This is a genomic window from Butyricicoccus pullicaecorum DSM 23266, assembly GCF_900167005.1.
GTDB classification, from domain to species: domain Bacteria; phylum Bacillota; class Clostridia; order Oscillospirales; family Butyricicoccaceae; genus Butyricicoccus; species Butyricicoccus pullicaecorum.
Map to the genome: position 1 here is coordinate 1 of NZ_FUXW01000009.1, position 56,209 is coordinate 56,209.

General features: G+C 56.5%; 53 protein-coding genes, 1 pseudogene and 1 riboswitch (1 of these 55 cut by a window edge). Of the genes and pseudogenes, 30 read left to right on the forward strand and 24 right to left on the reverse strand.

Annotated features, from left to right (window positions below; all coding sequences use genetic code 11):
* Window positions 1-274 precede the first annotated feature (274 nt).
* The 6 genes from B5D52_RS12025 to B5D52_RS12050 all read left to right on the forward strand — a co-directional run bounded on the left by B5D52_RS12025 (window position 275) and on the right by B5D52_RS12050 (window position 4,806).
* Window positions 275-619, forward strand: a complete 345-nt coding sequence (locus B5D52_RS12025; RefSeq protein ID WP_016148969.1) for a four helix bundle protein — start codon at window positions 275-277, stop codon at window positions 617-619.
* Between the two features lie 198 nt (window positions 620-817).
* The gene (locus B5D52_RS12030; protein WP_016148970.1) at window positions 818-1,714 is read left to right on the forward strand and encodes an NAD(P)/FAD-dependent oxidoreductase; all 897 of its coding nucleotides are present in this window, start codon (window positions 818-820) and stop codon (window positions 1,712-1,714) included.
* 211 nt (window positions 1,715-1,925) lie between these two features.
* Window positions 1,926-2,435: an RNA polymerase sigma factor gene (locus B5D52_RS12035; RefSeq protein ID WP_016148971.1), complete on the forward strand. Its 510-nt coding sequence runs from the start codon at window positions 1,926-1,928 to the stop codon at window positions 2,433-2,435.
* Complete coding sequence (locus tag B5D52_RS12040; RefSeq protein ID WP_016148972.1) at window positions 2,419-3,522, forward strand: DUF4179 domain-containing protein; 1,104 nt, start codon at window positions 2,419-2,421, stop codon at window positions 3,520-3,522. The genes B5D52_RS12035 and B5D52_RS12040 overlap by 17 nt, the downstream gene beginning before the upstream one ends.
* A 186-nt stretch (window positions 3,523-3,708) precedes the next feature.
* Window positions 3,709-4,281: a hypothetical protein gene (locus B5D52_RS12045; RefSeq protein ID WP_016148973.1), complete on the forward strand. Its 573-nt coding sequence runs from the start codon at window positions 3,709-3,711 to the stop codon at window positions 4,279-4,281.
* Window positions 4,282-4,488: 207 nt separating this feature from the next.
* Window positions 4,489-4,806, forward strand: a complete 318-nt coding sequence (locus B5D52_RS12050) for a hypothetical protein (RefSeq protein ID WP_016148974.1) — start codon at window positions 4,489-4,491, stop codon at window positions 4,804-4,806.
* Between the two features lie 370 nt (window positions 4,807-5,176).
* On the opposite strand, the gene rsmI is transcribed toward B5D52_RS12050, so the two are convergent.
* Both rsmI and B5D52_RS12060 read right to left on the reverse strand, forming a co-directional pair.
* Window positions 5,177-6,025, reverse strand: a complete 849-nt coding sequence (gene rsmI / locus B5D52_RS12055; protein WP_016148975.1) for a 16S rRNA (cytidine(1402)-2'-O)-methyltransferase — start codon at window positions 6,023-6,025, stop codon at window positions 5,177-5,179.
* Between the two features lie 41 nt (window positions 6,026-6,066).
* A complete protein-coding gene (locus B5D52_RS12060; protein WP_016148976.1) occupies window positions 6,067-6,771 on the reverse strand; it encodes a tRNA1(Val) (adenine(37)-N6)-methyltransferase in 705 nt (234 codons plus the stop codon).
* A gap of 257 nt (window positions 6,772-7,028) precedes the next feature.
* On the opposite strand from B5D52_RS12060, the gene B5D52_RS12065 reads away from it, so the two are divergent.
* The 3 genes from B5D52_RS12065 to B5D52_RS12075 all read left to right on the forward strand — a co-directional run bounded on the left by B5D52_RS12065 (window position 7,029) and on the right by B5D52_RS12075 (window position 9,425).
* Window positions 7,029-8,213, forward strand: a complete 1,185-nt coding sequence (locus tag B5D52_RS12065) for a polysaccharide pyruvyl transferase family protein (protein WP_016148977.1) — start codon at window positions 7,029-7,031, stop codon at window positions 8,211-8,213.
* A gap of 31 nt (window positions 8,214-8,244) precedes the next feature.
* The gene (epsC, locus tag B5D52_RS12070) at window positions 8,245-8,934 is read left to right on the forward strand and encodes a serine O-acetyltransferase EpsC (RefSeq protein WP_016148978.1); all 690 of its coding nucleotides are present in this window, start codon (window positions 8,245-8,247) and stop codon (window positions 8,932-8,934) included.
* A 113-nt stretch (window positions 8,935-9,047) separates the two neighbouring features.
* The gene (locus tag B5D52_RS12075) at window positions 9,048-9,425 is read left to right on the forward strand and encodes a Fur family transcriptional regulator (protein WP_016148979.1); all 378 of its coding nucleotides are present in this window, start codon (window positions 9,048-9,050) and stop codon (window positions 9,423-9,425) included.
* Between the two features lie 107 nt (window positions 9,426-9,532).
* On the opposite strand, the gene B5D52_RS12080 is transcribed toward B5D52_RS12075, so the two are convergent.
* From B5D52_RS12080 to B5D52_RS12110, 8 genes are all read right to left on the reverse strand, one after another.
* Window positions 9,533-10,576, reverse strand: a complete 1,044-nt coding sequence (locus B5D52_RS12080) for a carbohydrate kinase family protein (protein ID WP_143149507.1) — start codon at window positions 10,574-10,576, stop codon at window positions 9,533-9,535.
* Window positions 10,577-10,581: 5 nt separating this feature from the next.
* On the reverse strand, window positions 10,582-11,304 hold the full coding sequence (locus tag B5D52_RS12085) for a glucosamine-6-phosphate deaminase (protein WP_016148981.1): 723 nt from the start codon (window positions 11,302-11,304) through the stop codon (window positions 10,582-10,584).
* 19 nt (window positions 11,305-11,323) lie between these two features.
* Window positions 11,324-12,223: a sugar phosphate isomerase/epimerase family protein gene (locus B5D52_RS12090; protein ID WP_016148982.1), complete on the reverse strand. Its 900-nt coding sequence runs from the start codon at window positions 12,221-12,223 to the stop codon at window positions 11,324-11,326.
* 139 nt (window positions 12,224-12,362) lie between these two features.
* The gene (locus B5D52_RS12095; protein ID WP_016148983.1) at window positions 12,363-13,475 is read right to left on the reverse strand and encodes an ABC transporter ATP-binding protein; all 1,113 of its coding nucleotides are present in this window, start codon (window positions 13,473-13,475) and stop codon (window positions 12,363-12,365) included.
* A gap of 251 nt (window positions 13,476-13,726) precedes the next feature.
* The gene (locus tag B5D52_RS12100) at window positions 13,727-14,305 is read right to left on the reverse strand and encodes a TraX family protein (protein ID WP_330365118.1); all 579 of its coding nucleotides are present in this window, start codon (window positions 14,303-14,305) and stop codon (window positions 13,727-13,729) included.
* The gene (locus tag B5D52_RS16565; protein WP_016148985.1) at window positions 14,194-14,445 is read right to left on the reverse strand and encodes a hypothetical protein; all 252 of its coding nucleotides are present in this window, start codon (window positions 14,443-14,445) and stop codon (window positions 14,194-14,196) included. Before B5D52_RS16565 ends, B5D52_RS12100 begins: the two co-directional genes overlap by 112 nt.
* A 444-nt stretch (window positions 14,446-14,889) precedes the next feature.
* On the reverse strand, window positions 14,890-16,233 hold the full coding sequence (locus B5D52_RS12105) for a M15 family metallopeptidase (protein ID WP_016148986.1): 1,344 nt from the start codon (window positions 16,231-16,233) through the stop codon (window positions 14,890-14,892).
* Window positions 16,234-16,572: 339 nt separating this feature from the next.
* On the reverse strand, window positions 16,573-18,096 hold the full coding sequence (locus tag B5D52_RS12110; protein ID WP_016148987.1) for a YifB family Mg chelatase-like AAA ATPase: 1,524 nt from the start codon (window positions 18,094-18,096) through the stop codon (window positions 16,573-16,575).
* Window positions 18,097-18,345: 249 nt separating this feature from the next.
* Between B5D52_RS12110 and nifJ the strand changes: the two genes are divergently transcribed.
* The 4 genes from nifJ to B5D52_RS12130 all read left to right on the forward strand — a co-directional run bounded on the left by nifJ (window position 18,346) and on the right by B5D52_RS12130 (window position 25,305).
* The gene (gene nifJ, locus B5D52_RS12115) at window positions 18,346-21,900 is read left to right on the forward strand and encodes a pyruvate:ferredoxin (flavodoxin) oxidoreductase (RefSeq protein ID WP_073993848.1); all 3,555 of its coding nucleotides are present in this window, start codon (window positions 18,346-18,348) and stop codon (window positions 21,898-21,900) included.
* A gap of 553 nt (window positions 21,901-22,453) precedes the next feature.
* Window positions 22,454-23,488: a hypothetical protein gene (locus B5D52_RS12120; protein WP_016148989.1), complete on the forward strand. Its 1,035-nt coding sequence runs from the start codon at window positions 22,454-22,456 to the stop codon at window positions 23,486-23,488.
* Window positions 23,489-23,593: 105 nt separating this feature from the next.
* Window positions 23,594-24,472: a hypothetical protein gene (locus B5D52_RS12125; protein ID WP_016148990.1), complete on the forward strand. Its 879-nt coding sequence runs from the start codon at window positions 23,594-23,596 to the stop codon at window positions 24,470-24,472.
* On the forward strand, window positions 24,469-25,305 hold the full coding sequence (locus B5D52_RS12130; RefSeq protein WP_016148991.1) for an RHS repeat domain-containing protein: 837 nt from the start codon (window positions 24,469-24,471) through the stop codon (window positions 25,303-25,305). Before B5D52_RS12125 ends, B5D52_RS12130 begins: the two co-directional genes overlap by 4 nt.
* Before the next feature lie 39 nt (window positions 25,306-25,344).
* On the opposite strand, the gene B5D52_RS12135 is transcribed toward B5D52_RS12130, so the two are convergent.
* Together B5D52_RS12135 and B5D52_RS12140 are read right to left on the reverse strand one after the other, a co-directional pair.
* Window positions 25,345-25,779, reverse strand: coding sequence for a 2-thiouracil desulfurase family protein (locus tag B5D52_RS12135; RefSeq protein WP_016148992.1), 435 nt, complete (start codon window positions 25,777-25,779; stop codon window positions 25,345-25,347).
* Window positions 25,776-26,507 (reverse strand): tRNA threonylcarbamoyladenosine dehydratase, encoded by a 732-nt coding sequence (locus tag B5D52_RS12140; RefSeq protein WP_016148993.1) that lies wholly within the window; start codon window positions 26,505-26,507, stop codon window positions 25,776-25,778. The genes B5D52_RS12135 and B5D52_RS12140 overlap by 4 nt, the downstream gene beginning before the upstream one ends.
* Before the next feature lie 253 nt (window positions 26,508-26,760).
* Here B5D52_RS12140 and B5D52_RS12145 point away from each other — a divergent pair, with 253 nt between their 5' ends.
* Window positions 26,761-27,675: a polysaccharide deacetylase family protein gene (locus B5D52_RS12145; RefSeq protein WP_159446504.1), complete on the forward strand. Its 915-nt coding sequence runs from the start codon at window positions 26,761-26,763 to the stop codon at window positions 27,673-27,675.
* 348 nt (window positions 27,676-28,023) lie between these two features.
* Here B5D52_RS12145 and B5D52_RS12150 read toward each other — a convergent pair whose 3' ends face one another.
* Window positions 28,024-28,947: an aromatic acid exporter family protein gene (locus B5D52_RS12150; RefSeq protein ID WP_016148995.1), complete on the reverse strand. Its 924-nt coding sequence runs from the start codon at window positions 28,945-28,947 to the stop codon at window positions 28,024-28,026.
* A gap of 220 nt (window positions 28,948-29,167) precedes the next feature.
* Here B5D52_RS12150 and B5D52_RS12155 point away from each other — a divergent pair, with 220 nt between their 5' ends.
* The 3 genes from B5D52_RS12155 to B5D52_RS12165 all read left to right on the forward strand — a co-directional run bounded on the left by B5D52_RS12155 (window position 29,168) and on the right by B5D52_RS12165 (window position 31,269).
* Window positions 29,168-29,464, forward strand: coding sequence for a hypothetical protein (locus B5D52_RS12155; protein ID WP_040333043.1), 297 nt, complete (start codon window positions 29,168-29,170; stop codon window positions 29,462-29,464).
* A gap of 97 nt (window positions 29,465-29,561) precedes the next feature.
* On the forward strand, window positions 29,562-30,431 hold the full coding sequence (locus tag B5D52_RS12160) for a radical SAM protein (RefSeq protein WP_040333103.1): 870 nt from the start codon (window positions 29,562-29,564) through the stop codon (window positions 30,429-30,431).
* 241 nt (window positions 30,432-30,672) lie between these two features.
* The gene (locus B5D52_RS12165; RefSeq protein ID WP_016148998.1) at window positions 30,673-31,269 is read left to right on the forward strand and encodes a zinc dependent phospholipase C family protein; all 597 of its coding nucleotides are present in this window, start codon (window positions 30,673-30,675) and stop codon (window positions 31,267-31,269) included.
* Window positions 31,270-31,636: 367 nt separating this feature from the next.
* Here the strand turns inward: B5D52_RS12165 and B5D52_RS12170 are convergent, their stop codons facing one another.
* Complete coding sequence (locus tag B5D52_RS12170; RefSeq protein ID WP_016148999.1) at window positions 31,637-32,218, reverse strand: GNAT family N-acetyltransferase; 582 nt, start codon at window positions 32,216-32,218, stop codon at window positions 31,637-31,639.
* 31 nt (window positions 32,219-32,249) lie between these two features.
* A complete protein-coding gene (locus tag B5D52_RS12175) occupies window positions 32,250-33,575 on the reverse strand; it encodes a D-alanyl-D-alanine carboxypeptidase family protein (protein ID WP_016149000.1) in 1,326 nt (441 codons plus the stop codon).
* A 482-nt stretch (window positions 33,576-34,057) separates the two neighbouring features.
* On the opposite strand from B5D52_RS12175, the gene B5D52_RS12180 reads away from it, so the two are divergent.
* From B5D52_RS12180 to B5D52_RS12200, 5 genes are all read left to right on the forward strand, one after another.
* Window positions 34,058-34,360, forward strand: coding sequence for a DUF1294 domain-containing protein (locus B5D52_RS12180; RefSeq protein WP_016149001.1), 303 nt, complete (start codon window positions 34,058-34,060; stop codon window positions 34,358-34,360).
* Entirely contained in the window at window positions 34,357-35,532 is a 1,176-nt protein-coding gene (locus B5D52_RS12185; protein WP_016149002.1) for a cation diffusion facilitator family transporter, read from the forward strand. The genes B5D52_RS12180 and B5D52_RS12185 overlap by 4 nt, the downstream gene beginning before the upstream one ends.
* 225 nt (window positions 35,533-35,757) lie before the next feature.
* Window positions 35,758-37,044 (forward strand): dihydroorotase, encoded by a 1,287-nt coding sequence (locus B5D52_RS12190; protein ID WP_016149003.1) that lies wholly within the window; start codon window positions 35,758-35,760, stop codon window positions 37,042-37,044.
* Between the two features lie 90 nt (window positions 37,045-37,134).
* Window positions 37,135-37,782 (forward strand): DUF4230 domain-containing protein, encoded by a 648-nt coding sequence (locus B5D52_RS12195; protein WP_016149004.1) that lies wholly within the window; start codon window positions 37,135-37,137, stop codon window positions 37,780-37,782.
* A gap of 255 nt (window positions 37,783-38,037) precedes the next feature.
* A riboswitch (glycine riboswitch) is annotated at window positions 38,038-38,131 on the forward strand.
* Window positions 38,132-38,341: 210 nt separating this feature from the next.
* Window positions 38,342-39,685, forward strand: coding sequence for an alanine/glycine:cation symporter family protein (locus B5D52_RS12200; RefSeq protein WP_040333107.1), 1,344 nt, complete (start codon window positions 38,342-38,344; stop codon window positions 39,683-39,685).
* Between the two features lie 492 nt (window positions 39,686-40,177).
* Here B5D52_RS12200 and sdaAA read toward each other — a convergent pair whose 3' ends face one another.
* The 3 genes from sdaAA to B5D52_RS12215 form a co-directional block, all read right to left on the reverse strand.
* A complete protein-coding gene (gene sdaAA / locus B5D52_RS12205) occupies window positions 40,178-41,053 on the reverse strand; it encodes an L-serine ammonia-lyase, iron-sulfur-dependent, subunit alpha (RefSeq protein ID WP_016149006.1) in 876 nt (291 codons plus the stop codon).
* 14 nt (window positions 41,054-41,067) lie between these two features.
* The gene (gene sdaAB / locus B5D52_RS12210; protein ID WP_016149007.1) at window positions 41,068-41,727 is read right to left on the reverse strand and encodes an L-serine ammonia-lyase, iron-sulfur-dependent subunit beta; all 660 of its coding nucleotides are present in this window, start codon (window positions 41,725-41,727) and stop codon (window positions 41,068-41,070) included.
* A 158-nt stretch (window positions 41,728-41,885) separates the two neighbouring features.
* Window positions 41,886-43,094 carry a dicarboxylate/amino acid:cation symporter gene (locus B5D52_RS12215; RefSeq protein WP_016149008.1) on the reverse strand — a complete coding sequence of 403 codons (1,209 nt, stop codon included), beginning with the start codon at window positions 43,092-43,094 and terminating at the stop codon, window positions 41,886-41,888.
* Window positions 43,095-44,125: 1,031 nt separating this feature from the next.
* Here B5D52_RS12215 and B5D52_RS12220 point away from each other — a divergent pair.
* The 3 genes and pseudogenes from B5D52_RS12220 to nrdG all read left to right on the forward strand — a co-directional run bounded on the left by B5D52_RS12220 (window position 44,126) and on the right by nrdG (window position 47,196).
* On the forward strand, window positions 44,126-46,444 hold the full coding sequence (locus B5D52_RS12220) for an anaerobic ribonucleoside triphosphate reductase (protein WP_016149009.1): 2,319 nt from the start codon (window positions 44,126-44,128) through the stop codon (window positions 46,442-46,444).
* Window positions 46,445-46,534: 90 nt separating this feature from the next.
* A pseudogene (gene nrdD / locus B5D52_RS12225) lies at window positions 46,535-46,684 on the forward strand (anaerobic ribonucleoside-triphosphate reductase); the annotation flags it as partial.
* Between the two features lie 5 nt (window positions 46,685-46,689).
* Entirely contained in the window at window positions 46,690-47,196 is a 507-nt protein-coding gene (gene nrdG / locus B5D52_RS12230; RefSeq protein WP_016149011.1) for an anaerobic ribonucleoside-triphosphate reductase activating protein, read from the forward strand.
* 256 nt (window positions 47,197-47,452) lie between these two features.
* On the opposite strand, the gene B5D52_RS16155 is transcribed toward nrdG, so the two are convergent.
* The gene (locus B5D52_RS16155) at window positions 47,453-47,620 is read right to left on the reverse strand and encodes a hypothetical protein (RefSeq protein ID WP_016149012.1); all 168 of its coding nucleotides are present in this window, start codon (window positions 47,618-47,620) and stop codon (window positions 47,453-47,455) included.
* A gap of 160 nt (window positions 47,621-47,780) precedes the next feature.
* On the opposite strand from B5D52_RS16155, the gene B5D52_RS12235 reads away from it, so the two are divergent.
* Entirely contained in the window at window positions 47,781-47,966 is a 186-nt protein-coding gene (locus tag B5D52_RS12235; protein ID WP_143149506.1) for a helix-turn-helix domain-containing protein, read from the forward strand.
* A gap of 239 nt (window positions 47,967-48,205) precedes the next feature.
* Here B5D52_RS12235 and B5D52_RS12240 read toward each other — a convergent pair whose 3' ends face one another.
* Window positions 48,206-49,336 (reverse strand): FtsW/RodA/SpoVE family cell cycle protein, encoded by a 1,131-nt coding sequence (locus B5D52_RS12240; protein ID WP_016149014.1) that lies wholly within the window; start codon window positions 49,334-49,336, stop codon window positions 48,206-48,208.
* Window positions 49,337-49,525: 189 nt separating this feature from the next.
* Here B5D52_RS12240 and B5D52_RS12245 point away from each other — a divergent pair, with 189 nt between their 5' ends.
* Window positions 49,526-51,196, forward strand: coding sequence for a formate--tetrahydrofolate ligase (locus tag B5D52_RS12245; RefSeq protein WP_016149015.1), 1,671 nt, complete (start codon window positions 49,526-49,528; stop codon window positions 51,194-51,196).
* A gap of 292 nt (window positions 51,197-51,488) precedes the next feature.
* On the opposite strand, the gene B5D52_RS12250 is transcribed toward B5D52_RS12245, so the two are convergent.
* On the reverse strand, window positions 51,489-52,007 hold the full coding sequence (locus B5D52_RS12250) for a hypothetical protein (protein WP_016149016.1): 519 nt from the start codon (window positions 52,005-52,007) through the stop codon (window positions 51,489-51,491).
* Window positions 52,008-52,241: 234 nt separating this feature from the next.
* On the opposite strand from B5D52_RS12250, the gene B5D52_RS12255 reads away from it, so the two are divergent.
* On the forward strand, window positions 52,242-52,733 hold the full coding sequence (locus tag B5D52_RS12255) for a hypothetical protein (protein ID WP_016149017.1): 492 nt from the start codon (window positions 52,242-52,244) through the stop codon (window positions 52,731-52,733).
* 33 nt (window positions 52,734-52,766) lie between these two features.
* Here the strand turns inward: B5D52_RS12255 and B5D52_RS12260 are convergent, their stop codons facing one another.
* The 3 genes from B5D52_RS12260 to B5D52_RS12270 form a co-directional block, all read right to left on the reverse strand.
* Window positions 52,767-54,104, reverse strand: coding sequence for a hypothetical protein (locus B5D52_RS12260; RefSeq protein WP_016149018.1), 1,338 nt, complete (start codon window positions 54,102-54,104; stop codon window positions 52,767-52,769).
* Window positions 54,091-54,573 (reverse strand): sigma-70 family RNA polymerase sigma factor, encoded by a 483-nt coding sequence (locus tag B5D52_RS12265; RefSeq protein ID WP_016149019.1) that lies wholly within the window; start codon window positions 54,571-54,573, stop codon window positions 54,091-54,093. The genes B5D52_RS12260 and B5D52_RS12265 overlap by 14 nt, the downstream gene beginning before the upstream one ends.
* 104 nt (window positions 54,574-54,677) lie before the next feature.
* On the reverse strand, window positions 54,678-55,142 hold the full coding sequence (locus B5D52_RS12270) for a hypothetical protein (protein WP_016149020.1): 465 nt from the start codon (window positions 55,140-55,142) through the stop codon (window positions 54,678-54,680).
* Window positions 55,143-55,298: 156 nt separating this feature from the next.
* Here B5D52_RS12270 and tsaE point away from each other — a divergent pair, with 156 nt between their 5' ends.
* Both tsaE and tsaB read left to right on the forward strand, forming a co-directional pair.
* Window positions 55,299-55,736 (forward strand): tRNA (adenosine(37)-N6)-threonylcarbamoyltransferase complex ATPase subunit type 1 TsaE, encoded by a 438-nt coding sequence (tsaE, locus tag B5D52_RS12275; RefSeq protein WP_016149021.1) that lies wholly within the window; start codon window positions 55,299-55,301, stop codon window positions 55,734-55,736.
* Window positions 55,717-56,209: the 5' portion of a tRNA (adenosine(37)-N6)-threonylcarbamoyltransferase complex dimerization subunit type 1 TsaB gene (tsaB, locus tag B5D52_RS12280; protein ID WP_016149022.1), read on the forward strand. 218 nt of this gene lie beyond the right edge of the window; only the first 493 of its 711 coding nucleotides appear in the window; its start codon is at window positions 55,717-55,719; its stop codon lies off the right edge, out of view. Before tsaE ends, tsaB begins: the two co-directional genes overlap by 20 nt.

Consider the following 56,209-nt stretch of genomic DNA (forward strand, 5'->3'; position numbering starts at 1 on the left):
TGGAAGTAATAAGTAATAGTGAAGAGTGAAGAAGTAGGGAGTGCCGCAAGCGGCACGGATTTTATGTGTGTGATGTTTTTAACTTATTCCTTATTCACTATTCACTTTTCTCTAATATTTTTGCTCTTACTGGGACTTGTGGAAGTAATAAGTAATAGTGAAGAGTGAAGAAGTAAGGAGTGCCGCAAGCGGCACGGATTTCATGTGCGGCGTGTCTTTACTTATTCCTTATTCACTCTTCCCTATTCTCTATTCTGTTCGGGGGTGCTGAGTTATGTCTAGTCCGCTTGGAGATAAATCCAAAGCCTTTGCCTTGGAAATTATCAAAATATGCAATGAGGTCAAGCGTTCCAAGCGAGAAAGCGTGCTTACCAATCAACTCATTCGCTCGGGAACCAGCATCGGCGCGAATATTCGAGAGGCATTCTATGGACATAGCCGGGCAGATTTCGTCGCCAAACTCCAAATTGCCTTGAAAGAATGTGCAGAAAGCGAATATTGGCTGGAACTTCTCATTGAAAGCGAATATTATAACGATTCTGCGATTCTGGAACAGTGTGTCGAGATGAAAAAACTCTTGATTTCATCTATCAATACTGCAAAAAAGAATATGAAATGAGGGCATTTACTCTGTTTGGATGCTTTCCATGAATTGAAAGGACACGATCATAATCGTGTTCTTTTTTCTTACCTCAATATATAAGATAAATTTATAGAAAAATCACAATTCTTAATTTTATTTTATTGACACTTAGCGTTATAATTAGATCAGAAAGAAACAGATACACCATGTATCACAGGAAGGAGCGCTTTCATTATGTATGACATCCTTATTATCGGTGCAGGCCCTGCTGGTATCAGCGCAGGCATCTATGCAGTCAGCCGCGGCAAGAAGACCCTGGTTCTGGAGCAGGCGCAGGTCGGCGGCATCATCGGCAAGGTCTCGACCGTCACCCATTATACCGCTCTGCAGGCACAGGAAACCGGCGCAACCTTCGCTGCTCGTATGAAGGAGCAGGCACAGGCTGCGGGCGTGGAAATCGCTTATGAGACGGTCACCGGCGTAGAGCTGACCGGGGATGTCAAGACCGTGCACACCGACAAGGGAACCCATCAGGCACGCCGGGTCATTCTGGCAAACGGCGGTACACCCCGTAAGCTGGGCATTCCCGGAGAGATCGAGCTTGCCGGCAAGGGCATGGGCCTGAACGCACCGCGCGACGGCGCAGCGTATACCGGAAAGAACATCTATGTCGTCGGCGGCGCAGATGGTGCGGTCAAGGAAGCGCTGTATCTGGCATCATTTGCCCGTCAGCTGACCATCATTCACTTTGAAGACCAGCTGGGCTGCATCCCGGAGTTCCGCAATAAGATTGCGGCTGCGGATAACATCAAGCTGTGCCTGGGTTCGCGTCTGCACGCGGTACATGGCACCGATCAGGTCGAGCGTCTGGAAATCATCAGCGAGCACGACGGCACGGTGCAGACCATTGAAGACCCCGGCTGCGGTATCTTTGTCTACGCAGGCGTGACGCCCAACACCCAGCTGTACACCGAACTCGACTTGCAGGATGGCTACATCGTCACCAATGATAAGATGGAGACTTCGGTGCCGGGCGTATACGCAGCCGGAGACATCCGCGCAAAGCAGGTGCGTCAGGTAGCGACCGCGGTATCGGACGGTGCAATCGCCGCGATCAACGCTGCGCTGTAATACATTTCTTTCGTCAAGTCACTCCCCAACCATTTTCCTTTCCAATCTCCCTCTTGCGCACCGTCCCGCATATCCCCTAAAATGAGGACATCCCCTTTCGGGATGTCCTTTTTTATATTCTTTGAAAGTTCTGAAAAAATTTTTTAAGATTCTCCAAACTATTTGCCGCCTGCTCCGGTCTTACTATTCGAAAGGAGGCGCACAGTACCTCATGCAGCTGCTAAAAAAACATCCCGCAATCAGCGAAGAAACGTTTCTTGAACTGATCGACGCAAAGAAAGATTCCTTTTATCGCGTCGCTTATAGCTATACACGCCATCGGGAGGATGCCCTCGACGTGGTGTCTGAGAGCGTGTGCAAGGCCTACACCCATTTGCACCACCTCAAAGACCCGGATTCCTTTTATCCCTGGTTTTACCGCATCCTGTCCAACACCGCGCTGACCTTCGTCAAACGGCACCGCCGTTTCGCCTCGCTTGAGGACTGGGACGAAAGCGTCACACCGATGGAGCAAACCGCCGAGATCCTGGCCATGCGCGAAGAATTGGCGCGGCTGGAGCAGAAATACCGCGAGGTTTTGATTTTGAAATTCAATCAGGATCTTACGTTCCGGGAGATCGCAGAACTGACCGGAAAAAATGAAAATACCGTGAAAACGATCTACTATCACGCACTTGAATTACTGAGAGAAAGGATGAACCCACATGAAACGACCGAATGAAAGCGAGTTGCTGTACGTTGAAATTCCCGAAGAGCTGGACGCGGCCATTTTGCGTGGAGTTCAGAATGGTAAACGCATCATGAATCACAAGAAGTATGTTCAGAGAACGGTGGCAGGCGCTGCCGCAGTATTTGCAATTTTTGTCGGCAGCATCAACGCCTCCCCTGCCCTGGCTGCAAATTTGGAAGACGTCGCTGTATTGGGCTCGCTCGTGCGCGTGTTCCGCTGGAATACACCTGAGGCCGAAGGCGGTCAGACCGACGTGACCGCAAAGGCTGCGGTATCCTTCCAGAGCGGTGCGGACAGCGAACAGCTGACCTTGACCTTTGACGCGGCGAACGCTGCCGCATACAAGGCGAGCCTCGCCCACTTCCCCGAGACCGTCACCCTCACCCTGCCCAGTACGCAGGAAGTCGGCGTGCTCGAGGAGGTCAACCAGGCACGTGAAAACAGCCGGTTTATCAAGTCGGTCTACGTGCTTGGCCGCGCAGACGGCGCATCGCAGGTACAGATCGAGTTTGACGTAACGGCTGACGTTGCGGTCGAGGAATATAAGGACCCGGGCAGCATCGTTGTCCGCCTCAAGGAAGGCGAGTTTGTCGGTCAGAACGTGTACTCGCTGCGCACCCTGTCTATGGATCAGGACGCGCTGACCAAGATGCAGAAGGACTTCCCCGACGCACGCATCCTGCGTGACGACGGCGAGGGCTGGCTGCTGGAGGTCGGCCAGTACGACAGCGAGCAGGCCGCACAGGACGCGCTCAAGGCGCAGTCTGCACCGGACAGCCTGATCGTCGAGACCCGCTTCGGCAACAACGTCCCGGCGCACTATGAGAGCATGGAAGCGTTCCAGGATGCCAAGCTCGAGACAGAGTATAGCCAGCTGCTGAACCAGTCCATGACCATCGACCCCATTCTGGACTTCCTCGACAAGCACATGGCGCAGGCTTCGGACAGCGTCAAGGATACGCTGCTGCGCGGTCTGACTGGTTTTATCCGGGATGATGCATCCAAATACGATCTGGATGCGCTGAATCGCTATTATCAGATGGCAGGACAGGACATTCATCAGGCACTTGCCGCTTGATCCTCCTTTTACCCCTTTTCTTTTCCCCTTTTTACCTCTTTTTACCGTCCCTGTCCCGCATATCCCCCAAAAAAGATGCCCTCCCGCCGGGGGCATCTTTTTTTGCATACGTGGAAACGATTTGCCCTGCTCATCCGTCTTATGAGTAAGAACCCTTGTGAATCACATGGAAAGAAGGCGACGACAATGAAACGTACACTCTCTTATTTACTCATTTGTGCATTGACGCTGGGATTGCTGGCCGGCTGCGGCGCACCTGCCGACGCTGCCACCGAACAGCAGCCCGCTGACGAACCGACAACAACGACAACCGAGCAGACGGCACAGGATACGGTGACGCTGGACGGCCTGACCGGCCTGCTGGGCAAAACCGACGCGGAACTGACCGGGACACTTGGAGAAGGCACCGAGAACTGGACGAGCGATAAGTCGTTCTTTATCGGACGTACCTACGCGGTCACGCTGGAGGACAGCGCCGCGACGCTGTACACCATCGCACAGGACGATGAAGCGCGCACGGTGCAGTCTCTGTCGGTGTGGTTGAGCGACGGCAGCACGGAGGTCAGTGAGGAGAACGTAAACGGCTGGATTGACACGCTGACGGCGTATATCGGCGCGGACGCAGAGGTGAGCGGGCCGTCCGAGGGCGGTGCACAGGCCTGGCACTGGAGCCGCGACGCGGTCTACTATGACTTGCAGCTGCTCGACCAGATCCTGACCCTGTCCATTCAGGCTGTGACCGGTGGGGAACTGCAATAAACGATACAGACGGGAAAAGGACGTTTCCAGAGGGAAACGTCCTTTTTTTATGGGGAATTGGAACTGAGATCGGGAAGTGAAGTTTGGAGAGGGAAACCGAAAATGGTCTCAGAATGGGACAATATGAGACGTTTTGTAAGGCTTCTGTAACTACCATTGCGGCCTGTCCTGTGTTATGCTTAAACAAACGAACAGGAGGGACGTACGATGCAGGAGAGACAGAAATTCGCACATTGGCATGCGCGTCTGCGGCGCAAGATGATCCTGTCAACTGTGGGTATTTTGATCTGGGCAGGGCTGGCAGTTTTATCCGGCTGGCTGTATATCCGTTTTACCGGCGTGGATATTTTCCGCACACCGCTGGGCCGACCGCTGGCGCTTGCGGTGTTGGCGCCGATCGTGGTGACGGTGATTATGCAGCGTAAGTGGCTGCATTGCCCGCATTGCGGGAGAGCATTGGAGCCCCAGCCGTTCCACGTGCCGGATATGTGCCCGGCGTGCGGAACACAGTTTGACGAGGAGTAAGGGACGCACCCATCCCGCCCGCGGGCGAAATAAAGCTTTCGCTCAAGCCTTTCTCGAAAGGCTTGCGGAGTCTTGAGGCAGAGCCTCAAGTCGCCCGTCGCAACGGGCGAAACTCCCCTTTTGATTTTCGCTTTTGCGAAAATCAACGAAAAAAAGAATAAAAAAGCGCGTCCGCAGACGCGCAATTCTCTGGAAAGACCGTCCGAAGGGACGGTCTTTCCTTTTTTGTTTGTTTTCATTGAAACCCGGGTCGGACACCGGGTTTCAAAAAGAGATTCCGCGGCTTGCGAGCCGCGTCTCAGGGCTCTGCCCTGAGAACCCGCAGCCTTTCGAGAAAGGCTGGCGAAAGCTTCAATGATTGGTGCGGTGCTTACTCTTGGGCTTCAAGTGCGAGCTGATACAGTGCATTTTTCTTAACGCCCAGATCAGCCGACACCATTTTGACCGCATCCTTGAGCGTTTCGCCGTTCTCAATGCGCTTTTCTACCGCTTCCAATGCGCGTGCCATGCGATCATCTTCGGCGTCCTCGTCCACGACATCGGGTGCACCTTCGACGATCATGACAAACTCACCGCGCGGAGCGGTTTCGGCGAAGTACGCGACCGCCTCCGCCAGTGTCATGCGCAGCGTTTCCTCGTGCAGCTTGGTGAGCTCACGGGACAGCGAGATACGGCGGTCACCGCCGAAAGCCGCACACAGATCATCCAGCGTCGCACGCAGTTTGTGGGGTGCTTCATAGAAGATCATAGAGCGTTTTTCGTCTTTGAGCGCGTCGAGGTGTTCCCGACGGGCTTTTTTGTTGACCGACAGGAAGCCCTCAAAGCACCAGCGGCCGGTGGGCAGGCCGGAAGCGGCGAGTGCGCACACAGCGGCGCAGCATCCGGGGATGGGGATGACGGGCACGCCCTCGGGGGCGCACAGGGCGACCAGATCCTCGCCGGGGTCGGAGACCGCAGGCGTACCGGCGTCGGTAACCAGCGCGCAGTTTTCGCCCCCAAGCAGGCGGGCGAGGATTTCCTCACCGCGCTGACGGCGGTTGTGCTCGTAGTAGCTGACCAGCGGTTTCTGGGGCAGGTCGAGGGCGGTCATGAGTTTTTTGGTCACGCGGGTGTCCTCGGCGGCGATGAAATCGACCTCAGACATGACCTCACGGGCGCGAGGGGAGAAGTCGCCGAGGTTGCCGATGGGCGTGGCGACCAGATATAAGGTACCGGGCATAAAGAGACCCCTTTCTGTGAAGATAGCGGGAAAAGATGGATTTATTTGCCGTAAATGGCGCGGTATTCGTCCGAGAGCTCACCGTCCGGACGGCAGACCAGCAGGGGAGGCTCGACGATCAGGCCGTCACCCGCGCCGCGCTTGGCCGACACGAGGACGGCGGACGGGGCAGACTGGGCGGTCTGGTGGACGAAGCGCAGGCGCTTTGGCGTAAAACCGCGGGAGGCGAGACCGGACAGCAGCGGACACAGCCGTTCGGGACGGAACACGATGCTGCACTGGCCGCCGGTGGGCAGAACCCATGCGATTGCGTCCAGAATGTCGTCAAGATCGGCGCTCTCGTCCTGTCGGGCGGTCTTGTGTGCGCTGTTTGCGGCATGTTTTCCGGTGTTCGATGCAAAATAAGGGGGATTGCACACGACATACTGCATGGAGGCGTGGGGAAGGAGGCGACGGATTTCGCGCAGATCACCCTGCACGACGCGCACGTTTTGCAGCTTATTTTGTGCAATGGACTGCGCAAACAGGTCAGCCGGGCCGGGCTGGAGCTCCAGACCGGTGATGGTCAGGTCATCGCGCCAGCACAGCAGGGCGAGTGCACCCGTGCCGCAGCCAAGGTCGAGCACGCGGGCACGTTTCGGGATGCGGGCGAAGGCCGAGAGCAGGACGGAGTCCTGACCGAGCTTAAAAAAACGGTCGTCCTGTAACAGGGTCAGACCGTTTGGCAGATGTTCGGCGGACAGCATGGGGCAGGCTCCTTTCGTTGCCGGCGAGGCGGCTCAGACCCGTGCGTCGTCCGGACAGGACGGACACGCGGGCGATTTGTACGCCTTTTGGGGCATTTGCTGTTATTTTTTATGATAACAGAAATGGAATCGGCTGTCAAACTGTGCAGGATTGGGTTTGACAAACCCGCAAAATATGGATAGACTATATTTGATATCATTTTTTCAGCGACTAGAAAAATACAATGATTTTGTAAGAACGAACGAGGAATCAAATCGTGAAAAAAGTAATGCTTTATGAGCACGGCGGCAGCCTCAACCACGGCTGTGAGGCGCTCGTCCGCACCATTTCCGCCATTGCCAAGGAGAAGACCGGGGCAGAGGTCACCCTGTGTTCCTACGCGCCGCGTGAGGATCACGCGTGCAACCTGCAGGAATCGGTGGACACCATTGTCCAGAACGATCAGGTACTGCGCCGTTTTTCGCCCGCTTGGTTTGTCTATCAGTTTGACAAGCGTGTCACCCATTCCAAGGCGCTGCAGGATCGTTTTCTGACCGAAAAGACCTGCCTGCGACTGGCCAAGGACAGCGATGTCTCCATCGCGGTCGGCGGTGACAATTATTGCTATAACAAGGGTCGTCAGTTCTGGCCGACCGACCGTGCGCTCAGAAAGCAGGGCGAAAAGCTCATGCTTTGGGGCTGCTCGATCGAGCCGCGTGACCTCGACGAGGAATTCACCCGCCAGCTGGACTGCTTCGACGTCATCTGCGCACGTGAGTCCATCACGGCTGACGCGCTGCGCGAGGCTGGCCTCGGCGACAAGACCCGTCTGATCCCGGACTCTGCATTCACCCTGGAAACCCGCGAACTGCCCCTGCCCGACGGCTTCCTGCCGGGCAATACCGTGGGCATCAACGTCTCGCCCATGATTATCTCCAACGAGGAGCAGGGCGGCGCGACCATGAAGAACTATGTCACCCTCATCGAGCATATTCTGAAAGAGACCGACATGGCCGTCGCGCTCATCCCGCACGTTGTCTGGAGCTATAACGATGATCGTCAGCCGCTTCGCATGCTGTACGACCAGTTCAAGGAAACCGGCCGTGTGGTACTGATCGAGGACGCGGGCTGCTCCGAGCTGAAGGGTTATATCGCCCGCCTGCGATGTTTCGTCGGCGCGCGTACCCATTCAACGATCGCAGCATACTCGTCCTGTGTGCCCACTCTGGTCGTGGGCTACTCGGTAAAGGCGAAGGGCATTGCCAAAGACCTGTTCGGCACTTATGAGGGCTACACACTGCCTGTGCAGAGCCTCAAGCAGCCGGATGACCTGAAGAATGCTTTTTGCTGGCTGATGGAGCGTGAGGACGAAATACGCGCCCATCTGACCGAGATCATGCCGACCTACGCAGCCCGTGCCAAAGAGGCAGGGGATGTGCTGGCCGAGCTGATGGCTCGCTGACCACCGGCTAACAAAAAGAAGGTTAATTTTTATGTTTCTCCGAGAACTCATTGAGGATGCACGTTCCATTCGCGACCGCGACCCGGCAGCCCGCACGACCGCCGAGGTATTTCTGCTCTATCCGGGCTTTCACGCGGTGATCTACCACCGTTTGACCCATTGGCTGTACCTGCACAAGCGCTTCTTTCTGGCGCGTATGATCTCGCAGTTTGCACGCACCATGACCGGCGTGGAGATCCACCCGGGCGCGACCATTGGCCGCGGCCTGTTCATCGACCACGGTATGGGTATCGTCATCGGCGAGACCGCCGAGGTTGGTGACTACTGCACGATCTACCACGGCGTGACCCTGGGCGGTACGGGTAAGGATACGGGCAAGCGTCACCCGACCATCGGTGACAACGTGCTCATTTCGACCGGCGCAAAGGTGCTCGGCCCCTTCACCGTGGGCAATAACTCGCGCATCGGCGCCAACGCGGTTGTTTTGCAGGAAGTGCCGCCCAATTCCACTGTGGTCGGTGTCAAAGCGCGCGTGGTCAAGATCGACGGCCACAGAGTCCCGTCCTTCGACCTCGACCAGATCCACATGCCCGACCCCGTATCCCAGGAACTCTGCCGCCTCGAACACCGCGTCTACCAGAACGAGCGGCGTTTGGGCCTGCAGGATGATCCGGAACCGCCGAAAACGGTGGAAAACTCGGAAAACGGCGATTGTGATTGATATAAGCACAATTATTTTGTCTAAATTTTACAATTTACAAGCGGTTACAGGGTCGATATAATATAGTATATAACCGAGAAAAATTCTCAATACTATTAAAGGAGGCCCCATCCATGGTTCAAACCAAACAGCGTCAGTTGATCCTGGAGGCCGTCCGTGCGACAAACAGCCATCCGACGGCCGACGAATTGTTCCAGATGATCCGCCGCAAGCTGCCGACCATTTCCCTGGCAACCGTTTACCGCAATCTCAATTTCCTGTCTGATATCGGAGAGATCCGCAAGCTGTCCATGCCGGGCATGCCCGATCGCTTTGACTGGCGGTTAGATCCGCACGATCACATGATCTGCGATGACTGCGGTCAGGTGGTTGATTTCGCCCTCTCGGGTGATCTCAAGCAGCAGATTGCACAGGCCTGCGGTGCACAGGTAGCAGGCTACACCCTGGTTGCCCATGGCACCTGCGCACACTGCATGGAGCATAAGGTATAAAACAAATCGTCAAAGCCGTCCCGACCGGGACGGCTTTTCCTGTATCTACCCTGAGCATGCTCAAACAAAAAGAGAGAACGCGCTTGCGTTCTCTCTTTTTTCTTGTCTTACAGCGCGTCCAGCACTTCGTCGAGCGTCGGGGTACTGCCCTTGGCGACATACGTCGAGGCAAAGACACCGGCGAAATGGACACGGTCGCGGTCGGATAACCCGGCGAGCAGTGCAAAGCAGCTTGCGCCGTTGAAGTGGTCGCCCGCACCGGTCGAGATGCGGGGCTGGGTGACAAAGCGCGTGTCCTCACGGGTCAGACCGTCCGGCGTGCGCAGAAAGGTCTCGTGAATGGTGTGTACGAGAACCTGTTGGATGCCGTACCGCTGGCACAGCGCCTCGGTCAGTGCACCGAGATCATCCAAACCGTCCAGCAGCTTGCGGCCGCAGTCGAGCGCTTCGTTCTCGTTGAGACTGAGCACGACCGTGCGGCGGGTGGCAAAGCGACCGAGGAGCCGGAGCACCTGGTCGAGCTGCTCCGCCGACCGACGGGTGCAGTCGCACAGATCGAAGAAGGCGAAGCGGCTGAAGTTTGCGCGGTCGGGGCGCACGGCACGGTCGTAGACCGCCTGCCATAACGCCTGCGAGGCGTCCAGCTCACTCCAATTGACCAACGCGATCAGCTCGGCCTCGCGGAACAGCTGCTCAGCCTGCGGAACGTGCGCACAGACATCCTGCCAGGGGTCGTCGCTCCAGACGGCATCGGCGGCGAGGAAGACCTTGCCGTCAGAAAACTCCAGCGCGGTGGCCTCACCGGCCGGTGCGAAGCTGTACAGCTTGCACGGCAGGTCGGAGAAGACCGGGTCGATGCCGGGCTGGCCGAGCATACCCACACAGGACACGTCCAGACCGAGCATGCTCGCGGCGCGGGACAGGTGGGGCAGGTTGCCGCCCAGCTGTCGGCGCTCGACGTGCAGCGCGATCGAGCAGCTTTTGCCGCCGTGCTCGACCAGATACTGCCCGAACGCCGGGATGGACTTGAAATACTGCGCGGGTGCGTCGGCAGTCGCGGTGCGCGCAACCGGTCGGGCGATGGTATCGATGAAGCCGTCAAAGCCCACGGTCACACGCCGGCCTGCCGCGCGGCGAAGAAGCTCGCGCATGGTGCTCACAGCAGCGCCGCAGCCGCTTCGTCGGCTACGACATAGCAGTTCGGGTGGTTCTGCAGCACGCTGGCCGGTACTTCATTGGTGACCGGGCCGTGTACGGCTTTCTTGAGAATCTCAGCCTTGTGCGCACCGTTTGCGATCAGAATGACCGTCTTTGCCGCCATGATCTGACGGATACCCTGAGAAATACCCTGGGTGGGATGGAATTTCTCACCGAAATACTTGGTCATGACCTGGAGGGTGGTCTCGCTCAGCGGGATGATGTGCGCGTCCAGATCGAAGTCGACACCGTTCTCGTTGAAGCCCAGATGACCGTTCATGCCGATGCCGAGCACGGATGCGTCGAGCGGTCCGTACTGGGAAATGTAGTCGTTGAGGGCGACGCGCTCGGACTCAATGTCCTCGGCAGCGCCGTTGATGATGTGTGTGCCCGCGAACGGATGCTGTAAGCGGGACAGCAGGTTCTGCTGATTGAACAGGCCGCAAGAGCCCTCGTCCTCGTTAGACAGACCGACCCACTCGTCGAGCGAAACATAGTGCGTGCGCGAGATGTCGACCTTGCCCTCGTTTACCATGTCCGCGAAGACATGTACCATGCCCAGCGGGGTGTCGCCGCCGGGGAAGCTGATCAGACCGTCGGGACGCTTTTTGACCTGTTCTGCTACGATTTCGGCCGCACGGCGGCTCATTTCCTCATAATCCTTGCAAACAACGATATGCATCTTGCGCTTCCTCCGTTTCTCAGTCGATCAGATGGATCTCACGCAGATAGTCCAGATTGCGGCGTGCAGCGGCGAATGCCTGCTCGGTGGTCGCACGCGGCATGTCCTGCTCGATGACGCCGATGCCCTCGAAGCCGATTGCCTCGATGGTGTCGCGCAGCGCATTGAAGTCGATGATGCCGTCGCGCAGATCGCACATCACATCGCGGTCGAATGCGGTATCGGAATCCAGGTTTTGCTCGCGCACAGTGCGGAAAACGTCAAAATCTACGTTCTTAAAGTGCAGATATGCCATCTTGTCGGCATACTTCTTCATAAAGTCAATGGCAGAGGTCTCGCCGCGCTCGCCGTTGCCGTTGACGTAAGCGTGGTGACCGGTGTCGAAGCACAGGCGCAGACCGGTGTAATCCATCAGACGCTCGATCTCGGCCTCGGTCTCGATCATGGTCTTGATGTGCGGATGGTAAACCACCTCAACACCGTACTCGTTCTTGGTAAACTCGCCCATCAGACGGATTTTCTCCAGGAAATTGTTCCAAACCTCAGCCGGGAAGTCAGCCTTTTTCTCGCTGTACAGACCGACGTCGGACTCGTCCATCGCAACCAGATACTTGGCGCCGAACGCAGTGAGACGCTTGCACAGTGCGTCAACCGGTGCGCGGAAGTCGTCGAACGAAGCGTAGCGGTCGAACTGATAGCAGCAAGTGCCCGAGCACACGTCCAGACCGCGGCGGGTCAGCTCTTCGCGCAGGACGGCTTCATCGGTGGGCAGATAGCCGTCCGGGCCGAGCTCGAGTGCCTTGTAGCCAGCGGCAGCGGCCTGATCGAGGAAGACGTTCCAGGGGGTACCCGAGGGGGTGCCGTCTGCGTACCATACGCCCCAGGAGCACGGAGCGGTTGCAATCGTTACTTTGCTCATAGTGATAATCTCCTTTAATAATACAAATAGTTATATAACAACCGTCAAGCAAGCGGCCAGGGAGAAACTCCCCGACCGCTTGTCAAGAGGAGAGCCCGGGAACAGGCAAGGGAACCGTTCCCGTGGCTTGAGAGGTTTTTTAGTTGCAGATGACCTTTTCGGTCTCCTTATCGAAGATATGCATGCGGTTGAGGTCGATGGCGAGCTTGACCTTGTCGCCGCCCTTGGCCTGCACGCGAGCCGGTGCCTTGACCGTGACCTTCTGACCCTGGCAGACCGTGTACAGGAAGACCTCAGCGCCCATCAGCTCGGCGATCTCGACGTCTGCCTCGATGAGGTTGTCGGTTGCATGCGCGAGCACGATGTCCTCGGTGCGGAAGTCCTCAGCGCGCAGGCCGAGCACGACCGGCTTGCCGACATAGGGGCCGAATACGTCCTGGCCGCCCTTGCCCTCGGGGATGGGTACCGAATACTCGCCGAAATCGACGTGGAAGCGGTCGCCGTGTGCCGAGATGGTGGCATCGATGAAGTTCATCTGGGGCGAACCGATGAAGCCGGCAACGAACATGTTGCAGGGCTCGTTGTACAGATTCTGCGGGGTGTCGACCTGCTGGATGATGCCGTCCTTCATAACGACGATGCGGTCGCCCATGGTCATTGCCTCGGTCTGGTCGTGGGTGACGTAGACGAAGGTGGTGCCCAGACGCTTGTGCAGCTTGGTGATCTCGGTGCGCATCTGGGTGCGGAGCTTTGCGTCCAGGTTGGACAGCGGCTCGTCGAGCAGGAAGACTGCGGGGTCACGTACCATTGCGCGGCCGAGTGCGACACGCTGACGCTGACCACCGGACAGCGCCTTGGGCTTGCGGTTGAGCAGGTGCTCGATGTCCAGAATCTTGGCAGCCTCGTGCACCTTGCGGTCGATCTCGTCCTTGGGAACCTTGCGCAGGCTCAGACCGAAAGCCATGTTTTTGTACACGGTCATGTGCGGATAGAGCGCGTAGTTCTGGAAAACCATGGCGATATCGCGATCCTTGGGCGGAACGTCGTTGACCAGCTTGTCGCCGATGTACATTTCGCCGCCGGAGATTTCTTCCAGACCTGCGATCATGCGCAGGGTGGTGGACTTACCGCAGCCGGACGGGCCGACCAGGATGATGAATTCCTTGTCCTGAATTTCCAGGTTGAGGTCGGGAATGACCTCAATATTGCCCGGATAGACCTTTTTGAGGTGTCGCATGGAGATATTTGCCATAACGGGAAAGCCCCTTTCTGTTTGTGAGTCAAAAAAATATATGCAGATAGGCAGGACGCGGCACGTCCGCGCTTGTTTTACTGATAACAGGATAACACTGGGAACAAGGCGAGACAATGGCAAAAAATTGATAAAGCTAGGATTGTTTTGACGATTTTGTGTCAGAAACAAGTGATTCAGAAACAGAGAGCAAAGCGTGCGCGAAGCGGCAAAAAAAGAACGCCCTGCCGGGCGGCAGAGCGTTTGCGGGGTCAGCGGACGAGCAGCGTGATTAGACCGATGATCCACAGGTGAAGCGGATAGAACGCATAGAAAAAGTACTTGGAGAATGCGGTTTTGGGGCCGCGGGTGCCGTCGTACATGGCCAGGAAGGGGATGACCAGCGGGAACATGAATTCCGAGTTGATGGCCAGCATGGTCAGGGTTTCGGACAGGGTGGGGTAGGGGACGAAGGTCATGACGAACAGCAGCGCACCGAGCGCGAGATAGAGCAGATTGCGCAGCAGGATGCGGTCGCGGCACAGGTAGGTGATGAGCATGAAGGGCAGGACAACGATGCCGCCTTCTGCGAAAATGGACGCGAAGAGCACCAGAAAGACCACGCCGCGGATGCGCAGCGGGAGCGGGCCGGAGCCTGCGAGTACGCACAGCATGAGCACACCGAGCGCGAGGGTGAAGAAAATGTTGTTGTGGATGGACAGCGCCGGGTCGGCAGCAATCAGATTGTAAACGGTGTTGCCGGCCGCCATGATGGCTGCCCAGACGAACAGACGCAGGACATAGCGCTTGCGGTCGTGGGTGTAGCGGAAGCCGTCGACCGCGAGAAAAATACACCGACACAGCGGGTCAGAACGTGGAAAACACCGGCAAGTTCGATGGGGAGCAGACCGGGGATGTGGTCGATGTGATCAAAGACCATGAGAATGGCCATAAACAGTTTGAGCTGGAATGCATTGTATTTTGGCAGCATGTCGAAAAAATCCTTTCCTTGTTTTTTGCAGATCGACCATTGTAGCAAATTTGGCAGATTGGGTCAACCGGGACAAATAAATCTTAAAGAATCTTAAATAAATCATAAGAATTTGGGCGCTAGATCACGATTCTCGCAGGCGCAGTTTGAAATTCTATCGCGCCTATGGCGCGCATGAAATTTCATAAAAAGTCGCGACATGTGCGTGACTTTTTATACAGCAAAATGCCCGGAGCCGCTCATTTATGCGCGGTTTCGGGCATTCTTCGTCCAGAGCGCAAAGCGCGGCGGACGCCTGCTCATCGAAAAACAACAGTTTTTCGATGATTGTAAAAAAAGCCGCTCCTCGAAGGAGCGGTTTCATTGGAGGGGGCCTGCATCGTCCGCCGGACGGCGGATGAGCCATCCGGGCAGGGTTGGACGGAACAGGAAAGGGGACAAAAATTAAGTACCAAAGTAAGAGAAATGCATGAAGTCGCGCTTTTTGGACCATGCATCACCGCCCCAGGCAAAGCCGTGGCGTGCGAATGCGCGGACAACGTCGCCACCGGCGGGGATGGAATACGGATCGTCGCCGGGTGTCCAGTGGGAACCGGTGGTGATCTGTACGATGTTGCCGGATGCGTCAATGGTGCACTCCATGTTCTCCATGTAGTTGATATCGATCGCCGTGCCCTGACGGTGTTCGGATTTGGTGCTGGTGCGCCAGGAATAGCCGCCCACGTCCTTGATGGGGAACTTTTCGTCGCCCTCAAAGATTTCCTGGAAGACGGCCTGGATCTCGTCAGCGATGGCCTCGTTGACCTCGATGGTGCGGATGGCCGGGGTTTTCTGACCGCTGGACATGAGCGACCAGACCTGCACCTGAACCTTGACCATGTGCGACTCCGCGGTTGCCTGATCGGTGTAGTAGCTGCCGCCCGGGCCGAAGACCTGTTCCATCTTCTGCTCGACCGTACCCGCGATGGCAACCGGCGTGGGCATGGTCAGATTCTGGTCTGCGCCGTACTCCTCAGCCAGTTCTTCGCGCTCTGCGTCCGAGAGGTTGTCCTCTTCGGAATCGTCCTCCACGTTGGCTTCGGGGTTATCCTCGACGGCAACCGGGTTGGTAATCATCTCGGAGGGCTTGAGCGGTTCTGCGTCGAAGGTGTCCAGGAAGCGGCTGGCCATGATGAGCGCCTGCTCACGGGTAGCAGTACCCTGAGGCTGGAGCAGGGTGATGGTCTGACCGGCCTGTTCGGGGTCGTTCGAGACGGTCGCCTCGACGCCCTTAATAATACCGGTAGACAGCATGGTCTCGGTGGCGGAAACTGCGTAATCGCGTACCTCGCCGCCGTCGGGGAAGGAGAAAGCCGAAACCGTAGCGGTGGGCTTGTCCACTTCGCATTTTTCGCGCACGCTGTCCAGAATCACACAGAGATCCTGACGGCTGACCGACTCGTCGGGTGCAAAGACACCGTTTCCGCGTCCGGAAATGAGGTTCATCTCGTATGCGGTGTTGACATCGGGATCATCGCAGTCATCGAAATAGACTTTGGTGGTTCGTTTGACCGCCGTTTCGCGCTCGGCCTCGTATAGATTGAGGGCGACCGCGCAGAATTCCGCGCGGGAGACCGAAGACTTGGCGGCAAGCGCGGCGAATGTATCGGGCATCAGACCGGCGGCAGAGGCTGCCATCACGTCGGGTTCAGCCCACGACGATACATCGGTCAGCGCATTGCCGGGCGGGACAAACGAACAGGCCATTGCGGTCATAATCAGCGCGCAGAGCGCGCGGGAATGCTTCATGGCAAAAAACTCCTTTCAGCAAATGTCAGAGCAGGCTGTTCGAAAAATTACAATATGGTTACAAAGTCATTACACCACATTTTACCCTTTCTGTCAACCTTTTTCGCACAAATCCAGGTTTTGCGTGTACGCAGGATACAAAAAGGCAAAGTTGTGGATAAGTCTGTGCAGGGTGGGGATTCTGATTACAGGGTCACGCGCGAGCGTCCGGGAATTTGGTCGGAAAATCAAACTTTTTTTGTGAAATTCCCGTCGAAAACGCGCGTCCGGGAAGTTGTGCACATCATCCACAGACTTATCCACAAAGTCTGGGGATAATCTGGGGATAACAAAACGTAATCAGCCCATACGGTCGACGGTGCGGTAGCTGAGTGCTTCTGCGATGTGCGGTGCACCGATGACGTCGGCGCCTGCCAGGTCGGCCACCGTGCGCGCGACGCGCAGCAGACGGTCGTACGCGCGGGCGGTCAGACCCAGACGGTCGAAGGCAGCCGCGAGCATGTCCTGCCCGGCGGTATCGACCGGACAGCAGTCGGCCATGTGAGCGGGCGGAATATCGGCGTTGACGCGGATACCCAGATCGCGCAGACGGTCGCGCTGCCGCTCGCGTGCGGCCAGCACCCGGGCACGGATGGCGGCTGACGTTTCCTCGGTGCGCTCGCCCCGTGCGGCGAGTGCGGCATAGGACACCGGCTGCACGGCGACCTGTAAGTCGATGCGATCCATGAGCGGCCCGGAAAGCCTGTGTATATATTGTTGTACGGCGGCGGGTGAGCACACACAGCGCGGCGTGCCGTACCAGCCGCATCTACAAGGGTTCATCGCGGCGATGAGCTGGAAGCGGGCGGGGTAATCGACCTTGCCGATGGCGCGGGAGATGGAGACCACCCCATCCTCGAGCGGCTGGCGCAGGACTTCGAGCACATCCTTATGAAATTCGGGGAACTCGTCGAGGAAGAGCACACCGTTGTGTGCGAGCGAGATGTCTCCGGGCTGGGGCAGACGGCCGGGACGACCGGTACCACCCGCGAGTGCCTGTGCCGAGGTGGTGTGATGGGGCGCACGCACCGGGCGGCCGACCATGCGCGCGGCCTGCTCGCCCTGACCGAGCGCCGACCAGATGCGGATGACCTCCAGCCGTTCGTCGGGTTCGAGCGGGGGCAGGATGGTGCAGAAGCGCTTGGCCATCATGCTCTTGCCCGAACCGGGTGAACCACATAATAAGATGTTGTGACCGCCGGCGGCGGCGATCTCTAACGCGCGCTTGACCGTCTGCTGACCGAGGACGTGGCAGAAGTCCAGCGCATCGTCCGCGGCTGCGGGCGGCGCAGGCGGCGGACAGGGAGACAGGACAACGCCGCGATAGAGGTGGTTTAATAATGTAGTCAGGGTGGGAACGGGGAAGACCTCGATGCCCTCGGCGTACGCGGCCTCGGCGGCGTTGTCCGCCGGGACGTAGGCGCGGCGCAGACCGGCATCCCGCGCGGCCAGCAGCATGGACAGCACACCGGACACCGGGCGCAGCGCGCCGGTCAGCGACAGTTCACCGATAAATAGAGCGTCGTCCGGCGGCGGGGCGATCTGCCCGGAGGCCGACAGGATGGCCAGCAGGATGGGCAGGTCGTACACCGGGCCTTCTTTGCGCACGTCGGCGGGCGCGAGGTTTATGGTCACGCGCGAGACCGGCCATTCGTACCCCGCGAATTTGACCGCCGCACGCACGCGCTCACCGGCTTCGGAAACCGCCTTGCCGGGCAGTCCGACGATATCCAGACGCGGCAATCCGTTTGAGAAGAAACACTCGACCGAGACAATGTAACCCTCGATTCCGGAAAGCCCAGCCGCGTGTACCAGAGAAACCATACCCAAACCTCCCCGAAAAAGATCAATTATATGATACTAATATAATACACTTTTGCCTTGATTGCCAATCTTTTTCAGAAAATCGCAGAAGAATTGCAAAAAACTCACAAGCGAAGGTTTACATTGGCAGGCCAATTGTGATAAAATACGTTAGGTAACGTATTTTGTTTTTAGAATGCACGCAGTCCGTTCTGCGCCGTTCTGCTTTTTTCGTCAATCCGTAATTTCCATCAAGGAGGATTTCACAACATGGCAAGAAAAATGAAGTCCATGGACGGTAATACTGCTGCGGCTCATGTGTCGTATGCATTTACTGAAGTCGCGGGTATCTATCCGATTACCCCCTCTAGCCCCATGGCAGACAACGTTGACCAGTGGGCTGCCGCTGGCCAGAAGAACATCTTCGGCAACACGGTTAAGGTAATCGAGATGCAGTCCGAGGCAGGCGCAGCCGGTACGGTTCACGGCTCGCTCGCTGCAGGCGCTCTGACCACCACCTACACCGCTTCTCAGGGTCTTCTGCTGATGATCCCGAACATGTACAAGATCGCAGGCGAGCTGCTCCCCTGTGTCTTCCACGTATCTGCGCGTACCGTAGCTTCGCACGCGCTGAACATTTTCGGCGATCACTCTGACGTTATGGCTTGCCGCCAGACCGGTTTCGCAATGCTGTGCGAGACCAACCCGCAGGAAGTCATGGACCTGTCTGCTGTTGCTCATCTGGCAACCATCAAGTCCCGTGTTCCGTTCATCAACTTCTTCGACGGTTTCCGTACCTCGCACGAGATCCAGAAGATTCAGGTTTGGGATTACAGCGACCTGGCTGAGATGTGCGATATGGACGCTGTTGAGGCGTTCCGCAAGCGCGCTCTGAACCCGGAGCATCCGGTCATGCGCGGCTCGCACGAGAACGGCGACATCTTCTTCCAGCATCGTGAGGCCTGCAACAAGTTCTACGACGCCGTACCGGGCATCGTTGAAGAGTACATGGCAAAGGTCAACGCAAAGCTGGGCACCAACTATCAGCTGTTCAACTACTACGGCGCACCGGACGCAGAGCGCGTCATCATCGCAATGGGCTCCATCTGCGACGTCGCTGAGGAAGTTATCGACTACCTGACCGCTCAGGGCGAGAAGGTTGGTCTGGTTAAGGTACGTCTGTACCGTCCCTTCGCTGCTGACAAGCTACTGGCAGCTATCCCGGAGACCGCAAAGAAGATTGCAGTCCTCGACCGCACCAAGGAGCCGGGCGCACAGGGCGAGCCTCTGTACCTCGACGTTGTTACCGCTCTGCGCAACGCAGGCAAGAACGACATCGTTGTTACCGGCGGCCGTTACGGTCTGGGTTCCAAGGATACTCCTCCGGCATCTGTCTTCGCAGTATACGAAGAGCTGGCTAAGGACGAGCCCAAGCACATGTTCACCCTGGGTATCAACGACGACGTAACCTACCTGTCTCTGGAAGAGAAGCCGGCTCCGAACACCGCAGCCGAGGGCACCACCGAGTGCAAGTTCTGGGGTCTGGGCGGCGACGGTACCGTTGGTGCAAACAAGAACTCCATCAAGATCATCGGTGACCACACCGACAAGTATGTACAGGCATACTTCCAGTACGACTCCAAGAAGACCGGCGGCGTTACCGTATCGCATCTGCGTTTTGGCGACAAGCCGATCAAGAGCCCGTACTACATCAATAAGGCTGACTTCGTTGCTTGCCACAACCCGTCCTACATCACCAAGCACTTCCCGATCGTGCGTGACGTAAAGCCGGGCGGCGTATTCCTGATTAACTGCCAGTGGACTCCCGAGGAGCTCGAGCATCATCTGGCAGCTTCCGAGAAGCGCTACATCGCAAAGAACAACATCCAGCTGTACACCATCAACGCAATCGACCTGGCAATCGAGATCGGTATGGGCAAGCGCACCAATACCATTCTCCAGTCCGCATTCTTCGCACTGGCTAAGGTTATGCCTTCTGAGGACGCAATCCGCTTCATGAAGGAAGCAGCAACCAAGTCCTACCTGAAGAAGGGCCAGGATGTCGTTGATATGAACCATAAGGCAATCGACGCTGGCGCAACTGCATTCGTTAAGATCGACGTACCGGCATCCTGGGCTGACGCACAGGACGAGGCAAAGGGCGAGAAGCTGCAGGGCCGCGAGAAGACCGTCAAGATGGTCGAGGAGATCATGGAGCCGGTTGGCCGTATGGACGGCGACTCTCTGCCGGTATCCGCATTCGCTGGCGATCATGTAGACGGTACCTTCGAGCAGGGCGCTGCTGCATACGAGAAGCGCGGCGTAGCTGTTACCGTTCCGACCTGGAACCAGGATACCTGTATCCAGTGTAACCAGTGTGCATACGTTTGCCCGCATGCTACCATCCGTCCCTTCGCTCTGACCGAGGAAGAGGCTGCTGCCGCTCCGGAGGCTGCACGCATCGTCGACGTCAAGGCTGGCAAGGGCAAGGGTGTTTACAAGTACACCATGGCTGTTTCTCCGCTCGACTGCATGGGCTGCGGCGTCTGCGTAGGCGTTTGCCCGACCAAGTCCCTGACCATGGTTCCGCAGGAGCAGGAAGCTGCACAGCAGGACGTATTCGACTACATGGTAGCAAAGGTTTCCGAGAAGGCAGACATGGTTTCGAACAAGTCTGTCAAGGATTCCCAGTTCAAGACCCCGCTGCTTGAGTTCTCCGGCTCTTGCGCAGGCTGTGCTGAGACCGCTTACGCTCGCCTGATCACTCAGGTTTGCGGCGATCGCATGTATATCTCCAACGCAACTGGCTGTTCGTCCATTTGGGGCGGCCCGGCTGCTACTTCTCCGTACACCGTTAACAAGGAAGGCCGCGGCCCGGCTTGGGCGAACTCCCTGTTCGAGGATAACGCTGAGCATGGTCTTGGTATGTACTACGGCCAGAAGGCGATCCGTGAGCGCCTGATCGGCAAGCTCGAGGAGATGGCTCAGAACGACCAGACTCCGGCAGAGGCTAAGGAAGCAATCGCGAAGTTCCTCGAGACCAAGGACGACGGCGAAGCAAACGCAGAGGCTACCAAGGCTCTGGTTGCTGTACTCGAGAAGGGTGCAGAGGCTGGCTGCGCACTGTGCAAAGAAGTTCTGGCTGAGAAGGAATACCTGTCCAAGAAGTCCATCTGGATCTTCGGCGGCGACGGCTGGGCATACGACATCGGCTTCGGCGGTCTGGATCACGTTCTGGCTTCCGGTGAGGACGTCAACGTTATGGTATTCGACACCGAGGTTTACTCCAACACCGGTGGACAGGCTTCCAAGGCAACCAACATCGGCGCTGTTGCTCAGTTTGCTGCTGCTGGTAAGCAGATCGGCAAGAAGAGCCTGGCTGAGATCGCAATGAGCTACGGCTACGTATACGTTGCTCAGGTTGCTATGGGTGCAAACCCGGCTCAGACCCTGAAGGCAATCGCTGAGGCAGAGGCTTACCATGGCCCGTCCCTCATCATCGGTTACGCTCCCTGTGAGATGCACTCCATCAAGGGCGGCATGACCAACTGCCAGAAGGAAATGAAGAAGGCAGTTGACTGCGGTTACTGGAACATGTTCCGCTTCAACCCGGCACTGAAGGCTGAGGGCAAGAATCCGTTCATCCTCGAGTCCAAGGAGCCGACCACCAGCTACCGTGACTTCATCATGGGCGAGGCTCGTTACTCTGCTCTGACCCGTTCCTTCCCGGAGCGCGCAGAGAAGCTGTTCACCGAGGCAGAAGAGGCTTCCAAGAAGAGATTTACTCATCTGCAGAAGCTGCAGGCTCTGTACAGCGTAGACTAATCGCATAGATGGTTTTTAAGAGACCGTCCCTTCGGGGACGGTCTTTTTTTCACGAAAAGCACCGCAGCCAAATTGAAGTTTTCGCTCAAGCCTTTTTCAAAAGGCTTGCGGGTTCTCAGGGCAGAGCCCTGAGACGCGCTCCGCAGAGCGCGGAATTCCCTTTTTGATTCCGGCTCATGCCGGAATCAACCAAAAATAACAAAAAAGCGCCGCCCGCAGGCGGCAAGACTCTCTTGCGGCTGAAAGCCGCTCATAAAACCGTTCCGAAAGGAACGGTTTTCTTTTTTGTATGTTTTGATTGAAACCCGGGCCGGACACCGGGTTTCAAAGGGGAATTTCGCCCGTTGCGACGGGCGACTTGAGGCTCTGCCTCAAGACTCCGCAAACCTTTGAAAAGGTTTGATCCAAACTTCATGAGGGGTGCGGTGCTTTTGTCGGAAAAAACCGATCAGTTTGCTTAAAGTTCACAATTTCGCCCTTGTAATTTATGCAAAAAACCATTAAACTAAAATACAGTACGGAAATTTTACCCCAAGGAGGAGGAAATAGACGGATGCGCTGGAAGTTTTTGACTGCCATCGCGCTGTGCGCCGCACTGGTCGCAGTTCCTACCCTGACTTTCCAGGGTCGAGCACGCAATCAGGCGCAGGCGGCTGAGTCGCTCAGCCCCGAGGCACAGCCTTATAATACCGTCGTGCGCTGGACGCGCGAGACGCAGAGCAATAAAATGGGCGATGATATCGTGATGAGCCTGGGCTATAATGCACAGGGTGACACGGTGGTCACCGTTCTGGAAAATGAAGACCCCATCATCACGACTTATACCTACGACGAACAGGGCCGCAAGGTTGCTGTCCATAGCTACGACGACGGCAAGGAGTTCGTTTACAGCCAGTATGCCTATAACGAGCAGGGCGACCAGACCCAGTGGATCTATCAGGCACGCACGGCTGAGGGTGTGACCGAGACCGTCTGCACCTATGAATATACCTACGACGCAAACGGGGAGATCACGCAAAAGGACAGCTATCAGAACGATGTGTTGACCGCTCGCGAGACCTATTCCCGTGAACATACCAACGAGGGCACGGTTGTCCGCACGATCACCGACGGCGACCTCGCCTCCGACCTGACCTGCTATGACGATAACGGCAAGCCGCTCTGGCGTGAAAAGGGCGAGTACCGCATGGTTTACTATTACGACGACCAGGGTCGCGAGACCGAAAACTGCGTCATCAACGCCGGTATGCAGCAAAACCGCACGCTGACGGTCTACGGAGATGACGGTAACGCCATTCGCCGCATTCTGTATGGCACCGATATCAACGACGTGGTGAGCACGAGCGAGATCGAGACGCTGACCGGTGCGCCCAAGGCATGGGTCGACTTTGCGCAGTCCCAGAATACCACTGTCATCGTGGCACAGGGACAGGAACAGGAGCAGCCCAAGGAAGAGCAGCAGACCACCGAGCAAGCCGCTGACCAGACGGCAGCTGACGGCCAGACAGTCACCACCGACGGTCAGACTGTTACCACCGAGGCGACGCAGCAGGCGCAGACCAATCCGACCACCCAAACCACCCCGTAACCTCCATACCTGCCGCAAGGCAGGTATTTTTTTGCCCTTCTGATACCGATTTGTTTCTTGCCGGGACGAAAACGCGGGTGTAAACTGAGGAAAAGGGGTGATCGTATGAAGGGAAAACGCATTTTGACCGCACTCATCGCCGCAGCATTGACCGGCGGTATCACGTGTGCCTATGTTGCACCAATTCGGGAAAATAATACCGTTGTTCGCTGGCAGCTGCAAACCAGTACGACGCAGACAGAAGAAATGAATACCGAAGTCGGCATGATCTATGGCATGAATACACAGGACAAACCGGTCGAAATCTATACCCGAATGGAGGTTACAGGTCAAAGCGAGGATGCACAGTGGGCTGCCGAACAAATGAACACGGACTGGTCGCGCTCCAATCTCAATGCCTATGACCGCAACGGAAACCGCGTCGAGGGTTGGGGCTTTGACGGGGACGGCAAGGCGGTTTTGCACCTGCACGAACGCTATGACGCGCATGGAAACTGTGTCAGCCAGACCGGTCTGTCGGTTGGTGACACATTCACCGAATATACCTATGACGAAAAGGGACGCATCATCAGCATGACGCAGACCACGATTGACGCACAGACCGGCGACGTGGAATATCAGTCGACCACCACACAGACCTATACCGACCGCCCGGACGGCAGCTATACCGTGCAGCAGAGCGATGAGGAACTGATGACAGAAGTCGTTGATGAATACGATGCGGCGGGTAATCTGATATCGCGTCGTATTATTTGGGATAGTGATGGCAGAACGACCGACTATGATTATACCTACGACGATCAAAATCGCGAAATCGGCGTGGAACTCTATTCGGACGGTCAGTTGCGTGACCGTACCGTGATCGAATATGACGTGGACGGACTCATCAGCCGTGCGATCACCTATGACAGCACGGGCGCGATTATCGGTACATCCGAGTCGCGGGAAGTCGACGGGCCGCAGCTCGGAGAGGACGAAACATGAAGTCGAGACGCTTGATTGCAGCCTTGGCCGCCGCTGCGCTGACTGCAGGCGTGACTTATGCCTATACCAAACCCGTGCAAGACCGCAATCAGATTGCCTTTTGGCGCACGGCGGACGGGATACAGGTAGATGCGTACAATCGATACGGTCAGCCTGTGACGACTTATTATTTCCCGTCATCGAACCAGCCGCCCAACGTGATTGTGCGCAATGCCTACGACCGCGACGGCAATCGGCTGCGCGCGTCCCGGACGCTGGCGGACGGTGCAGTCGATCTGGAATTGCAATGGACGTACGACCGAGATGGACACGTCCTGTCCCAGACACAAACGCAGGGACAAGACCAGTTGGTGACGACGTACGCGTACGAGCTGGACGCACAGGGGCGAGTCGTGCAGATTGAAGAGATCTGCGAGGGTCAGACCCAGAGCACGATCTGCAAAACCTATGCAGATACACCGGACGGCGGTTGGTGCGAAACTGCCGTGTACGAGGGCATGGGCATTCTGGATATCGGGGGTGACGTCAACCCACTGTCTCTTTTAACACCAAACGAAGCCTGCCTGCGCTTTGGCCGGTCGGAAATCGTTTATGACGCGCATGGTGTCGTGCAGAAAATCACCGTTTTGGATGATTTGGGCGCACGAACCTGGGTGTATGCGTACAACGAACAAGGACAGCCGACTGAGATTGTCGAACAGCTGGACGGACAGCCGGTCGGATGGATGACCCTCGACTATGACGCGGACGGCATGATCGCCAAGGCGGTTTTGAATGGCATATCCGGTCAGCGAACGGTTGTTTTTCAAGAAACCGACCCCGTTTTTGCATAAAAAGGCCCCATTCGGACAAACCGAATGGGGATTTTCCTTTTACTTGTGCAGCAGTGCGCTGATCTGGCTTTCGCCCAGCACGATGATGCCGTTGGCACGCAGCAGCTGGGTGGTCATACCGTCGCCCGGCACGCGGGTGTGGGAGAAATTGCCGTCGTAGATGACGCCCGCACCACAGGACGGGCTGCGCTCCTTGAAGATGGCATAGCGGCAGTCGTACTCCTTGGCCAGCCGCAGGGTCTCCTGCGCGCCGCGGATGTACGCGTCGGTCACGTCGGTGCCGTCGCGTGCGATGATGCGGTCACCCTGACGCTCGGCCGGTTCCCGCGGGGTGTCCAGACCGCCCCGACGCTCGGGACAGACCGGAATCAGAATGTGCTCTTCCATGAGCTTTTCCAGCTCAGGGCAGTAGTTGTGCGAACCGTCGTACCGGCAGTTCATGCCGAGCAGACAGGCGCTGACTAAAATATTCATCGAAGTCCCTCCGTCAAATCCTTGATGACCTCGCCTGCGAGAATGAAGCCCGCGACAGGCGGAACGAACGAAACGCTCGCGGGCACCGGACGGCCAGCCGTGCCCTTGGATTCACCCGGACAGAGTGCATAGCGTTCGGGCGGAATTTTTGCGGCTTCCTCGGTGGAAAAGACCACTTTCAGACGCTTGATGTGACGTTTCTTGCACTCCTGCCGGATGACACGCGCAAGCGGACAGACCGAAGTCTTGTAGATGTCCGCGACCTGGAAGCGGGTGGGGTCGAGCTTGTTGCCCGTACCCATGGACGAGATGAGCGGCACACCCAGCTTGTTGCAGGTTTCGATCAAAAACAGCTTGGCGGTGACCGTGTCGATCGCGTCGATCACGTAGTCGAACTGGGACAGATCGGGCGTATCGTCGGGCGTGACGAACATCTGGAGCGGGGTGACCGTGCAGGTGGGGTTAATATCGCGGATACGAGCGGCCATGACCTCGACCTTGGGCTGGCCGACGGTGGAGGACAGGGCGATAATCTGGCGGTTGCGGTTGGAGACCGAGACCACGTCATTGTCTATGAGCGTGAGGGCGCCGACGCCTGCGCGGGCGAGCGCCTCGGCGGCAGCTCCGCCGACACCGCCGATGCCGAACACCGCGACGTGTGCCCCTGCCAGACGGTCCATGCCGTCGGCACCGAGCAGCAGTGCGGCGCGGGAAAATTCTTGCAGCATAGGCTTTTCCTTTTCTGTAAATTCCATTTGATTTGAAAATGAACGTGGCCGGTGTTTCACGGTCGTTCTTGCAAAATTATACTGCAAAATACGCGCGGATACAATCCTTTTATGCGCAGACGAGCGGGAAGGGATTGGAAAAATCCGGGAAATGGTGCGAAAACCGGTCGGCGTGTGCGTGATACCCTTTTCAAACGGGTAAGATTGTGCTATACTGAAGAAAATGTCCGAAAAAGAGAGGAAGTTCATGCAGTTGCATTTTAGAAAAAAATCCCTGCTGCGCCGCTTGGCAGCGGTTATGCTGTCGGCGTGCCTGCTGACCGGTCTGGCACAGGCTGCGCCCGCGGAAGCGTCGCCCGAGACGACCACAGCGGCAGCAGCACAGACATCGCCCGCGACCGATTACCTGCCCGTACTCATGTACCACCACTTTGATGAAGAGCCGGGCGGCTCGACCATGGTGGTATCACCCGAGCGCTTCGCAGAACAGATGGCAGCCCTCAAACAGGCGGGCTATACGGCTGTTACACCCGAACAGATCGTCGACTACGTGGACAACGGCACTCCGCTGCCCGAAAAACCGGTTTGGATTTCGATGGACGACGGCTATCAGAGCAACTTGACCTACGCCGCACCCGTCCTGCAAAAGAATGGACTGAACGCCACGATCTACTGTATCGGCGTTTCGGTCGGAAAATCGACCTATAAAGACTTCGGCGTGCCGATTATCCCCCATTTCTCGTATGAAGAGGCAAAAAAGTGGGTGGACGCCGGCGTCATCAACATCCAGAACCATACCTATGACATGCATAACGTGTCCGGTCTGGACGTTGACGGCTACCGCCGCGGTGTGCTGCCGCGCCCGGACGAATCGCTGGATTCCTATATGACCACCTTCCGCAATGATTTTCATAAGGCAAATGATGCCATTCATGCGGCATTCGGCTATGATACCTTGGCTTTTGCCTATCCGTTTGGCTTGCATAACGCCGTGACCGAGGGTATGCTGCAAACGATGGGCGTGCGTTTGACTGTCACCATCCGTGAGGGTATCAATACCTTGGTCAAGGGCGATCCGTCTTGTTTGTATAGTATGACCCGGTTTAATATCACTGATGACGTGACTGGTGCACAATTACTGGAAAAGATCAAGGAACCAGTAAAGTAAACGGAATCCCGCCCGCGGGCGAATTGAAGCTTTCGCTCAAGCCTTTCTCGAAAGGCTTGCGGGTTCTCAGGGCAGAGCCCTGAGACGCGCTCCGCAGAGCGCGGAATCCCCTTTTGAAACCCGGTGTCCGACCCGGGTTTCAACTAAAATAAGCAAAAAGGGAAAGACCAACCCTTTGGTTGGTCTTTCCAGAGATTGCGCGACTTGCGAGTCGCGCTTTTATTTTTTATTTTAGTTGATTTTCGCAAAGGCGAAAATCAAAAAAGAGTTTCGCGTCCTGCGGGACGCGACTTGAGGCTCTGCCTCAAGACTCCGCAAACCTTTGAAAAGGTTTGATCCAAACTTCAATTAGGGCTGCGGTGGTTCTTTGGGGAGATCGAGCAGACCCTGCAAATAATCATGTGCGTCGAGCAGATTTTTGAGGTGATACCCCAAAACCAGACTCTCTTCATCCAATCCCGGAATCGGAATTTCGTCGGGCACGTCCACGTTCATTTCATGCAGTCGTGCACGCATTTCATCATTCGGCACGCCCAGCGTATCCATCCCCGCCAGCGCAGCGAGTTCAAAGTGTATTTTCTCTGCCAGCTGATAGCATCCCCACAGATAAGCGGTATCCTGTTTGCGTTTCTGGTTGGCGAAGGGCTGATCGCCAAAGATGCGGATTTCGTCGTATAATCTGCGGCATTGCCGCTCAAAGGGTGCAAGATCGGGGTAATGTCCGTCGACGAGCAGTTCCCGCAAAGCAGCCGGACAGGTCTCCTGATAGGTACGGAACAGGCGCAGAATGAGCGGATAGTTATTGTACGGCTTGAGCACGGCATTGATGACAAAACCGGTGGAAAGACCGATCGAGGTATCCAAAAAGCGGTTGATACCGTAGGCGATGGGTGAGCCGGTCGAGGGGTCGTACAGACAGACCGAGACAAAGACGATGCAGGTCAGTGGGACGGCGAAGCCGATGCGCAGGGGATGACAGATGGGGATGAGCAGGATTAAACCCAGACCGATTGCAATATAATGGTTATTGGGAAAGAGCAGAGAGAACAGACAGCCGGCAATCGCGCCGCAGGTGATGCCTGCAAGCTGGGTAGACGCGGCGGTGATGGCGTCGGACAGCGTGCGGCTCATCACGACGATGGCGCCGATGGCGGCGAAGATGGGCATGGCAGAAGGGCGCATGCTGTCGAGCAGCAGCGCGAGCATGACGGCTGTACCGGTCTTGACCGTGCGCAGGCCGATGTGATAGCGAGGGTGAGCGGTGCGGGGCATACAGCCGCCTCCTTTGGGATAAAATATAAGCACATTATAGCATACCGAACGGTGGACGGGAATAGAAAAATGCCGGATAGCGGCAGGCGCGTGCGAAGACCGGCGAAATTCACATCCCGTTCATTGACTTTGTGCGCGGGGTGTGCTAAAGTCTAAGTATATCTTCGAGTATAAATCGGGATCAAGTCCGATGAACCTACTGACAGAGGTGAACAAAGAAATGAAAAAAGAACTTGGTTATGGCGTCGCCCTTGTGGGTGCACTGGCTGGCGCGGGTGCGCTGACCGCAGCGATGATCCGCAAGAAGAAGCGCGAGGAGATTTATCACGAGGCCGAGCTCAAGGCGATGAACGAGCTGGACGAGATGATGAGTGAGAACGGTGACGACGCACTGGACTGCGATACCTGCTCGTGTGCCGAGGCATGCGCAGCAGCTGCCGAGCAGGCCGAAGTCGACGAGACCGAGCCCGAGGAGCAGCCCGCGGACGAGACGGAAGAAGAGCCGTCTGCCGAATAAAAAAAGCCAAACGCGATCCAGCAGGCGGAGCGGTAAGCCCCGCCTGTTTTTCGCTCTCAAACCAAAAAACGACGCTGAAAAAGGAGAATTTCCCATGATTCATTACGAAGGCCGGGTATTCCGCCCGCCGTCCGAGGCATATAGCCTGATTGTACAGGTGACCATTGGATGCAGCCACAACAAGTGCACGTTCTGCGACATGTACAAGGAAAAGCAGTTCCGCGTACGCAAGCTCGAGGACGTCAAGCGCGATTTTGACGAGGCACGCCGCGCCTATCGTCAGGTCGACCGCATTTTCCTGGCAGACGGTGACGCGCTCATGTGCCGCCCCGAGCACATGGCCGAGATTCTGCGCTATATCCGCGAGCTCTTCCCCGAGTGCGAGCGCGTGACCAGTTACGGTTCGCCCGCGTCCATTCTGGTCAAGAAGCAGGAAGACCTCAACATGCTGCACGAGCTGGGTCTGGATATGATCTATCTGGGTCTGGAATCGGGCTCGGACGAGGTGCTGCGCCGCGTCAATAAGGGCGAGACCGCGGACGAGATCGTCCGTGCCGGTCTGATGGTCAAGGAAGCGGGCATGAAGCTGTCGGTGACCTGCATTGCCGGTCTGGGTTCGCTCGAGCTGTCCGAAGAGCACGCGATCAAGACCGCAGAGGCACTTTCGCGCATGAAGCCCGAGTATATCGGCCTGCTGACCCTGCTGTTTGAGCTGCCCACGCCGCTCATGCGCGACTGGCAGGAAGGCAAGTTCTACCTGATGAACCCCATCGAGATCGCACAGGAGACGCTCACCCTGCTCGAGCACATCGACTGCGAGGGCAGTATCTTCCGCGCAAATCACGCATCCAACTACGTGAACCTCGCCGGAACGCTCAACCAGGACCGCGAGGCGATGTGCCAGAAGCTGCGCGCAGCGCTCGAGGGCAAGGTACGCTTCAAAAATGAAGCCTTTCGTGCAAGATAAAATTTCTTTTTACAGGAAATGACGGAAAACATGCAAAAATGTCATCCAGAATCCGGCGCTTTTTTCTTAATTTTCACATGACAAATTGCGGAAAAGATGATATAATATCCATGTTCGGGCGTCCTAACAGGGGATACACCCGCACATTTGTTTGATAATATTTGAAATAAGAGAAAATAAGAGAAAGAGACTGCGACGCCAAGCGCCGCGGGATTCGTTAATCGTAGTTTGGAGGAAAAGCATGGATTCCATCTCGCATACCCGCGTCGCCAACCTGCTGTTGGCTCACATTCAGGAGAACGCCGGCGTCACGTTTGATGCAAACGCTTTCCGTTACGGCAATCTCAAGCCCGACCTGACCGGTACTTACCTGACCAAGCGTCACTATCCCTCGCTGATGTTCGACGAAGTGATGGATAAACTTCGTGCATTTTGCAGCAATTACACCCTGCGCGATGCCAACGGCCGCGATCTGTCGGTCGATCTCGGAGAAATCTGCCATTACCTGACCGATTTCTTCTGCTATCCGCACAATGACGACCTGTATCCGCACGGCCTGCTCGCGCATTACATCTACGAGAAGCGCGTTGCAATGCGCCTGAGCCGCAGCCTGACCAAGGAACATTTTGAGGGCTGGGTCGATGGCGTTGTCGCACCGTATACGGTGGAAGGCCTGATTTCCCGCATTCAGGCGCTGCATGATAAGTATCGTGCACTGCCCCATCATGGCATTGTCAGCGATATGGAGTTTATCTGTAAGGTCAATGTGCTGTGCGTATCTGCGGTCATCAATATCGCGTACGAGAGCGAGCGCGAGACCGTTACTGCAATGGCATAAGGCTTAGCACCGCACCCATACTGAAAGTTTCGCCAGCCTTTTCAAAGGCTGCGGGTTCTCAGGGCAGAGCCCTGAGTCGCCCGTCGCAACGGGCGAAATCTCCCTTTTGATTTTCGCTTGTGCGAAAATCAACTAAAATAAAAATAAAAGCGCCGTCCGCAGACGGCGCAATTTTTTTGAAAGACCAACCATTCGGTTGGTCTTTCTTTTTTGTTTGTTTGGGTTGAAACCCGGGTCGGACACCGGGTTTCAAAAGGGGTGTTTCGAGCCTGCGGGCTCGACCAGGTTCCACCTGGACGGGCTCAAGGGACTCGTCCCTTGAGAATCCCGATTTTCGCGCACGGCGCGGGATTCCGTTTTCGAGACCTTACACCGGATCGTTCAGCAAATGCCGGACAGTCTCCTGATCCAGTTCCGGGAACGGAATGAACGTCTCCGGCGTTGTCACGCGCTGACGCAGGGGCAATTCCATCCACACAACATCATGCCAGCACTCAAACTTCCACCCGGTACGCGGAAACGTGCCAATCTTCTGGAATCCCAGCGATTCATGGAACGCGATACTCGGGCCGGGCGAGGTGATGCACGCATAGGCGTTAACGACATTCTGTGCATGCAGCAGAGCGATTAGGACGCGATACAGACGGGAGCCCAGACGGTGACGCTGTAAACCGGGCTGTAAGTAGATGGAAAGCTCGGTGTCCCAGCCATACGCCGCACGGGCGTGGAAGGGGGAAGCGTAGGCGTACCCGGCGACCGTGCCATCGACCTCTGCGACAAGATATGGATAGCGCGTCAAGGTCTGTTCAATGCGTGCCGTGAACTCTTGGGCAGAGGGAACGTCGTATTCAAAGGTAATGGCGGTCTGGCGGACATAGGGGGCGTACACGTCTAAAAGGGCGGGTGCGTCGGCTGGAGTCGCGAGCCGAATGCGGATGTTTTGTGTCATGGTGGAGTGCCTCCAGACGGGGTCGAGGGTGTTAGCGGGATTCTTCGTCCCGGCGGTGGGACTGCCGGCGCATCTGTGCGATGCGGGCGCGCTGACGGCGGACTTTGCGGGCGCGGTACATGCAGGTCAGCACGAACCAGAGGACGAACAGGACGATGAGTCCGAGCGGGATGAGCAGCCATTTAAGCCATCCGGGTGCGGAAAAAGCAGGCGATGACGCACTGTCCTTAGTGACAGCTTGTCCATTAGTGGATGCCTGTGCGGCGGTCGGCTGGGCAGCCATACCGAGCACCGAGCCGGGCACTGTGCACAGCACCTCGGTCTTGCCGTCCATGGTCAGATTGACCGCGTACGCGTTGTCGACGTCCAGTGCATCGGACAGGGACAGTGCCTCTGCGTCAACGTTCTGCGGCACAGCCAGCGTGAAAGCTTCTTTGGGATTCGCGTCGGCGATTCCGGCATCGTCAGCCATTTTTTTGAGCTGGTCGGCCTCGAGCGTCACCGGGTGCAGGTCGTTCAGCGCATAGGCAAACAGCGTGCGCATGTCGCGCCAGGGATAATACATATTCCCGGTCGAGCCGAGCGAGACGGCGATATAGGTCAGACCGTCGCGGCGGGCGACCATGCACTGGGTGTGGCCAGCGGCGGTGGTATATCCGTTTTTACCGGCAATCGCAAACTCGTTGTAGAACTTGGAGTCTGCACGCAGCATACGCTGCTTGGTATAGAAGGTGCGGGCCTCGGGCTGCTTGTTGGTGGCGGGCATGGTATACATGAGCGCACCGGCGATCTCGACGAATCGGGGGTCGTCGAGCAGAGCGGTTGTGATGCGCGCCAGATCGCGAGCGGTCACGACATGACCGTCTGCATCCAGACCGTGTGCATTGACGAAGTGACTGCCCGTGCAGCCAAGCTCGGCGGCCTTGTCGTTCATCATCTGGGCGAAGCCCTCCTGCGACCCGCCGACATATTCTGCCAGCACGTTGGCGGCATCGTTGGCCGACTGCATGAGCGTGGCGTACATCATGTTCTCCAGCGTCACCTCTTCGCCGGGGATGAGCGCAATATTGGTGGAGTCGCGCTCAATGTTGACCGCAGATTCGGATACGGTGGTTTTCTTGGACAGATCGCTTTCATGTTCAAAGACGACGAGCGCGGTCATGAGCTTGGTGACCGAGGCGGGTTTTACCGGCTTGTCGGCGTCTTTTTCGTACAGGGTTTGACCGGATTCCACGCAGTAGAGCAGGGCTTCCGGGGCGTAGATCTCCTCCTGGAGCGTTGGGGTCAGAGCCATAGCCGAGCCGCTGACGAGCAGCAGAACGGTCATGATGAGCAGTGCCAAACGGCGGATGGACATGGGCGTTCTCCCTTCATTCGCTTTGTTATTATCATACACGATTTGCCCGCGCGATTCAAGGCGGACGTGCCGGACAAAGTTCTGCACAGGGTGACAAAGGATGTTTCTGGTTATTTCTTCCGAGGCAAAAATGCCAAATCGCCTGTGCTATCCTTTGCACAAGCGGTTACAGTAGGATGGACAGAAAACGGGAAAAGAACGATCTTTTGCAACCGAAAATCGACCGGAAACAGCGCGCGCTGCCGCATGCACGATACTCCTTACCCGGTATTCCCTGCCGCCCTGTGCCTTACCTATATTGTGAAACGCCATCGGGCAGGTATACGCCGCGATCAAAGCCCTTTCCGCGTCCCGGACGGTTATACGTCAGGTGGTTTTGTCCAAACCCTGCCGCTGTGCGGGCTTTTTTCTTGCTCCAACGTGCGAAATCTGTTATAATATTCCAATGTCCAAAAATCTGAGACCGAAAGGAGGCGGCGAACGTGCATCCAATTGTTAAAATTTTGTTATGCTATCTCGCTGCCGTCAATTTGCTGGGCGCATGCGCGGTGTTTCTGGATAAATGGAAGGCCAAACACGGCAGACGGCGCATCCGCGAGCGCACACTGTTTCTGTATTGCTGGCTGGGCGGCTGTCCGCTGACCTACGCAGCCATGAAGCTGTGCCGGCATAAGACCCTGCACCGCTCGTTCATGTGGGGCATCCCGGCAATCTTTATTTTACAAATTGCAATCATATTCGGTATATTATACTTATTGTATTCTAAGGGGGTCTTACCGTTATGACCGAATTGCTGATTCGTCGCTTTCTGGGCGACGACCGTGACCGCACGAGCGATGCACGGGTGCGCGAGAGATACGGCATCCTGTCGGGCTGTGTCGGTCTGTTCTGTAATTTCCTGCTGTTTGCGGCAAAACTCATCATCGGCTTTGCCACGGGCGCGATTTCGGTTGCAGCCGACGCGGTCAACAACCTGTCGGATGGCCTGTCGTCGTTTATCTCCATCGTGGGCTTTAAGCTGACCGGCCGTGCACCCGACGAGCAGCACCCGTTCGGCTACGGACGTACCGAGTACATTGCCGGATTGATCGTCTCGCTCATCATCTGCGTGGTCGGTGTGCAGTTCCTGCAAACCTCGTTCACCCGCATCCTGCACCCCGAACCGGTTGCCTTTTCGGTGGTTTCGGCGGTGGTTCTGCTGCTGACCATGCTGGTCAAGCTGTGGATGGGCTCGTTTAACCGCACGGTCGGTACGCGCATCGACTCGCCCACCCTGCTTGCTGCCATGCAGGACAGCATCAACGACGTGGTCACCACCGGCGTTGTGCTCATCGGTATGGTTGCAGGTCAGTTCACCACCCTGCCGGTCGACGGCGTGGTCGGCGTACTGGTTGCGCTGTTCATCATCTGGGCCGGTATCGGCATTGCACGCGATACATTAAGCCCGCTGATCGGTCAGGCAGCCGACCCGGAAATCGCTCAGGCGATTGCCGATACCGTGCTGCAAAGTCCGGGTATTCTGGGCATTCACGACCTGATCGTACACAATTACGGCGTTGGCAAGTCGCTGGCATCGCTGCACGCCGAGGTGCCGGACACGGCGGACATTGTCGCCGTGCACGAGCTGATCGACGAGGCCGAGCGGGCGGTCTGGGAGCAGACCGGCGTGTACACGGTCATCCACATGGACCCGGTGCGCGTGGGCGACCCGCGCATTGACGCCATGCGCGAGACGACGCTCAATGTTCTGGCCAAGATCGACCCCGAGCTGACCATGCACGATTTCCGCGTGGTCGAGGGTGAGCGCCGCATCAACCTGATTTTTGACGTGGTTGCCCCCTTCGGATACAGCGAGGAAAAGAAGGAAGACCTGAAAACACGCATCCAGATCGGCCTTAAGGCGCGCGACAAGCGCTATTGCCCGGTCATCACGATGGAACATAAAATGACGCTGTGATGGGAGCGTGCCCGCAGCGTTCTGGAAGGGGAGTGCGACGGCCATTTGTGCCGCTGCACTCCCTTTTTCCGCACTTTCGTTCGGCTGGAAATCGCTGGAACCCGGTAAAAAGTTCATGTTTTCGCATAGAAATTCCATGAAAAATATGCTATACTACTGTCAATTAGAAGCGGCGGGTGCGCATCGGGCGCAGCCTGTCAGAGCCCCATTACAGGAGGAAAAACCATGCTTTTGATTCAAAACGCACAGGTGTTAGACCCATATACCGGACTGGACGCACGCCTTGATCTGCTGATCGGTGACGACGGCATCCTGTCCCAGATGGAACCCCATATTGACGCACCGGCAGGCTGTCCGGTGTTTGACGCGGCAGGAAAGACGGTTGCACCCGGTCTTGTCGATACCCACGTACACTTCCGTGACCCCGGTCAGACCCAGAAAGAGGACATGATGACCGGTATGCGCGCCGCGGCAGCGGGCGGATTCACCTCGGTTGTGTGCATGGCGAACACCCTGCCGACCTGCGACAACGTGGAGACGCTGCAATACGTGCAGAACAAGGCACGCGAGGCAGGCGGCTATGTCAACGTGCACCAGGCGTGCGCGGTGACCAAGGGACTTAAGGGCGAGGAAATGACCGATTTTGCCGCATTGCTGGCAGCCGGTGCGCCCGGATTTACCGACGACGGCATTAACCTGACCGACATGCACACCTGCCTCAAGGCAATGGAAGAGGCGGTCAAGCATGACACCGTGCTGTCCTTCCACGAGGAGGACAAGTCGCTCGTGCTGTCGCCCGGCGTCAACTACGGTTCCAGGGCAGCCGAGGAGCTGGGCGTGCCCGGTGCGCTGCCGTCCTCCGAGGAGGCTATGGTCGCCCGTGATATCGCGCTTGCGCTGCGCACGGGCGCGCGCGTGGTCTTCCAGCACATTTCGAGCGGCCTGTCGGTCGATCTCATCCGTGCCGGTAAGGCAATGGGTGCCAAGATCTACTGCGAGGTCACCCCGCATCACCTGTCGCTGACCGAGGACGCAGTGCTCGAGCATGGCACTTATGCGCGTATGAATCCGCCGCTGCGCAAGGAAGCCGACCGTCAGGCACTCATTCGCGGCTTGCAGGACGGCACGGTCGACCTGATCGCGACCGATCACGCACCGCACACGGCTGAGGAGAAGGCCAAGCCCTTCGCACAGGCACCGTCGGGCATCACCGGACTGGAAACCGCATTCTCGGTGTGCAATACCTACCTCGTCAAGACCGGTGCACTGACCAAGATGCAGCTGCTGGAAAAGATGTCCAAGAACCCGTCCGAGGTCTACCGCTTTGCCGATAAGTCCATCGAGGTCGGCCACCGTGCCGAGCTGTGTGTACTGGACTGGGACTGCGATAAGGTATACACAGAGTATTATTCCAAGGGAATCAACACACCGTATACTGGTATGACGCTCAAGGGCGCGCCGGTGTGCACGATTATGGGTGACCGCGTCGTGCGTGCCGCCGATCTGGTGTAAAAACTTTTGGAATTTAAAAGAATCTTAATTGATTTATTGCAGAAAATCCGGTAATATGAATATAGTGACAAAGGAAATGAGGGGAACGATATGGCACAGCAGCAGAATCGAAAAGCACCGGTTCGCAAGACCAAAAAGCAGATTCGCAGACAGCGACAGCTGACCGTCGTCGGCGTAGTTGTCGCAGTCTTTCTGGTTATTTTCGGCCTGGGCGCAGCCTGGGGACACAGCCTGGGCGGCAAGGTCAAGGCGGAAGACATCGCTACGACCGTGCAGGGTCTGGGTCAGACCGTACAGGTAGACTATGACTACACCAAGGTACTCAGCGAGGAAGACCGCGACGACGCATATTACGGCTGGTCGCAGGCTGCCGATCTGGGCAACTTTACCATTATGTATCAGGGTTCGGTCAAGATCGGCTCGGATACTTCTACCCTGACTGCGGACAAGGTCAAGATCGACGGCAAGTCGGTCACGATCACTGTGCCTGCAATCAAGATTCTCCAGCATGATATCGCACAGGATTCGGTCAGCTACTACGATTCCGACGAGAAGATCTTCCGTCAGATCGAGCTCGGCCAGTTCGACAGCTTCTACGCCGACCAGCGTTCGGCTGTGGAAAACGAGCTGTATAACACCGACAAGTTCTCGAACGCTGAGACCCGCCTCAAGGACGTCATCGACAAGACCGTCAAGGCCATGGGCAATTTCAGCACGGTAACGGTGAACTTTGAGTAAACCGAAAATTTGACAGGACGACCAAACGGACGTGCATAAGCGCGTCCGTTTTTCTGTCTTTTTTGGCAAAAACGGCGGTTTTTCACTTTGCCCTGCGAAATTTTTTGCACCATGCTTGACACCGTCCTGCAAGTGTGATAGGCTAAATTCAAACGAAATACCGACAAGCGAAGTTTTTAGGAAAAAGCCATGTGCTTACCGAAGGAGTAAAACTCTCAGGTTTCCAGCCTGACCGGCTGGGAAAGGACTATAAACGGATGTGGCTCTGGAGAATCCCAACCATGGGTGCCGAAGGTGCAAGGTGCAGAAAATGCGCTAATCTCTCAGGCAAAAGGACAGAGTGGATTTTTTAACCCGGTAGGGCCGGTTTGACGTACATTTTTTTTGACATGGATGCACGCAGACGGTGGCATCCGGGATCAGAGCGAACCATCCTCATATTTTTCCGCAAAGACGCGGGAAAACCGAGGAACGGGGCGCTTTTTCTTTTTGCATCGATCAGATGCAGGTTTTCGGCTTGTTTGGGGAACAAAAAGAAAAGGGGTAACAAACAATGGATATGGATCAACTGGCGGTCTTGGTCAGCGACATCAGCGGCTTTGTGTGGAACAATCTGCTCCTGTACCTTCTGGTGCTGACCGGTGTACTGTTCTCCATTCGTACGCGTTTTGTGCAGGTACGCCATCTGGGTACCGGCTTCAAGCGCATGTTCGGCTCGTTCAGCCTGAACGGCAAGAAGGCTGACCACGAGGGCATGAGCTCGTTCCAGGCACTGACTACCGCGATTGCGGCACAGGTTGGTACCGGTAACATCACCGGCTGTGCAACCGCGCTGGCATCGGGCGGCCCGGGCGCAATCTTCTGGATGTGGCTGTCGGCATTCTTCGGCATGTCCACCATCTACGGCGAGGCCGTGCTGGCACAGAAGTATAAGACGGTCGGCGAGGACGGTCACGTGACCGGCGGCCCGATCTACTACATCAAGGCACGCTTCAAGGGCGGCTTCGGCACCTTTCTGGCCGGTTTCTTCTCCATCGCGATCATTTTCGCACTGGGCTTTGCCGGCAACATGGTACAGTCCAACTCGATCGGCGACTCGTTCCACAACGCATTCGGCATCAGCCCGCTGATCGTCGGCGTCATCTGTGCAGCGATTGCGGCATTCATCTTCCTCGGCGGCGTCAAGCGCATCGCATCGGTCACCGAGAAGCTGGTTCCGGTTATGGCACTGTTCTACATCCTCGGCTGCACCGTGATTCTGGTCATCAACCACGCAGCACTGATTGAGTCGATCAAGTCCATCTTCATCGGCGCATTTCAGCCGCAGGCGCTGGCAGGCGGTATCGCAGGTGTGACCGTCAAGGAGGCAATGCGCTACGGTGTTGCACGCGGCCTGTTCTCGAACGAGGCTGGTATGGGTTCCACCCCGCACGCACACGCACTGGCAAAGGTTAAGAAGCCGCAGGATCAGGGCATCATCGCAATGGTCGGCGTGTTCATCGATACCTTCATCATCCTGACCCTGACCGCTCTGGTTATCCTGACCTCGGGCGCTCTGTCCACCGGCGCAACCGGTTCGGTTCTGGCACAGACCGCATTCAATCAGGCGTTCGGCCAGTTCGGCAGCGTATTTATTGCAATCTGCATGCTGTTTTTCGCGTTCTCGACCATCATCGGCTGGTATTTCTTCGGTGAGGTCAATGTTAAGGCTCTGTTTGGTAAGAAAGCAGTCAAGATTTACGCGGCATTGGTTGTTGTATGTGTTATCCTGGGCTCTAGCCTGAAGGTTGACCTGGTTTGGAACCTGTCCGACCTGTTTAATGGTCTGATGGTATTCCCGAACCTGATTGCACTGATTGCACTGTCGGGCGTGGTTGCGAAGATGTCCCACGAGGATCACTAAAACAAGCACCGCACCCAATATTAAAGCTTTCGCCAGCCTTTCTCGAACCTTGCGGAACGAGAAAAGGCCCCTGTGGGGCGTTTTCCCGCAAGGCTGTGGCCGACTCGTTCGGCCAAGGCCCTAACACGCGGGCACTGTTGCCCTGAGCCGCGCTCCGCAGAGCGCGGAATCCCCTTTTGATTTTCGCTCTGCGAAAATCAACCAAAAAAGAATAAAAAAGCGCCGTCCGCAGACGGCGCAATTCTCTGGAAAGACCACCCGATTGGGTGGTCTTTCCTTTTTTGTTTGTTTTAGTTGAAACCCGGGGCGGACACCGGGTTTCAAAAAGAGAGTTTCGGACTCTAGCACTCATTTTATCCGCGCACAGCGCGGGAATGAGGATAGTGACCTACGGGCCGGAGTCCGACTCAGGGCTCTGCCCTGAGAACCCGCAAACCTTTGAAAAGGTTTGATCCAAACTTCATTTCGCCTGCGGGCGGGATTAGGCGGGAGTTATGCGCCGAAAATCTCCTCTTTCAGTCGAATACCGGTCGGGGTAGTTGCCAGACCGCCCTGAGCGGTCTCCTTGAGAGCGCACGGCATAGAATCACCGACTTCACGCATGGCATCAATGACTTCATCCACCGGAATGACACTCTTGATACCCGCCAAAGCCATTTCTGCCGCAGCGAATGCGCAGGCTACGCCGCCCGCGTTGCGCTTGATGCACGGAACCTCGACCAGACCGGCGATCGGGTCGCAGACCAGACCGAGCTGGTTCTTGATGGCGATGGCGCAGGCATGTGCGCACATTTCCGGCGTACCGCCAGACATCTCGACCATAGCCGCCGCAGCCATTGCCGCTGCGCTGCCGCACTCGGCCTGACAGCCGCCCTGTGCGCCTGCGATGGATGCACGGTCAGCGATGACCATGCCGAATGCACCGGCGGTGAACAGTGCCATAACGGCGGTCTCCTCGGGCATGTCGCGGTCTTCCATCAGCGACAGGATGGTGCCGGGCAGAATGCCGCACGAACCGGCCGTCGGTGCAGCGACGATCTTGCCCATCGCCGCGTTATATTCGGATACCGCAATCGCGCGGGTGAGTGCCTGGGTGAAGAAACTGCCGCACAGGCCGCCGCCCTGGGCGTACTGCTGCATCTTGTAGGCGTCGCCGCCGGTCAGACCGCTCGTAGACTTGAGATCCTTGTCGACACCGGCCTGGACAGCCTCCTGCATGACGTGCAGATTGTCCTGCATCTTGCGGAACAGCTCGTCCTTGGGGGTCTCGGTCTGCACGGACTGGTCAGCCAGTACCAGCTCGGAGATCGTGCAGCCCTTTTCCTGTGCCGCATCGACCAGCGACTGAATGGAATGATATTCAAGCATGGGAAATTTCCTCCTTAAATGGCGCGGACGAGTACAACGCCCGTGATGTGGGGCAGCTCACGCAGCCAGCTGATCATCTTGTCGGATACGTCGCCGTCGACCTCGATGGTCATGACGGCCTCGCCGCCCTTCTGCGGACGGGACAGGCGGAAATTGCCAATGTTCGCGCCCGAGTAGGCCATGGTGTTGGTGACGGCAGCGATGACGCCCGGGGTGTCCTGATGCAGGACGATGAGGGTATTGTACTGTCCGGTGAACTGGACTTCCAGACCGTTGATGTTGGTGACGATGATGTTGCCGCCGCCGATGGACGCGCCGACCACGCGGCAGGTGCCGCCCTTTTCGCCGGTCAGTTCCAGAATTGCGGTGTTGGGATGGGCGCCGGGGATGGAAGTCTGGTAGAATTCGTAGGTCAGTCCCTCCTCGCCAGCGAGCTCGAGCGCGTGGCGCAGACGGGCATCGTAGGTATGCATGTCCAGAATGCCCGCGATAATGGCCTTGTCGGTGCCGTGACCGCGGTAGGTCTGGGCGAACGAGCCGCACAGGCCGATGCGTGCCTTGACCGGACGGTCGCCGAGGATTTTACGGGTGACGCGGCCCAGACGGCACGCACCCGCGGTGTGTGAGCTGGAAGGGCCGATCATAACCGGCCCGATGATATCAAATACTTGCATACTATGCTCCTTTGTGCAAAACAGGTGAATTGCCGGAAGATCTCATGGTCTTAGTATATCACACCGACCGGCGGCAAAACAGTATAGATGCGGTCAAAACGGTGGGAAACACAAAAAAGTGAGGACGGGGCCTCACTTTTTTGCAGCCCGACCGGCTGTTACTTCTTAATCCACTTTTTGTAGATGGTGTCTACAATCACGCCGATGGCGTTGTCGCCCGAGACGTTGCAGGCGGTGCCGAAGGAGTCCTGAGTGATGTAGAGTGCAACCATGATGGCGCAGATGGGGCCTTCGGGGTCACCGAGCTCGGTGCCGAAGATCATGTACAGGAAGGGCAGAGCGGTCATGATCGAGCCGCCGGGTGCACCGGGGGATGCGATCATGGCAATACCCAGGGTTGCGATGAAAGGAACGACGGTTGCCAGACTAATCGGAATCTGGTTCATCAGGCAGACCGCGGTCGCACAGGCGGTAATGGTAATCATGGAACCTGCCATGTGGATGTTGGCGCACAGCGGCACGACGAAGTTGCGAATCTCGGAGGATACGCCGTCAGCCTCCGCACACTGGAGGTTGACCGGGATGGTTGCCGCAGAGGACTGGGTACCGAGTGCGGTGGTGCAGCCGGGGATCTGGTTGCGGATGAGCTTCAAGGGGTTCTTGTGGCTGACAGCACCTGCGATGCAGAACTGAACGGTGATGCAGATGAGGTGCATGATGATAACGACCAGGAATACCTTCCACAGGATGCCCAGAATGACGAAGGTCTTGCCCGAACGGGTCATATCCACGAAGGTACCGCAGATGTAGAGCGGCAGCAGGGGAACGATGGCGACGTGGAGCACCTTGTCGATGATGGCCGAGAAGTCGTGGAAACCGTTATAGAGCGAGTTGCCGATCTGCTTGCCGCGCATGGAGGACATGCACAGGCCGAGGATGAAGGCCAGCAGGACGGCGGCGAGGGTGTCCAGAATGGGTTCGATGGCGATGGTCAGATAGGGCGAGAGCGAGTTGCCAGCGGTATCGGCGATCTGCTCGAGCGCGTCCGCGCTCATAAAGGAGGGGAACAGAGTGCTCGAAACCAGGTAAGAGCACGAGCCTGCGATGAGGGTGGAGGCGTAAGCCAGGCCGGCGGTGACCAGCAGCAGCTTGCCCGCGCCCTGCGACAGGTCGGCAATACCCATGGTGACGTAAGCCAGGATCATCAGCGGGATGACGAACTTTAAGAATAGGCTGAACAGCGACGAAGCGGTGACGACCAGACGGGCAATGACTTCGGGCACGAACGGCTGGCCGAGCAGAATACCTAAAATGATGCCGATGATGAGCTTGGGCACCAGCCCGAGCTTTCTTTTTTGTTTCTCCATAAAAGAAACCCCCGTAAATGTTATATTTTCCTGACCGGATAGACACACCAGCCGGATTTAGTATCCATATTATAGCGACTGTACCCAAGGTGCGCAAGATGGGCGGCTGTGTCCGCCTAAGACGGAAAAAATTTCTAAAATCCATGAAAAGCACAAAAGTGGAACGGTAAAGTAACCGAAAAAACGCACGAAGCGTGTAAAATCCATGTAAAAAATCGAATGAAAAATAGCAGTTTCAACAAAGCATTTTACGTTTGATTGTGCAGTTTAGCTGATAAAATGTGTGACATTTGCGGGGGTATGTGCGAAAAATTCTGTGTTTTAGTCAGAAAAAATCCTGATGCGGTAAAATACGGGAAAAACCGGATTCGTGTAACCGCACAGCGGGCGAAAATCCGGGTACAATCATATTGTATATGATTTGCATTTTTGGGCGGATTTACCGCGAAAGACAGAAACAGACAGGGCACCTGCCGTGGGAAATCGAACGACCGGGCGCACATACCGGACAAGAGTACCCTTGTGCACCTGACGGCACAAGGGAAGGTCTTGCACAAACTGCCCGAAAATGCAAGTTCTGACAGAGAGAAATTCATTATACTGCACACAAAACCAGATCATTTGTTCGAAAACCGTCGTTTCCGATGTTTCCCCGACCCGTCGGCAGCCGGAAAGTATGGGAAGCAGCCTGCGGCTGCAAGGCATTCTGTGTGCCCCTGCAATGCACACGAAATGCCTGCGCGGGCGGGGTGTTTGACAGACACCCCACCGCCATCTTATCGACCTTTCGGCTGTCCGACCGTTGTCAATAGCTACCTCGCTTCACAATCGCCAAAAAAAACGGCAAAGAATTGTACATCTGTCCAAACGCCCAGCCCTGCCCTTGACAATCTTCGCCCGGAGGGCTATATTATTAAGTGCATCGAATCAGACCCCTACTAGATATGGTGCAGATACTTATCCACAACAACAAAAAGTTGTGCACAGATTTATACACAGGCTGCAAACCTGGGAAGGAGATCCCTTTTTACATGATAGCTCAGATCATCAAACGAGACGGCCGTCAGTCGGCCTTTGAACTGGATAAAATTACAAACGCGATCTTTCAGGCCGCGCAGGCCTCGGGCGGTCACGATTACCAGATGGCCGAGACCCTGGCACGCCAGGTCGAGCAAAACCTGGAACAGGCGCTGTCCGGCGAGATTCCGACCGTCGAGCAGATCCAGGACGAGGTCGAGCGTGTCCTGGTCGAAACCGGCCATGCACGCACGGCAAAGCGGTACATCCTGTACCGTAACGAGCGCACCCGCGTGCGTGAGATGAATACCCGTCTGATGAAAGTTTATGAGGATCTGACTTTCAAGTCCTCGCTCGAGAACAACGTAAAGCGCGAGAACGCCAACATCGACGGCGATACCGCGATGGGTACCATGCTCAAGTACGGCTCGGAGGGCGCGAAGCAGTTCTACGAGATGTTCATTCTCGACCCGGAGCACGCACGCGCACACCGCGAAGGCGACATCCACATCCACGACCTGGATTTCCTCACCCTGACCACCACCTGCTGCCAGATCGATCTGCTCAAGCTGTTCCAGGGCGGTTTTTCGACCGGTCACGGCTTCCTGCGTGAGCCGAACGACATCCGCTCGTACTCTGCACTGGCGTGCATCGCGCTCCAGTCCAACCAGAACGACCAGCACGGCGGTCAGTCCATCCCGAATTTCGATTACTCCATGGCGCCCGGCGTCAAGAAGACCTTCCGCCGCGCGTTCACCGATAACCTGACCAAGGCCATCGAGATTTACCTCGAGCAGGAGGACGGCGAGCTGCTGAGCAAGTCGATCGTGAAGAACGCTGAGCGCGAGACCGGTGAGATTGCGGTCTTTGCCGATGGCAACGGCTTCGACGAGGCGGTCGAGCGTCTGCTGTGCGACCACACCGACGAGCGCACCGCGGCCAAGATCATGCGCTTTACCCGCAAGTACGCGGTCAAGGAAACCCGCCGCAATACCTATCAGGCCATGGAAGCACTGGTGCACAACCTCAATACCATGCATTCGCGTGCAGGCGCACAGGTGCCGTTTACTTCGCTCAACTACGGTACCGACACCTCGCCCGAAGGCCGTCTGGTCATGGAATGCCTGATGAAGGCAACCGAGGCAGGCCTGGGCAACGGCGAGACCTCGATCTTCCCGATTCACATTTTCAAGGTCAAGGAGGGCGTCAACTACAACCCCGGCGAGCCCAACTACGACCTGTTTAAGCTGGCCATGCGCGTATCGGCAAAGCGCATGTTCCCGAACTTCTCGTTCCTCGACGCACCGTTCAACGCGCAGTACTATAAGCCCGGCCACCCCGAGACCGAGGCAACTTACATGGGCTGCCGTACCCGCGTGGTGGGCAACGTGTTCGACCCGACCCGCGAGATCGTAAACGGCCGCGGCAACCTGAGCTTTACGTCCATCAACCTGCCGCGCATTGCGATTTTGAGCAAGGGCGATATCGACTGGTTCTTTGAGGACCTCGACCGCAAGATCGACCTTGTCATCGACCAGCTGCTTGCCCGTCTGCGCATCCAGAGCCAGAAGAAGGTCAGAAACTATCCCTTCCTCATGGGTCAGGGCGTGTGGATTGACTCGGAGAAGCTGGGCCCGGACGACAGCGTGGGCGAGGTATTAAAGCACGGCAGCCTGACCTGCGGCTTTATCGGCCTTGCAGAGACGCTCAAGGCGCTCATCGGTGTACATCACGGCGAGAGCGACGAGGCACAGGAACTCGGCCTCAAGATCGTATCGCACATGCGTGAGCGCATGGATCAGGCGGCACAGCAGTACCACCTGAACTTCACTTTGATTGCAACCCCGGCAGAGGGTCTGTCCGGCCGCTTCGTGCGCATGGATCGTGCGCGTTTTGGCGAGATTCCGGGCGTAACCGACCGCGAATACTATACCAACTCATTCCACGTGCCGGTATATTATCCGATTTCTGCCTTTGAGAAGATTCGCCGCGAGGCACCGTACCACGCGCTGACCAACGGCGGACATATCAGCTACATCGAGCTCGACGGTGACCCGACCCAGAACCTCGAGGCGTTTGAGACGGTAGTCCGCGCCATGAAGGAAGCAGGCATGGGCTACGGCGCCATCAACCACCCCATCGACCGTGACCCCATCTGCGGCTATACCGGCATCATCGGTGATGTCTGCCCGCGCTGCGGCCGCCGTGAGGGCGAGGGCGTACCGCTCGAGAAGCTGCAGAAGCTTGGCATGTACAAGCACCTCAACTGGTCTACCCTGGGCTATCCGGGCGACCCGAACGAGGAACACGACCGCGTTGTAAACCCGCTTTGATTTTTGATATCAGGTTTGAACATAGGAGGAAGAATGATGACTAAGGAATTCAACGTAACCGAAGTAAATGGTGTTCCGGTTGTTGGCGAGGGTGTTGGCTTTGAGCGTATCCGCCGCATTACCGGTTATCTGGTAGGTACCCTCGACCGCTTCAACAACGGCAAGCGCGCAGAGGAGCACGACCGCGTAAAGCATGGCGTATCCTGCTGCTCGTTAAGCGATAACACCCGTTCGGCATAAGCACCATGGGGAAAACATTGCGCATAGCGGGAACAATCGGTGAGTCCATCGTAGACGGCCCCGGCTTCCGCTATGTCATCTTCACACAGGGCTGTCCGCACCATTGCCCCGGCTGCCATAACCCGGAAACACACGATTTTTCGGGCGGTACCGACATCGACAGCGATGCACTGGTCGCGGATATCCTCAAAAATCCGCTGCTGACCGGTGTGACCTTCTCGGGCGGCGAACCGTTCTGTCAGGCAGAAGGTTTGTGCGCGGTGGCGGACGGTTTAAACGGTAAAAAACCGCTCATGTCCTATACCGGTTATACCTTCGAACAGCTCATGGAATTGCCCGATCCGTGGGTGAGGAAATTGCTGGAAAAGCTGACATTGCTCGTCGATGGCAGGTTTGTGGAGGAAGAGAAAGGCTTAGAGCTTCGCTTCCGCGGCAGCGCAAACCAGCGCGTGTTGGATGTCCAGACATCCCTGAAAACCGGACAGGCAACTTGGATGGAAGAGTATCGTTAAAACCAGCACCGCACCCATAATGAAGCTTTCGCCAGCCTTTCTCGAAAGGCTGCGGGTTCTCAGGGCAGAGCCCTGAGCCGCATCCCGCAGGATGCGGAATCCCCTTTTTGATTTTCGCTTTTGCGAAAATCAACCAAAAAATAAAAAAGAAGCGCTGTCCGCAGACAGCGCAACCCCCTGCGCGCTAAGCGCGCTCATGGAAACCGTTCCCTAGGGAACGGTTTCTTTTTTACCCCTACTGCCGCAATACGCCCTTTTAAACGTCCTCCTCCCCAGCAATATACATCTCTTCTGTTGTTCGCTGCGCGTCAACCAGAGCGAGGTATGCGCGAACGGTGTTGCCCTGTTCGAGCAGCGTGGCGGCGTGCGTAACCGAACGAAAGAGGGTGTAATACATCTGTTCAAAGTCCGGCTTACTGTCCATACTATTACCTCCTAGAGATATATTATATAAAATATAATACTTTATAATAGAATAGTCAAGCGGTCATATCCTAGATATGATATCTATAGGTGATAATATGGCTGAACGTTCTATTATAGTAACACAATCTTATGGCACTGTTGTGCTGCATTTACGCGAAATGCTGGAATCGCGCGGGATGAATAGAAACCAACTAGCCAGCGCAATTCATGTGAATTTTGCGGTTGTTGATAGATGGTATCAGGGCAAGGTCGAAAAACTCGACCTCGACATCCTCGCCCGTATCTGCTATGTGCTTGACTGTGAAGTGTCCGAGCTGCTCGAATATCGTGCAGATGCGGAGTAATTGAGGTAAAAAAAGAAACCGTTCCCTAGGGAACGGTTTCCATGAGCGCGCTTAGCGCGCAGGGGATTGCGCTGTCTGCGGACAGCGCTTTTTTGTTCTGTTTTGGTTGATTTTCGCGGAAGCGAAAATCAAAGAGGGGAGTTTCGCGCTCTGCGGAGCGCGACTCAGGGCTCTGCCCTGAGAACCCGCAAGCCTTTCGAGAAAGGCTTGAGCGAAAGCTTCAATTATTGGTGCGGCGATCACTTTTGGAGCCAACTGGGTTTTTCTCTCATTCTAACTCCGGCGGCGACGCCGAGTGCAATATACATCGTAACGACCGATGTACCACCGTACGAGAACAAAGGCAGGGTAACGCCGACAACCGGGAACATACCCAAGCACATCAGAATATTCTGGAATGACTGGAACATGAACATACCCGCGATACCGACGGTCATCAGTGCCGAGAACGTCGAACCGGCACGATAACTGACGTAAAACAGTCTCAAAACCAGCAATGCCAGCAGGATGATGACCAGCATTGCGCCGATAAAGCCGAACTCTTCGCCCGCAACCGTATAAATGAAGTCGGACTCGTTAACCGGGACTTTATTATACTGTGTTTGCAGGCCCTGCATATAGCCCGAGCCGCTGAACTGTCCCGCGCCGATCGCAATTTTACTCTGTGCGGTCTGGTAGTAGTAGTCCTTATCGCCATACAAATTATCGATCGAGGGGTCGAGCAGGACGAGAATACGCGCCAGTCGATAACCGCTCAGGAACTGAAACGCAATCGGGACGGCTGCAAGTCCGAGTACCGCGCCGCCGAAAATCCACTTATAGGAAATACCTGCGGCAAAGATCATCGTAATCGCAATCAGAAGATAGCCCATTGCAACACCTGCGTCGTGCTGGGCGACTACGATTGCGCCAAACGGCAGCATCGCGTGAATGCCGAGCTGGATGAGTGTCTGCCAGCGGTTGATCTCCTCATAAACCTGCATCAGATGGGCGGCAAAGGTGATGATAAACAGAATCTTACCGATCTCACCCGGCTGAACCGTGATCGGGCCAATTTCAATCCAGCTCTGGTTACCGCTTCGGCTGGAACCCAAAACGAACATGGATAGCTGCATCACGACATTGAGCAGCAGCAGCACGCGCCAATACCGCTTGATGGACTCCAGATCGACCAGAGACATAATGATAAACGCAATCACGCCAATGACGACCGCACCGCCCTGAACGATCAGAAAACGGTCGTGCGAGGCACTGCTCGCGGTCGCGGAGTTGACTAAAACCAAGCTGTAAGCCGAACAGCAAAGCGCGATAAACAGTAGATAAAGGTCGGTATTTTTGAAGTAGTGCACGGCCGAACGCAATGGCCTCATGTCAGCATGGCCTCCTTTTCGCAGACGCTGGGGTTTGATATAATTCCATAAAAGGCTGGAATCTATCATACCACAATTTCAGCGGAAAAGCGAGAGAAAATGCGCCGGGATTTCTTTTGGATTGATAAAAAATGTGGTATAATGTCACTAAAGTGTATCCCATAACAAGACGATGGAGGATGAATGGCAATGCTGACAGATATCGAGATCGCGCAGAACTGCAAAATGCAGCCCATCACGGAGGTTGCCGCAAAGGCTGGACTTTCCGCAGATGATCTGGAACTTTACGGCAAGTATAAGGCAAAGCTCGGCCGCGAAACCTGGGAAAAGATTCAGGATAAGCCGGACGGCAAGCTGGTTCTCGTGACCGCAATCAATCCCACCCCGGCAGGCGAGGGCAAGACCACCACGACCGTCGGTCTGGGTCAGGCAATGGCACAGCTCGGACAGAATGCAGTCATCGCACTGCGTGAACCGTCTCTCGGCCCGGTCTTCGGCATCAAGGGCGGTGCAGCCGGCGGCGGCTATGCACAGGTCGTACCGATGGAGGACATTAACCTCCACTTTACCGGCGACATGCACGCCATCACCGCAGCCAATAACCTGCTCTGTGCAATGCTCGACAACCACCTCCAGCAGGGCAACACGCTGGGCATCGATTCCCGCCGCGTCCTCTTTTCCCGCGTTCTGGATATGAACGACCGCGCACTGCGCAACATCACCATTGGCCTTGGCGGCAAGGTCAACGGCGTACCGCGTGAAGATCACTTTATGATTACGGTCGCATCCGAGGTCATGGCCATCCTGTGCCTGGCAAACGACCTTGCAGACCTTAAAAAGCGTCTGGGCAACATTCTGGTCGCTTACACTTACGCCGGTGAGCCGGTTTACGCACGCGACCTCAAGGCAGACGGCGCAATGGCTGCCCTCTTAAAGGACGCCATCAAGCCCAACCTCGTCCAGACCCTCGAGGGTACGCCCTGCCTGATGCACGGCGGCCCCTTCGCAAACATCGCACACGGCTGCAACAGCGTACAGGCGACCAAGATGGCGCTTAAGCTGGGTGATATCGCCATCACTGAGGCCGGCTTCGGCGCAGACCTCGGCGCGGAGAAGTTCCTCGACATCAAGTGCCGCGCAGCTGGCCTGACGCCGTCCTGTGTCGTTCTGGTCGCAACCGTCCGCGCACTCAAGTATAACGGTGGCGTGGCAAAGCCCGACCTCAACCAGCCCAACGTCGACGCACTGGCAAAGGGCATCGTCAACCTGGACGCACACATCGAAAACATCCGTAAGTTCGGTCTGCCGGTCGTTGTTGCAATCAACGCATTCCCGACCGATACCGCCGAGGAAATGGCTTTCATCGAGCAGCACTGTCAGGAAATGGGCGTACGCGTCGCGCTGTCCGAGGTATTCGCCAAGGGTGGCGAAGGCGGTAAGGCACTGGCACAGCAGGTACTCGACGTACTGGCTGAGGATCAGAGCGATTACCACCCGATCTATGAACTCGATCAGCCCCTGACCGATAAGATTCGCGCCATCGCAACCACCATTTACGGCGCAAAGGATGTCAATATCCTGCCCGCAGCTGCCAAGGAACTGGCAAACATCGAGGCAATGGGCTACGGCAGCCTGCCGATCTGCATGGCAAAGACTCAGTATTCGCTGTCCGATGATGCATCCCTGCTCGGCCGTCCCACCGATTTCACCATCACCGTCCGCACCGCTCGCCTGTCGGCTGGCGCAGGATTCGTGGTCTGTGAGACCGGCGCCATCATGACCATGCCCGGCCTGCCCAAGAAGCCCGCGGCAGAGAATATCGACGTCGAGGAAGACGGCAAGATCATCGGCCTGTTCTAATCCACCACCGCACCCAACACGGAAAGTTTCGCCAGCCTTTTCAAAGGCTGCGGGTTCTCAGGGCAGCGCCCTGAGTCGCCCGTCGCAACGGGCGAAATCCCCTTTTTGATTTTCGCTTTTGCGAAAATCAACCAAAAAAGAACAAAAAGCGCGTCCGCAGACGCGCAATCCCCCGCGGCTCAAAGCCGCTCATAAGACCCGACCGCAAGGCTCGGGTCTTTTTCTTTTTCCCGTCCCACCCCAAAACAAAAGAGAGACCGCACTCGCAGCCTCTCTCAAAAAACCTGAATCTTCACGCCCAAACGACTCCATCCTCCAATTCCTTCCAGCGCACATGCCATTCCTGCACAAACGACTCGCTCGTATACTGCGACGTGCGGCTGGTGGTCAACACCCGCGGCGTAATGCAGACCTCGACCGGAAGCAGAGACTCTTCGGTGTCCACAGCCGGTACATCCTCCTGTAAATCTTCCTCCTGCTCGGTATCGGGATAGCGAATGGTGAGCGGATGACCGGGGGTGATGTTGAAGTGCACCGACGGACTGTATAAAACCTGCGCTGGATCGTTCGACAGCGAGACCGCGCAGCGAAATCCCTGCGAAATTGGATCGTAAAGCAGCAAAATCCGAACCCCATCTTCTTCCTGTAAGACAATCGCCTGCTCTCCGGGCGAAATGTAGGGCGGAGTGGGGACGGCGGCGGGCGGACGCTGCGCATAGGCGCCGGTCAGAACGACCAAAAACAGCGTGCAAAACAGCAGTACAGTCAGCGCGGTTCGGCGGGAGGCAATGTAATCGGGCCATAAACGCATTGCGCTCACCTCCTGACGGCTTTATTTTCCATCCTCTTTCTAACTTTATGATATCATATATAACCGCACAGGACAAATGGAAAGTACAAAAAGAGACGGGGAATACACGAAAAAAATAAAGCATTTTTTGTTGCATCCTGATGAAAAGTCACAGGACGGGAACAAATTTCGGCAATGTGCTGGAATATCCGTCGGAAATTTGCTATACTGTACAAAAAGACAGGAGGGATGCGAATGGAGCGCAAAGCAGTACGAATTGTGATGTGTATTGCCGCGATTTTGACCGCTGTGATTACCCTTTGGGGCAAGGGAACGGAGCGCACACTCGTGCCCCAAACGATCGCTGCCGAACAGGTCATGCGCGAGTGCAGCGGACTCATAATCAGCCAGACCGAACGGGACATGATCGACCAAGTCTGGGCCGATCAGTTGGATTATCCCGCCTATGAACGACGCGAGCTCGACCATAAGACCTGTGACGCGCTGGGCGTGCCCGGCGGGGACGCTTTCGCACAGATCGCACCCGGAGAAAACGGCTCTGCGTCCGATTTTCTGTATATTGACTGCTGGACGACGAGCGGCGGACGGATTGTGTATGAAGTGTCCAACGAATTCTATAACAAGACTGTGGAACCTTCTGGTCGGAACGTCCTTTATCTCAATCAAAACAACACCACTTACGAAAAGTATACAAGTCAGGTTTTATGGCCCTGGTCGGATTTTTAAAAGAAAAAGGACTGCATTTGCAGTCCTTTTTGATTATTCCTGTACCGGAGTCAGCACAAAATCACCGACCGACACCGAGGCAACCTGTGACAGCTCGACCGGTTCATCGGTCGACCACTCCATAAAATACTGTGTTTGCCCATCTGCGGCTGGATCGGTCAGGCTCCAACCGTTGCCGCTGCAAGTGATAACCTCACCGCTTTGATACTGGATGCTGACCGTTGTACCACCGTAGGCGTAAGTCTGATCTTCCGGAACGGTGAGAAGGACATGGAACGCGGTCAGTTCCGCGCTTACCAGCTTGCAGCCTGCCGGAATTTGCAGTGGAACCTGCTCGCTGACCGTGAAGGTGACCGGTATCGTCCAGTCGCCATACAAGACCGGCTCGGTGTAATAGGTCAGACGGAAGGACAGGTCATCGGTGGCCGAGGCATCGGGAATGCGTGCGCCGTGCAGAATGTAGTCTATGGCATGACCATCGTCAAAAATAATGTTGGATACATAGGAATCCGGGAGTTTGAGCGGCGAATCGGTCGAAATATCGCTGTTCAGCTTGCCAGCCGTGCAGTCCGAAAGTGCCAGACGCACATGATAGTCGTCGCCCAGCCGACCGGCTGCCGTGAGTGTGACACCCTCCGCGACGGGTTCGGACATGACCGCCTGCGGAACCTCAGCCGGCTCATCCGTCCACGACAGGCTGAGGTCGAGCGGCTGATCTATGGTCTCGGTCTGGGTAATGGTCTCGGATGCGGTGCTTTGGGGCAGGGTGAAGGTCAGTTCGTGCGCTTTGGGCAGGATGGTACCCAAGGTCAGCGTATAGGTGTGCTGCGAACCCGGCTGCGCGCCGCTCATCTGCAAGCCGCTGCCGCGCAGACAAAAGACAGCGGTCTGCGTCTGGTCATCGTAAGAGACCAGATTGTTCAGGTCAAGCACACCGGCACGGCTCAGCTTCGTATCGCTCTCGGCATCCAGATTCCAAGAGCTCAGATGACTGTCCGCGCTCAGACGGTTTTTGCCCTGCGTATCGCGCACGGCAACATATACCGTTGCACCATAGGAATCACTGTACGCGCCGACGACCGAAACCTCAATGCCGTCGCGCTCCTGTACGGCTGCGGCCGGGGACTGGATGGCCGGGGCAAACGACCCGGCATGGCTGCGCATTTGGTCGACTACCGACAGTCCGATCGCACCGGCAGACAGCACAAGCACAGCGCACAAGCCCATGGCGATCACGGCGCGGCGAGTCAGACGGCGGGGCGCACGGCGCTCGTGCAGCCGCTGGCGTACCGCCTGTTCCATCCGGGGTTCAAATACGACCGATTCCATGATTCGGTCTAACTGCTCGCTCATTTTCTCATGGTTCGTCATAATACCACTCCTTTAACATCGACCGCAGTTTTTCCCGTGCCCGGAATAACCGGGTGCTGACGGTCGCGGACGGGATGGACAGGATTTCCGAGATTTCGTTTACCGAAAATCCCTGATAATAGTAGAGCAAAATCACCGCACGGTGCGCCTGCGACAGGGACAGCACTGCCCGCAAGAGCGTGTCGTCGACGTCTGGAATCTGTGTCGTGAGCTGGTCGAGCAGTTCGGCCGAAGCACGCCGGGTGTGCCAGGGCGTGCGCAGGTAATTTTTACAGATATTGATGGCGATGCGCGTTAAAAAGGTCTTTTCGCTGCATTCCTGACGAAAATCGGCACGCCATGCCCGGACAAAGGTCTCCTGCACGGCATCTTCGGCTAACATGCGGTCTTTGAGATACAGTGTGCACAGGCGCAGAAGCTGGGTGCCGTAGGTCTGCATCATCCGTGTCAGTTCGGCTTGATTTTCCATACCCTTCCCCCTTTCTGCCTATTAGACACATCAAAACGGGTGAACATTCCCGCAAAACAAAAAAATTTCAGACAACAAAAGACCGCCGTTCGGCGGTCTTTCTCTTATATATCACTTTCGTACCAGTAAAACGTCTGTTCCTCAGGATAATACAGCCCGATGGAAAGATTTGCCCATGGCATACTCGTCGGGCCGTGCGCGTCCAGCATCCAATAGGCAGTTTCCGGGTCGGGAATCTCTGCATCGGTCGAGAACAGAACCAGATTTTCCACGGTCACTTCGTTTTCCGTACGGATCTCGATGGTGGATTCAAACGGCGGTGCGTAAAAATCGTCAAATACCGACGGATCGGTCACGTCAAAGCGGATGAGCGTATCGCCATCCCCGTGAAAGCCGCCATGCGTCTCGACAAGCCAATCATCATATACAATGCCGGATACCACCTCGGGCGCGTATTGTTCTACGCGATGGATGGCCGAGCGGCTGTTTTGTGTCAGATTTGCGGTCACCGCTGCACAAATGAGCGACACCGCGAACATCAGCATCATGCGTTTGTGTATGGATCTCATCGCTGGGTCCCTCCTGTCATCTGGATATCAATTCCATCATAGCACGCAGCCAGAGTGAACGCAATGCCCAGTGGGGCAAGATTGGGGTTTGTCAATTTCCGGCCTGTGTGGTATGATAAAATATAAGTTATCATCGAAAGGATACGAGGTTCTTTTATGCAGATCATCACCCATTCCCCCGAGCAGACCGAGCAGGCTGGCGCAGATTTTGCCAAGACGCTAAAGCCGGGCGACGTGGTCACGCTGGACGGCGATCTGGGCGCGGGAAAGACGGCGTTTGCGCGCGGGGTGCTGCGCGGTCTGGGCTATCCGGGCCGAGTCACCAGTCCGACCTTCGCCATCGCAAACGAATACAGCGCACCGGACGGCACGGTCGTGCATTTCGACCTGTACCGTATCCTGGACGAGGAAGCCCTGTTTGAGCTGGGCTTTGAGGAATACCTGGACGGTACGCGCATTTTGCTCATTGAGTGGAGCGGAAATGCGGGTGGACTGCTGCCCGCGCACCATAAGTCGGTGCGTCTGACCTACGGCGAGCAGCCCGACGACCGTTTGCTTGAAATCGAGGAAATCCATGAAACTACTGAGCTTTGAGTCATCGGCGGTATCTGCCGCCGTGTGCCTGACCGACGGCGAGAAGGTCGTCGCGTCGGCTTTTCAAAATTGCGGTCTGACCCACAGCCGCACGCTGCTGCCCATGGCCGAGCAGCTGCTTTCCAATGTAGGTTTGACCCCGAAGGAGCTGGACGGCTTTGCCGTTGCATCCGGCCCGGGTTCGTTCACCGGTATTCGCATCGGTGTGGCGACGGTCAAGGGTCTTGCGATGGGCACCGGCCTGCCCTGCGTGGGCGTGTCCACGCTCGAGGCGATGGCCTGGAACCTGACCGGTATGACCGGTACGGTGTCGTGCGTGATGGACGCGCGCGCCGGACAGGTGTATAACGCCAGATTCCGTTTAAATGGCGTCGGCGCACCCGAACGCCTGACGCCCGACCGCGCCCTGACCATCCAGGCACTGGGCGAGGAAATTGGGCAAGATGGTGAAATTCTGGTTGGAGATGGCGCAT

What these genes read in the sequence shown, in the direction of transcription:
- B5D52_RS12025 (WP_016148969.1), top strand. Translation starts at nt 275, where the DNA reads ATGTCTAGTCCGCTTGGAGATAAATCCAAAGCCTTTGCCTTGGAAATT.
- B5D52_RS12030 (WP_016148970.1), top strand. Translation starts at nt 818, where the DNA reads ATGTATGACATCCTTATTATCGGTGCAGGCCCTGCTGGTATCAGCGCA.
- B5D52_RS12035 (WP_016148971.1), top strand. Translation starts at nt 1,926, where the DNA reads ATGCAGCTGCTAAAAAAACATCCCGCAATCAGCGAAGAAACGTTTCTT.
- B5D52_RS12040 (WP_016148972.1), top strand. Translation starts at nt 2,419, where the DNA reads ATGAAACGACCGAATGAAAGCGAGTTGCTGTACGTTGAAATTCCCGAA.
- B5D52_RS12045 (WP_016148973.1), top strand. Translation starts at nt 3,709, where the DNA reads ATGAAACGTACACTCTCTTATTTACTCATTTGTGCATTGACGCTGGGA.
- B5D52_RS12050 (WP_016148974.1), top strand. Translation starts at nt 4,489, where the DNA reads ATGCAGGAGAGACAGAAATTCGCACATTGGCATGCGCGTCTGCGGCGC.
- rsmI (WP_016148975.1), bottom strand. Translation starts at nt 6,025, where the DNA reads ATGCCCGGTACCTTATATCTGGTCGCCACGCCCATCGGCAACCTCGGC.
- B5D52_RS12060 (WP_016148976.1), bottom strand. Translation starts at nt 6,771, where the DNA reads ATGCTGTCCGCCGAACATCTGCCAAACGGTCTGACCCTGTTACAGGAC.
- epsC (WP_016148978.1), top strand. Translation starts at nt 8,245, where the DNA reads ATGTTTCTCCGAGAACTCATTGAGGATGCACGTTCCATTCGCGACCGC.
- B5D52_RS12075 (WP_016148979.1), top strand. Translation starts at nt 9,048, where the DNA reads ATGGTTCAAACCAAACAGCGTCAGTTGATCCTGGAGGCCGTCCGTGCG.
- B5D52_RS12080 (WP_143149507.1), bottom strand. Translation starts at nt 10,576, where the DNA reads ATGCGCGAGCTTCTTCGCCGCGCGGCAGGCCGGCGTGTGACCGTGGGC.
- B5D52_RS12085 (WP_016148981.1), bottom strand. Translation starts at nt 11,304, where the DNA reads ATGCATATCGTTGTTTGCAAGGATTATGAGGAAATGAGCCGCCGTGCG.
- B5D52_RS12090 (WP_016148982.1), bottom strand. Translation starts at nt 12,223, where the DNA reads ATGAGCAAAGTAACGATTGCAACCGCTCCGTGCTCCTGGGGCGTATGG.
- B5D52_RS12095 (WP_016148983.1), bottom strand. Translation starts at nt 13,475, where the DNA reads ATGGCAAATATCTCCATGCGACACCTCAAAAAGGTCTATCCGGGCAAT.
- B5D52_RS16565 (WP_016148985.1), bottom strand. Translation starts at nt 14,445, where the DNA reads ATGCTGCCAAAATACAATGCATTCCAGCTCAAACTGTTTATGGCCATT.
- B5D52_RS12105 (WP_016148986.1), bottom strand. Translation starts at nt 16,233, where the DNA reads ATGAAGCATTCCCGCGCGCTCTGCGCGCTGATTATGACCGCAATGGCC.
- B5D52_RS12110 (WP_016148987.1), bottom strand. Translation starts at nt 18,096, where the DNA reads ATGGTTTCTCTGGTACACGCGGCTGGGCTTTCCGGAATCGAGGGTTAC.
- nifJ (WP_073993848.1), top strand. Translation starts at nt 18,346, where the DNA reads ATGGCAAGAAAAATGAAGTCCATGGACGGTAATACTGCTGCGGCTCAT.
- B5D52_RS12120 (WP_016148989.1), top strand. Translation starts at nt 22,454, where the DNA reads ATGCGCTGGAAGTTTTTGACTGCCATCGCGCTGTGCGCCGCACTGGTC.
- B5D52_RS12125 (WP_016148990.1), top strand. Translation starts at nt 23,594, where the DNA reads ATGAAGGGAAAACGCATTTTGACCGCACTCATCGCCGCAGCATTGACC.
- B5D52_RS12130 (WP_016148991.1), top strand. Translation starts at nt 24,469, where the DNA reads ATGAAGTCGAGACGCTTGATTGCAGCCTTGGCCGCCGCTGCGCTGACT.
- B5D52_RS12135 (WP_016148992.1), bottom strand. Translation starts at nt 25,779, where the DNA reads ATGAATATTTTAGTCAGCGCCTGTCTGCTCGGCATGAACTGCCGGTAC.
- B5D52_RS12140 (WP_016148993.1), bottom strand. Translation starts at nt 26,507, where the DNA reads ATGCTGCAAGAATTTTCCCGCGCCGCACTGCTGCTCGGTGCCGACGGC.
- B5D52_RS12150 (WP_016148995.1), bottom strand. Translation starts at nt 28,947, where the DNA reads ATGCCCCGCACCGCTCACCCTCGCTATCACATCGGCCTGCGCACGGTC.
- B5D52_RS12155 (WP_040333043.1), top strand. Translation starts at nt 29,168, where the DNA reads ATGAAAAAAGAACTTGGTTATGGCGTCGCCCTTGTGGGTGCACTGGCT.
- B5D52_RS12165 (WP_016148998.1), top strand. Translation starts at nt 30,673, where the DNA reads ATGGATTCCATCTCGCATACCCGCGTCGCCAACCTGCTGTTGGCTCAC.
- B5D52_RS12170 (WP_016148999.1), bottom strand. Translation starts at nt 32,218, where the DNA reads ATGACACAAAACATCCGCATTCGGCTCGCGACTCCAGCCGACGCACCC.
- B5D52_RS12175 (WP_016149000.1), bottom strand. Translation starts at nt 33,575, where the DNA reads ATGTCCATCCGCCGTTTGGCACTGCTCATCATGACCGTTCTGCTGCTC.
- B5D52_RS12185 (WP_016149002.1), top strand. Translation starts at nt 34,357, where the DNA reads ATGACCGAATTGCTGATTCGTCGCTTTCTGGGCGACGACCGTGACCGC.
- B5D52_RS12190 (WP_016149003.1), top strand. Translation starts at nt 35,758, where the DNA reads ATGCTTTTGATTCAAAACGCACAGGTGTTAGACCCATATACCGGACTG.
- B5D52_RS12195 (WP_016149004.1), top strand. Translation starts at nt 37,135, where the DNA reads ATGGCACAGCAGCAGAATCGAAAAGCACCGGTTCGCAAGACCAAAAAG.
- B5D52_RS12200 (WP_040333107.1), top strand. Translation starts at nt 38,342, where the DNA reads ATGGATCAACTGGCGGTCTTGGTCAGCGACATCAGCGGCTTTGTGTGG.
- sdaAA (WP_016149006.1), bottom strand. Translation starts at nt 41,053, where the DNA reads ATGCTTGAATATCATTCCATTCAGTCGCTGGTCGATGCGGCACAGGAA.
- sdaAB (WP_016149007.1), bottom strand. Translation starts at nt 41,727, where the DNA reads ATGCAAGTATTTGATATCATCGGGCCGGTTATGATCGGCCCTTCCAGC.
- B5D52_RS12215 (WP_016149008.1), bottom strand. Translation starts at nt 43,094, where the DNA reads ATGGAGAAACAAAAAAGAAAGCTCGGGCTGGTGCCCAAGCTCATCATC.
- B5D52_RS12220 (WP_016149009.1), top strand. Translation starts at nt 44,126, where the DNA reads ATGATAGCTCAGATCATCAAACGAGACGGCCGTCAGTCGGCCTTTGAA.
- nrdG (WP_016149011.1), top strand. Translation starts at nt 46,690, where the DNA reads ATGGGGAAAACATTGCGCATAGCGGGAACAATCGGTGAGTCCATCGTA.
- B5D52_RS16155 (WP_016149012.1), bottom strand. Translation starts at nt 47,620, where the DNA reads ATGGACAGTAAGCCGGACTTTGAACAGATGTATTACACCCTCTTTCGT.
- B5D52_RS12235 (WP_143149506.1), top strand. Translation starts at nt 47,781, where the DNA reads ATGCTGGAATCGCGCGGGATGAATAGAAACCAACTAGCCAGCGCAATT.
- B5D52_RS12240 (WP_016149014.1), bottom strand. Translation starts at nt 49,336, where the DNA reads ATGAGGCCATTGCGTTCGGCCGTGCACTACTTCAAAAATACCGACCTT.
- B5D52_RS12245 (WP_016149015.1), top strand. Translation starts at nt 49,526, where the DNA reads ATGCTGACAGATATCGAGATCGCGCAGAACTGCAAAATGCAGCCCATC.
- B5D52_RS12250 (WP_016149016.1), bottom strand. Translation starts at nt 52,007, where the DNA reads ATGCGTTTATGGCCCGATTACATTGCCTCCCGCCGAACCGCGCTGACT.
- B5D52_RS12255 (WP_016149017.1), top strand. Translation starts at nt 52,242, where the DNA reads ATGGAGCGCAAAGCAGTACGAATTGTGATGTGTATTGCCGCGATTTTG.
- B5D52_RS12260 (WP_016149018.1), bottom strand. Translation starts at nt 54,104, where the DNA reads ATGACGAACCATGAGAAAATGAGCGAGCAGTTAGACCGAATCATGGAA.
- B5D52_RS12265 (WP_016149019.1), bottom strand. Translation starts at nt 54,573, where the DNA reads ATGGAAAATCAAGCCGAACTGACACGGATGATGCAGACCTACGGCACC.
- B5D52_RS12270 (WP_016149020.1), bottom strand. Translation starts at nt 55,142, where the DNA reads ATGAGATCCATACACAAACGCATGATGCTGATGTTCGCGGTGTCGCTC.
- tsaE (WP_016149021.1), top strand. Translation starts at nt 55,299, where the DNA reads ATGCAGATCATCACCCATTCCCCCGAGCAGACCGAGCAGGCTGGCGCA.